Source organism: Stenotrophomonas sp. 14P6.2.3 (assembly GCF_057799055.1).
On the sequence record NZ_JBYOLA010000027.1, the window covers coordinates 1 to 49714 of the forward strand.

A 49714-nucleotide genomic window follows, 5' to 3' on the forward strand; every position below is an offset into this window, starting at 1 on the left:
CCGCGGACACCCCCGCAACCGGACCCACCCCGCCTTCGACAGATCTCCGCAATCTGTCGGAATGGCATGGCCTGCGCTTGGTGGGTGTCGACCTTGGTCGACACGGTAGATCCACGCCATGCGTGGATGTTCTACGTTCACTTGTCGAAATATTTGATTTCGATGGAGATTCATCCACGCATGGCGTGGATCTACTGGCCACCGGGAAACTGTCGAAGGCGGGGCGGTGTCGGATTGCGGGGTGTCCGCGGCATGGATGCCGCGGACAAGCCCCCATGGATGGGTTCACGGCGTGTCCTGCAGGCCCACACCGCCCCGCCCAACCCACAGAAAACCCAGAGCCGGCTGTGGCCGTTGCTCCGGCTGTGGCTTGGAAGGCCTCTGCAGGTGCAGGGCGCAGCCCTGCCTGAAACCCCCCACTACGGTAGGGTGAGGCGATGCCGCGCTGCAGCTTGGCTGCACCGGATATTTGATTACACTTGAAACTTGTTTGCCCACGACTCCGGACACCCACCATGAAGCTTGGTTCCTTGAAGGAAGGCGGCCGCGACGGCACCCTCATCGTCGTCTCGCGTGACCTGCGCCACGGCGTGCGCGCCACCGGCATCGCCGCCACCCTGCAGTTGGCCCTGGAGGACTGGAGCCATCTGGCTCCGCGCCTGAACGCGCTGTATGACTCGCTCAATGCCGGTGACGCCGATGGCGTGTTCGACCTGGACCCGCAGGCCCTGGCCGCGCCGATGCCGCGTGCCTATGAATTCGTCGATGGCAGCGCCTACCTGCCGCACGTCGAGCGCGTCCGTCGCGCCCGCGGCGCCGAGGTGCCGGAGAGCTTCTACAGCGATCCGCTGATGTACCAGGCCACCAGTGCCGGTTTCTACGGGCCGCGCGATGCGGTCAAGGTGGTCAGCGAGGACTACGGCATCGATCTGGAAGCGGAAATCGTGGTCATCACCGACGACGTGCCGATGGCGGCCACGCCGGAGCAGGCCGCCGGCCACATCCAACTGGTCGGTCTGGTCAACGACGTCTCGCTGCGCAACCTGATTCCGGGCGAGCTGGCCAAGGGCTTCGGCTTCCTGCAGTCCAAGCCGCGCTCGGCGTTGTCGCCGGTGTTCGTCACCCCCGATGAGCTGGGCGCTGCCTGGCAGGACAGCAAGGTGCACCTGCCGCTGCTGACCCACATCAACGATAAGTGGTTCGGCGCACCGGAAGCCGGTGTCGACATGCAGTTCAACTTCGCCCAGCTGGTCGCGCACGCGGCGAAGACGCGTCCGCTCAGTGCCGGCACCATCGTCGGCTCGGGCACCATCGCCAACGAAGACACCAGCAAGGGCGCTTCCTGCTTCGCCGAGCAGCGCGTGGTGGAGACCCTGCGCGACGGCAAGCCGAGCACGCCGTTCATGTCCTTCGGCGACGTGGTCCGCATCGAAATGCTCGATGCCGCCGGCAACAGCATCTTCGGTGCGATCGAGCAGCGCATCGAACAGGCGGCCAAGCCCTGAGCATGGAGGCGGCGATGGAGATTCCGGTCGACGACGGCATCGTGCTGTACACCTACTGGCGATCCAGCGCCGCCTACCGCGTGCGCATCGGCCTGGCATTGAAAGGCCTGGCCTTCGAAGCACGACCGGTGCACCTGGTGCGCGAGGGCGGTGAGCAGCACCAGGACGCCTACCGCGGGCTCAACCCGCAGCAGCTGGTGCCGACGCTGCTGCATGACGGTCACGTGCTGACCCAGTCGCTGGCGATCCTGGAGTATCTGGAAGAGCGCTTCCCGCAGGTGCCGCTGCTGCCGGCCGATGCCGCTGGCCGTGCACGGGTGCGGGCGCTGGCGCAACTGGTGGCCTGTGACATCCACCCGATCAATAACCTGCGGGTGATGCAGTACCTGGAGCGCGATCTGCAGTTGCCGGCCGATGCACGCACGCAATGGACGCTGCACTGGATGGCCGAAGGCTTCGCGGCAATGGAGACGATGCTGGCAGCCAGCGCGGACACCGGCACGTTCTGCCACGGTGACCGCCCGGGTCTGGCTGACATCTGCCTGCTGCCGCAGCTGTACAACGCGCACCGCTTCGGTCTGGATCTGGCGCCGTACCCGATCCTCCGCCGGATCGAGACCGCCTGCCAGCAGCTGGACGCATTCACCGGTGCACGCCCGGAAAACCAGATCGACGCCGCCTGACGTGCCGCTGTGCTCGCCGGGCATGGCCCGGCGCTACCGGTCTCCGGCGCGCGCGGAATCGGCCACCAGCAGCTGCCGCAGGTCATCGCGGAACAGCCTGTAGGCGTCCTCGCGCCGCGCTTCATCCTTCTGCCGCAGCACCCAGGCCGGATGCACCGTGGCGTAACCACGGGTGCCATCGTCCAGCACGTGCCAGCGACCACGGTCGCGCATCAGGTTGAAGCCGCTGCCGAACAACGCGGTTGCTGCGGTGGCACCCAGGCAGACGATCACCTGCGGTTTCACCCGTGCGACCTCGCCCTGCAGCCACGGCCGGCAGGCATGCACATGACGGCTCTCAGGACGCTTGTGCAGGCGCACCTTGCCGCGCCGTTCGTGGTGGAAATGCTTCACCGCGTTGGTCAGGTACAGCGTGCTGCGTTCGATGCCCAGTTCCTGCAGCGCGCGGTCCAGCAGCTTGCCGGCCGGGCCCGCGAAGGGGCGGCCACTCAGGTCCTCGACATCGCCGGGCTGTTCGCCCACCAGCATGATGTGTGCATCGGCACGACCTTCGCCGAACACGGTCTGGGTGGACGCCTCCCACAACGGACACTGCCGGCAGACGGCCGCTTGCTGGCGCAGTGCCTGCAGGCTGCCATCGTCCGCAGCGGCATCGATGGCACCGTTCGGCCGCGCTGGAATACGTCGTTGCGGTGCCTGCGCCGGCCGATCGTGCATCTCCTGCACGCGGTTGGCCGCATCGCGCACAAGACCTGGCAACAGCTGTGCTTCGGGAAGGTGCTTCCAGTACCGGGTGGGCATTTCCTGCTGCATCATCCGCGTGTTGAGCCGCGCCGGATTGAAGATGCTGGCGTAATAGGTCTGCCACAGCGTTTCGCGTGCGTCTTCGGCGGGGGCATCCTGGCGAGTGCCGCCATCGCCGAACCATAGCGCGCTGCCATCCCACTGCACGCTGCGCGTGGGCGTCAGGATCGCCCAGCGCATGCCGGCGAAACGGCGGGCGAAGAACGGTGCAACGCGGTCGACGATGTTGTGATCGGGCTCGAACCAGGCGATGAACGCGTCGGTCTCGCCGGGCACCTCGCGGAAGCGCACGAAGGCCTTCATCTTGTGCGTATCGCGGCGCACCGCCTGCGCCAGCGCCATCAAACGCAGCACATCAGCATCGGCAGGATTGGACAGCACCGTACGTTCGCCGTGGGCGATGCGCCACAGCAGGCGGTACAGCAACGGCAGGCGCTGCGGATCGCGATGGCACAGGCAGGTCGCGGCCAGTTCCACGAAGTCGCGCGGCACGTTCGGTGCGGTGGCACCGTCGGGCAACGGCGCCTGCTGCACCGCTGGCGCATCCAGCAGGGACGATTCTGACTCCACCAGCCAGTCCAGCTGTTCAGGGCGCACGCCGCGCAGCAACGCCTCCCGCGCCGCGTTGCGCCAGGCGTCCAGTGACCACGGCAGGTCCACCCGCAAAGACCAGCGTTGCATCTCAGACAGCGGGCGCGGCATCGAACAGCGAGCCCTGGCGCGGCGGTGGGGCCAGCTTCGCGCGCAGCGCCGTCGGATCATCGAGCGCGTTGCGGGGATGGTGGTCGGCCAGCTGCACGAACGGCAGCAGCTTGCTCATCGGTGCCTTCAGCCGGGCCAGGTCGGCCACGCGCAGGCGACCGTGGCGGCGTGCCATCAGCACGCGCTTGACGTTGCGCACGCCCAGCCCGGGCACCCGCAGCAGCAGCTCCTTCGGTGCAAGGTTCAGGTCCACCGGGAAGCGCTCCGGATGCCGTATCGCCCAGGCCATCTTCGGATCGATGTCCAGGTCCAGCATGCCGCCCTGGGTAGTGTCGGTGATCTCCTCCACGCCATAGCCGTAGAAACGCAGCAGCCAGTCGGCCTGGTACAGCCGGTGCTCGCGCTGCAGCGGGGGCGGTTGCAGCGGTAGCTGGCGGCTCGCATCGGGAATCGGGCTGAAGGCGGAGTAGTACACCCGGCGCATGCGGTAGTTGCCGTAGAGGCTGTCGGCGCTGGTCAGGATCTGCTGGTCACTGGCACCGTCGGCGCCGACGATCATCTGCGTGCTCTGCCCGGCGGGTGCGAAGCGGGGAGGGCGAGGGCGTGCGCTGCGGGTGGATACCGGGGCGATCACCGCCGGCGCCTTGCGGGCCTCCTTGGCCTCTTCGATACGCCAGCGCAGCTCACCCATCGCGCCGCGGATCGATGTGCTGGTCTTTTCCGGGGCGAGGGTGGCCAGGCCCGCCTCGGTGGGCAGTTCAACGTTGATCGACAGGCGATCGGCGTAACGACCCGCAGCGGCCAGAAGCTCCGGCGACGCCTCGGGAATAGTCTTCAGATGGATGTAGCCGGCGTACCGATGCTCCTCGCGCAGCCGACGCGCCACCTCCACCATGCGTTCCATCGTGTAGTCCGCATTGCGGATGATGCCGCTGGAAAGAAACAGGCCTTCGATGTAGTTGCGCTTGTAGAAGTCCAGGGTGAGCGTGACCACCTCGTCCACGCTGAAACGCGCGCGTTGCACGTTGCTGGATACCCGGTTCACGCAATAGGCGCAGTCGTACACGCAGAAGTTGGTCAGCAGGATCTTCAGCAACGACACGCAGCGGCCATCGGGCGTGTAGCTGTGGCAGATACCCATGCCTTCGGTACTGCCGATGCCGCCGGAGGCGCGCGAATCGCGCTTGCCCGCGCCGCTGGAGGCGCAGGAGGCGTCGTATTTTGCGGCGTCGGCAAGGATGGCCAGCTTGCGTATGGTTTCCATTGAAGGAACCTACGGACAAGAGGTCTCATTGGATGAGACAGCCGGTGAACAATTCAGCAAACAACGCCGGGCATGGCCCGGCGCTACCAGACGCGTGGTGGTAGCGCCGGGCCATGCCCGGCGGGCGTGCGGTCAGAACCCGTGGGTAATGCTCGGCGCGCCGGCCGAGAAGTCCGCATAGGGATCATGCTCGCCGCTGCCGCCTTCGGACAGGCGGAACTTCAGCGCCAGGCCATCGCGGGAGTCGGCCGCACGCAGTGCCTCTTCCTGATCGATGGTGCCGTTCTTGGCCAGACGGAACAGGCACTGGTCGAAGCTCTCCATGCCTTCTTCCAGCGAGGCCTCCATTGCTGCCTTGATCTCGTGCACCTGGCCGCGACGCAGCAGGTCGCGGATCATCGGCGTGTTGATCAGCACTTCGGTGGCCGGCAGGCGGCGCCCCTCCTTGTTCTTCACCAGACGCTGGCTGACCACCGCACGCAGGTTCAGCGCCAGGTTCATCAGCACGTTCTTGTGCGCGCTTTCCGGGAAGAAGTTGAGGATGCGCTCGATGGTCTGGTCGGCGTTGTTGGAATGCAGGGTGGCCAGGCACAGGTGACCGGTTTCGGCGAAGGCGATCGCCGCCTCCATCGTTTCCGCATCCAGGATCTCGCCGATCAGGATCACGTCGGGTGCTTCACGCATCGCATTCTTCAGCGCGTCGTGGAAGGTGTGGGTATCGAGCCCGACCTCGCGCTGGTTCACGATCGACATCTTGTGCTTGTGCAGGTACTCGATCGGGTCCTCGATGGTGAGGATGTGACCGGTGGTGGTGCTGTTGCGGTGATCGATCATCGACGCCAGCGAGGTGGACTTGCCGGAGCCGGTGGACCCCACCACCAGCACCAGCCCGCGCGGAGTCATGATGACGTCCTTCAGCACCTGCGGCAGGTTGAGCTCTTCGATGCTCGGAATCCGGCTGCGGATGGCGCGGATGACCATGCCCACTTCACCGCGCTGCTTGAACACGTTGACGCGGAAACGCCCGGCATCGGCCAGGGCGATGGCCATGTTGAGCTCCAGCTCGCGCTCGAACTGGGGCACCTGGCCCTCGTCCATCAGCGAGTAGGCGATCTTCTTCACCATTCCCGGCGGCAGGCCGGTATTGCCGAGCGGATACAGCTTGCCCTCGATCTTGATGTACACCGGCGCGCCGGTGGTCAAGAACATGTCCGAAGCGTTCTTTTCGGTCATCAGCTTCAGGAAGTAGCCGATATCCATTGCGAATTTTCCCCAACGAAACTGCCGGTGCCCGTTGCAAGCACGGTACCGGCTTGACGACAATGGCCGCGAACCGACAACCGGTACGGCCTCCCCAATGAAACGACTTAGCTTCGCACGAATGCGCCACAGCCTGTATGTGATGGCGTTTGCATTCGCACTCTCTGCCCCCGCCTGGGCGCAGGACGGCGCGTTGGAACTGGCGCAGGCCCGGCAGGCGGTGGACAAAGCCACCCAGGCCGATGCCGACCAGTACGCCCCGGACCTGATCGGGCTGGCCCGTCAGGGACTGGAGCAGGCCCAGCGTGCCGCGGGCGACCGCCGCGAGCGCAAGAACGCGCCGGCCATGGCCCTGCGTGCAGCCGTTGACGCCGATCTGGCCCGTGCCCGCAGCGAGGAAGCCACGGCGACCGCACAGTTGCAGCTGCGCCGCAACGAGGTCAATCAGCTGCAACGCCAGTTGTCGACCGGGGAGGACCGCCGATGAAGACCATCTCCGCCCTGACCCTGGCCACGCTGCTGGCCCTGCCGACGCTGGCCCTCGCCGCGGACAACCCGATGGTCGGCCAGCTCAGCCAGCGCCTGCTGTCGATCCAGGCCAATCCGGACACCGCCGAGCTGGGTGCCTTCGAGCGCATGCAGGCGCAGCAGGCCATCGCGACCCTGGAGAAGGCCAAGCGCCGCGACCAGGAACTGGCCACCTACCTGGCCGAGCGACGGGTCGAGATCGCCGAGACCGCCGTACGGGCTGCGCTGGCCGCGCGCGAGGTCGATCGTCTGGAACGCACCCGCAGCGACCTGCTGATCGAGGCCAGCCGCCGCGATGCCGCCCGCGCCCGCCAGGAAGCCGAGCAGCTGCGGATGCAGGCGCAGATGCAGGCAGAAGAGGCCGAACGCCTGCGCCAGGCGGCCGAGGCCGAGACCCTGGCCCGCCAGGATGCCGAGAACGCCTTGACCAGCGTGGCCGGCAAGCAGCAGCAGCGCCTCAGCAGCGCCCAGCAGAATGCGGCCAAGCTGGCCCGTGAGGAAGCCGAGCTGGTGTCCGGGCAGAAGCTGCCGGGCTCGAAGTTCGATGGCCGTGGCGAGGTCTTCACCTTCGCCGGTGACGCATTCGCTGCCGGGGCCTCGAGCCTGTCCGGCGGCGCCCGCAACCAGGCCAAGGCCCTGGCCGAGTACGTGAACATCGGCAAGAAGGGCAGGATCCGCATCGAGGCCTACGACAGTGCCAATGGCGTAGGCCAGAAGCGCGCCGAGGCACTGCGTGACGCGCTGGTCTCGGCCGGCGTCGCCAGCAGCCGCATCCAGGTTGCCGGCAAGAAGGCGGCGTCCACCCGGGCCCGCTCGGCCGAGGTCGTCATCGCCCCGTAATTGCTTGATATTGTTTGTTTTTCGTTGTGTTGAGTATTCAGCCTGAACCCCGCCTCGGCGGGGTTCGGTCTTTTTGCCGCAGGGGCTTGAACCCCGTCCAGAGCAAGCGTAGGGTCAATTGTCCGGGACGCAATAACGCGGACCGGACGATGGGAGGGCCGGGCCGATGCAAGCAGGGCGCGAACCGCAGCAGATCGACGTGCGCAGGCCAGTGCCGCACGTTGTTGTGGGCACCCATGTGGGCATCGATCGGCACTCCTCCATGAACAACGCCCCGTGCCTTGCGGCCGGGGCGTTCGTGTATCTGTCGAAGGAGGTCCATCATGTTTGAAGATCAGCCCCAGAGCGAGATCGACGCCCGTCGCGCGCGCGATCCGGAGTTCCGGGCACTCCATGACCAGCACCGCAAGTTGAACAAGAAGTGCATGGATGCGGAGTTGGGTGTACTCCCGATCGATGATGTCACCCTGGGTCGAATGAAGCGCGAGAAGCTGCTGGCCAAGCAACGCCTTCTGCGAATGTACGAAACACCGCTCGCAGCGTCGTCCCCCACGCATTGACGCACCCCGGTCGTGCCCGGAATCGCATGACCCGGCCATCGATGGCCCCGCCAGGCACTCCTGACCTGGCAACGCGGCGCCGCTGAACGCAGGCGTCGCGCCAAGGCACCACACGCGGTGGTGCCTTGGCCCTGCAGGCACGTCCCCCGATGCGGGCGGTACCGGTCTCCTCGTCGATCCGGGGCCGTCCGCATCCCTTTTTGGGCGGGCTGTCGCCTTGGCATCGAACCGGCCTGACTTTCGTCGCCATCCGTCGGATAATCATCGGTCCGGCCCTGCGTGGCGCGAACCGAAGTCCCCCGAATGCCTATCCATTCTTCCGTCCTCGAACTCATCGGCCAGACCCCGATCGTCAAGGCCCAGCGCCTGGATGCCGGCGTCTGCGAGCTCTACCTGAAGCTCGAAAGCGCCAACCCGGGCGGATCGATCAAGGATCGCATCGGCCTGTCGATGATCGAGGCGGCAGAAAAGCGCGGCGACCTGAAGCCCGGCGCCACCCTGGTCGAAGGCACCGCCGGCAACACCGGCCTGGGCCTGGCACTGGTGGCCCAGCAGAAGGGCTACAAGCTGATCCTGGTGGTCCCGGACAAGATGAGCCGGGAGAAGATCTTCAACCTGAAGGCGATGGGTGCCGAAGTGCGCCTGACCCGCTCGGACGTGGCCAAGGGCCACCCGGAGTACTACCAGGACCTGGCCAAGACCATCGCCGAGCAGACCCCGGGCGCGTACTTCATCAACCAGTTCGGCAACCCGGACAACCCGGCCGCACACGAATTCGGCACCGGCCCGGAGATCCTCGAGCAGATGGGCGGCGATCTGGATGCCATCGTGTTCGGCTGCGGCAGCTCCGGCACCATGACCGGCCTGTCGCGCGCCTTCGCCAAGCTGTCGCCGAAGACCGAGCTGGTGCTGGCCGACCCGGTCGGCTCGATCCTGGCCGAATACATCAACGACGGCGTGCTCAACGACAAGTCGGGCAGCTGGCTGGTGGAAGGCATCGGCGAGGACTTCCTGCCTTCGATCTCCGATTTCAGCCGCGTCACCAAGGCCTATGCCATCACCGACGCCGAGAGCTTCCACACTGCGCGCGAGCTGCTGGCCAAGGAGGGCATCCTTGGCGGTTCCTCCACTGGCACCCTGCTGGCGGCGGCGCTGAAGTACTGCAAGGCGCAGACCACGCCGAAGAAGGTGCTGGTGCTGGTCTGCGATACCGGCAACAAGTACCTGTCGAAGATGTACAACGACTACTGGATGCTGGACAACGGCTTCCTTGAGCGCCCGCAGCACGGCGACCTGCGCGACCTGATCCTGCGCCCGTATGGCCAGCGCGACACCGTGGTGATCGGCCCGAACGACCTGCTGACCACCGCCTACCAGCGCATGAAGCTGTACGACGTGTCGCAGCTGCCGGTGATGGATGGCGACCAGCTGGTCGGCATCGTCGACGAAAGCGACGTGCTGCTGCATGTCTATGGCGATGAAGCACGCTTCCGCGACCCGGTGGCCACCGCCATGGTCAGCAAGCTGGACCGCCTGGATGTGAAGTCGCCCATCGAGGCGCTGCTGCCGGTGTTCGACCGTGGCCAGGTGGCCATCGTGATGGATGGTGATGCCTTCCTCGGCCTGATCACCCGCATCGATCTGCTGAATTACCTGCGTCGGCGCGTTCAGTAAGGCGTTTATCGCCGCAGATCGCTGCTGAATCCCGGTTTATCCGCGTCAAAGCTCGTTAAGGCCGCGCTGATAGACTCCCGCTCCTTCGACGGCGCCGGTCATCGGCGCCAATCAGGAAACGACATGTCCAACGCTTCTTCCCCGGACCGCGCGCTGGCGCTGGCCACCCTGGCCATCCATGGCGGCCAGTCGCCCGACCCGAGCACCGGCGCGGTGATGCCGCCGATCTACGCCACCTCGACCTATGCGCAGTCCAGCCCGGGCAAGCACCAGGGCTTCGAGTACTCGCGCACGCACAATCCGACCCGCTTCGCCTACGAGCGTTGTGTGGCCTCGCTGGAAGGCGGCACCCGCGGCTTCGCCTTTGCGTCGGGCATGGCCGCCAGCTCGACGGTGATCGAACTGCTGGATGCCGGCAGCCACGTGGTGGCGATGGACGACATCTATGGCGGCAGCTTCCGCCTGTTCGAGCGCGTGCGCCGTCGCACCGCCGGGCTGGACTTCAGCTTTGTCGACCTGACTGATCTGGCGGCGTTCGAAGCGTCGATCACGTCGAAGACGAAGATGGTGTGGATCGAGACCCCCACCAACCCGATGCTGAAGATCGTCGATATCGCCGCGGTCGCCGCCATTGCCAAGCGCCATGGCCTGATCGTGGTGGTCGACAACACCTTCGCCTCGCCGATGCTGCAGCGTCCGCTGGAGCTGGGCGCGGACCTGGTGCTGCACTCGGCCACCAAGTACCTCAATGGCCACTCGGACATGGTCGGTGGCATGGTCGTGGTCGGTGACGACGCCGAACTGGCCGAGCAGATGGCCTTCCTGCAGAACTCGGTGGGTGGCGTGCAGGGTCCGTTCGACAGCTTCCTGGCGCTGCGCGGCCTGAAGACCCTGCCGCTGCGCATGAAGGCGCACTGCGCCAACGCGATGGCGCTGGCACAGTGGCTGGAAAAGCACCCGGCGGTGGAGAAGGTGATCTACCCGGGCCTGGCCTCGCACCCGCAGCATGCGCTGGCGGGCAAGCAGATGAACGGCTACGGCGGCATCGTCTCGATCGTGCTGAAGGGCGGTTTCGAAGCGGCCAAGCGCTTCTGCGAGAAGACCGAGCTGTTCACCCTGGCCGAGTCGCTGGGCGGCGTGGAAAGCCTGGTGAACCACCCGGCGGTGATGACCCATGCCTCGATCCCGGTGGCACGTCGCGAGCAGCTGGGCATCAGCGATGCGCTGGTGCGGTTGAGCGTGGGTGTCGAGGACCTGGGGGATCTGCAGGTGGATCTGGAACGGGCGCTGGGTTGAGTCGCGTAATGGCAGCCAACGGCGGGAGCGACGGGAAAGTTCGGCCATTGAGCCGGCTGGTCCGCGCCCTGCGCGCTCGCGTGGGGGGACTGCGCCGCTGGTGGTTGGCGCGCGGGCTGGAACAGGCGCGCTTTACGGCGTTGCCTGTGGGCAACGGGCGGGACGCGGCCGGGGATGCGCTGGTATTTCCTCCGACGGATCCGGCCTTGGGCCCGGGTGTCAATCTCTACGGTTACATCCATGGTCAGTTCGGCCTGGGACAGACCGCGCGGATGTATGCCCGTGCGTTGCTGGATGAGGGGTATCCGGTCGCCGTCAACGATGCCGGAATCGACATCGCGCATGCCTGCAATGACCAGAGTCTGTCCGACCAGCTGGGCCGTGGTGCCCCGTATCCGTATACCCTGGCCTTCGTGAACCCGGATCGGTTTTCAGAAATCGCTCCACGCCTGCCGCAGGATGCCTACACCATCGGATTCTGGTTCTGGGAACTGGATATCGTGCCCAGCGCATGGATGCACACATTGCAACAGGTCGACGAAGTCTGGGTGTCCACCAGTTTCGTCGAGGAAGCATTCAAGCGCGCGACCGACAAGCCGGTCATCCGCATTCCGCATCCGATCGTGCCGCAACCGGGCGCCGCTCTGCCACGATCGAGCTTCGGCCTGGACAGCGATGCATTCGTGTTCCTGTGCAGCTTCGACTTCAATTCGTCGATCCATCGCAAGAACCCTTGGGCCGTGCTGGCTGCGTTCCGCGCGGCATTCGACGGTGCGCCGGACAACGTGCAGTTGATGATGAAGTGCAGCAATGGGTTCCGTTACCCGCAGCTGCTGCGTGAACTCCTCAAGCAGGCCGCCGGTGATCGACGCATACTGGTGCGCGACCAGGTGCTTGACGATGACCAGTTGCATGCATTGCAGGAAACGGCCGATGCCTATGTTTCGCTGCATCGCGCCGAAGGATTGGGCCTGGGCCTGGCCGAAAGCATGGCCCGGGGCAAGCCGGTGATCGCCACGGCATGGTCGGGAAATCTCGACTTCATGAACGATGGCAACAGCTGCCTGGTGCCTTTCCGCAAAACGCCGATCGGGGCGGGGGAGTACCCCTTCGTCGACGGTGGCATGTGGGCCGAGGCTGACGTGCCTGCGGCGGCGGCGTGGATGGTCCGGCTCGTGCGTGAGCCCGGCCTGGCGCAGCGGATCGGTGCGCAGGCGCGCCGCGACATTCTGGAAACCATGAGCTTGCAGGCTGCCTCGACGGCGATGCAGGCACGATTGCAGTCTTTAGAACGACAAGAACGATGAACGCAAGAACCACTTCCGCCGGGCACGAGGATTCGACATGTTGGGTATGCTGAAAGCCCTGTGGTACTACCGTTACTTCATTTTCTCCTCGATCAAGAACGAGCTCAGGCTGCGCTTCATCCGCAGTCGGTTGGGTGCGTTGTGGATGATCATCCACCCGCTGATGCAGGTGCTGATCTTTGCCACGATCCTGTCCGAGGTGTTGTCCGCCAAGCTGCCGGGCATCAATGACAAGTACGGGTATGCGCTTTACCTGATGTCCGGCACGCTGTGCTGGACGTTGTTTTCCGAGACCATCGGCAAGTCGGTGAACCTGTTCGTCGACAGCGGAAACTTGATGAAGAAGATGTCGTTCCCGCGTATCTGCCTGCCTTTCATCGCCGGTGGAACGATGCTGGTGAACAACCTGTTGCTGCTGGTCGCCATTTTTGCCGTGTTTGCGGTGATGGGCCACATGCCCACCGCCGAAGTGCTGTGGCTGCCGGCGCTGATGCTGCTGACGCTGGGCTTCTCGATGTCGCTGGGTCTGCTGCTGGGCGTGCTCAATGTGTTCATGCGCGATATCGGCCAGGTTGTACCTGTGGTCCTGCAGGCGTTGTTCTGGCTGACCCCGATCGTCTACCACATCACCATCCTGCCCGAGCGCGTGCAGACGATCTTCCGACTCAACCCCTTGCTGCCACTGGTGACCAGCTACCAGAACGTTCTGGTCTTCGACAAGCCGCCGGTCTGGGGCGATCTGATGTGGCTGATGGTTGCCACGCTGGTACTGGCTCTGGCCTCGCTGGTGATGTTCCGTCGTGCCAGCCCGGAAATGGTGGATGCGCTATGAGTGGTGAACTGAAGGTCGACAACGTTGGCAAGGCGTATCGCGTCTGGAGGAGCGAATGGCTCCGCGCGGCCAGCTGGTTCGGCGTGCCGACCCGGCCCAAGGAAGAGAACTGGGTGCTGCGCAACGTGTCTTTCACCATCGCGCCCGGTGAGGCCGTCGGCGTGATCGGACAGAATGGCGCTGGCAAGAGCACCCTGCTCAAGCTGATCACCGGCACCGCCCAGCCCACCGAGGGCGTGGTGACCCGCACCGGGCGGGTTGCTGCCATCCTCGAGCTGGGCATGGGTTTCAACCCGGATCTCACCGGGCGCCAGAACGCATTCCACTCCGCCGGGCTGATGGGATACTCGCAGGAGCAGATTCAAACGGCGATGCCGGAGATCGAAGCGTTCGCCGAGGTGGGCGAGTACTTCGACCAGCCGGTGCGCACCTATTCCAGTGGCATGCAGGTGCGCGTGGCGTTCGCTGTCGCCACCGCGTTTACGCCTGACCTGCTGATCGTCGATGAAGCCTTGTCCGTTGGTGACAGCTACTTCCAGCACAAGAGCTTCGACCGCATGCGCCGTTTCCGCCAGCAGGGCACGTCGATCATGCTGGTGTCGCACAGCCTCAGTGACGTCAAGGCACTGTGCGACCGTGCCATCCTGCTGGACAAGGGCCGGGTGCTGAAGGACGGTGAGCCGGACGAAGTCATCGACTTCTACAACGCGCTGATCGCCAAGAAGGAAAACGAGATGCTTTCGGTGGAGCAGCGCCGCAGCAAATCAGGCTGGGTGACCACCCGCAGCGGGACTGGCCAGGCACGCGTGGCGTCGCTTGAGCTGCTCGATCGCGAGACCGGCAAGGAGGTCAAGCTGGCAACGGTAGGCCAGAAGCTGCGCCTGCAGCTGCAAGCCGAGGTCGGTTCAGACCTGCCGAGCCTGGTGCTGGGTTTCATGATGCGCGACAAGCAGGGACAGATCATCTGGGGCAGCAACACCTGGCACACCGGTCAGGTCCAGCGCGACGTGCGCGTAGGTGAAAGGTTGGTCTACCACCTCGACTTCACCTGCACGCTGGGTCCAGGATCCTATTCGGTTTCGCCGGCACTGGTCAGTACCGAGACCCACATGGTCGACAACTTCGAGTGGGTGGACAACCTGCTGGTGTTCGAGGTGATGAATGCCGACAAGACCACCTTCATCGGATCAAACTGGCTTGACGCACACTTCAGTGTCGAGCGCGGCCACGCTCTGGCCAATGGCGCGCAGGCGGACTGACGGACAATCATGTCAAAGCTGATTTCATACGCGCAGAACTTTGAAGACGTGATGCTGTGGCGCGCGCTGTCGCACGTGCCCAACGGCTGTTATGTCGACGTCGGCGCACAGAGTCCGGATACTGATTCGGTCAGCCGCATGTTCTACGAACATGGGTGGCGCGGCGTGCATGTCGAACCCACTCCTCAGTACGCCAACCTTCTGCGCGAACGTCGGCCGGAGGAAGTGGTCCTGCAGGTCGCAGTCAGCGACCAGCCGGGCATCCTGCAGTTCTTCAACATCGCCGATACTGGCCTGAGCACCACCGATCCGCTCATCGCCGCCGAGCACCGTGATGCAGGGTTCAGCGTGTCCGACGTGCGCGTGCCGGCACTCACGCTCGATGCCGTGCTGGAGCAGGTGGTCGCAAGCGAAATCCACTGGTTGAAGGTCGATGTGGAGGGTGCCGAGGAACTGGTGCTGCGCGGCTGGCAGCATGATGACCGCCTGCCCTGGCTGGTCGTGGTGGAAAGCACCCGGCCATTGAGCTCCGAACAATCCCACCAGCAGTGGGAACCCATTCTGCTGGGCAAGGGCTATCGCTTCGTGTATTTCGATGGGCTGAACCGTTTCTATGCAAGCCCACAGCATCCCGAGCTGGATGCAGCATTCGAAAGCGGTCCGAACGTATTCGATGAATTCAGTCTCAGCTCCAGCTCGCAGTTCTGTTCGCAGCTCAACCTTGCATACCACGACCTGCAGATGGTTTCCGGCCAGCGCGAACAGGAGCTGGATGCCCGCATCCGTGCACTGGACGAGGAGCTGGAGAACGAACGGATACAGCTTGCCGAAGCCGCAGACCAGCATTCCAGGGCATTGGACAAGCTGCGCAGCCAGTATGACGGTGCGGTCCATGCAATGGCGGTGGCGCAGCAGACGCTGGTGGCCGAACATGAGCGTGAACGAACGCTGCTGGACAAGAAGGCCCTGGGCGAATTGCATGAGCTGATCGCACAGGTTGCGAAAGGCAAGCAGGAAGCCCATCGCTGGTGGCTCGCGCACGAACAGCTTCTTGCGCAGTTGAATACGATCGAGAGCAGCCGTTCCTGGCAGCTGACCCGGCCATTCCGTGCTGTGCGTCGCCGGCTGTCCGCGAGCGTTCTGGGCCGCATGAAGCGCGCGCTGCGCCCGTTGACGGTGCGCGCGCTGAAGTTCGCCATGGCAGCGCCCTGGTTGCGGCGAGTGGCCAAGCCGCTGGTGGCGCGTGTTCCCTTCCTCTACAACCGCCTGCAGAAGATCGCCATCCACGAGCAGTTGTTCGAGATTGAACGCGGGCACCTGGCAGCGATGGAAGGCAATGAGCACGATGTCACGGTCGTTCACCTGGACCGCCGCGCCTGGCGGGTGCTGGAAGACCTGAAGCGTTCAAGGAATGAAAGGGCCGTCCGATGAGAGTTCTGATCGACCTGCAGGGTGCACAGACCGAGAGCCGCTTCCGTGGCATCGGCCGCTATTCGACCTCACTGGCCGAAGCCATGGCCCGCAACGCTGGCGACCACGAAATATGGGTGGCGGTCAACGGTACCTTCCCCGATGGTATCGGCGAAATCCGGCAGGCCCTTGATGGCCTGGTGCCACAAGAACGCATCCGCCAGTTCGAGACCTTCAGTCGCGTCGGCTGGCCGAATGCGGGCAATGCGTGGCGCCGCAGTAGTTCCGAGTTGATGTGGGAAGCTTTCCTGGATGGGTTGCAGCCTGATTTTGTGCATGTCTCGAGTCTTTTCGAAGGCTCGCAGGGTGGCGCCGTGGGCTCGATCGGAAAGCTGCCGGGTGTGCAGGCTGCCACGGCGGTAACCCTCTACGATCTGATTCCGCTGCTCAACCCCGAGGTCTACCTGGCGTCGGATTGGGTGCGCTCCTGGTACATGGACAAAGTCGAGTCGCTCAAGCGCGCGGACCTGCTGTTGTCGATCTCCCAGCATGCCCGCCAGGAAGCCCTGCAGGCGCTGGACATCGATCCGGCGCGCGTGGTCAACATCTCCTCGGCCATCTCCCCGCACTTCGTGCCGATGGCCATCGGTGACCGCGAGCGGGCGATGCTGCACGAGCGCTTCAACCTGCGTGGACGCTACGTGATGTACAGCGGCGCGATGGAGCCGCGCAAGAATGCCGATGGCCTGCTGCGCGCCTTCGCGTTGATGGACCCGGCTGTGCGTGCATCGACCCAGCTGGTCATCGCTGGCAAGGTATCCGAGCACGACCGTCGCAACTTCGATGCCCTGGCTGGGCAGCTGGGGGTGGCCAACCAGGTGGTGTTCACCGGTTACATCACCGATGAGGAACTGATCGCGCTGTACAGCGCGACGGCGGCGTTCGTATTCCCGTCGCTGCACGAAGGGTTTGGTCTGCCGGCATTGGAGGCCATGGCCTGTGGCGCGCCGACCATCGGTTCGGGCACGACCAGTGTGCCGGAGGTCATCGGGCGCGAGGACGCGCTGTTCGATCCGAAGGAACCTGCGTCCATTGCCCGCTCCATGCAGCGGGTGCTGGAAGATACCTCGTTCGCTGACGAGCTGCGTGCTCATGCACCACGCCAGGCGGCATCGTTTTCATGGGACAACTCGGCCAAAGCGGCGTTGCAGGCGATGGAAGCCGTCGCCTCGCAACGATCTTCGCGTGATCGCCGTTGGATCACCTCGCGCCCCGCGCTAGACGCCAGCTATCGCACCCTGGTGCAGTCGGTGGGTGGGCTGGACCTTGGCTGTGAGCCCGAGCCGTTCGAACTGCAGCAGGCGGCGGCGTTCATCTCTTCGGCCATGGCAACCAACGAAGCGCTTGCCCGGGGCGGTGAGCTGCCTGCCTCTCTGGCCTGGCGCGTGGAGGGGCCTTTCGACAGCAGCTACAGCCTTGCCCTGGTCAACCGCTGCCTGGCCGAAGCACTGGTCGAGCGTGGGCACCGCGTTGGCCTGCATTCCACCGAAGGCCCGGGCGATTTCGAGCCGTCGGCGGACTTCCTCGCGCGCAATCCCCGTGTGGCTGCGCTGCATGAAGCCGTGGTCGCCATGGCCGAGGACAAGGTGGATGTCACCAGCCGGTTGCTGTATCCGCCGAGGGTGGCCGACGCGCGTGCACGCATGAACCTGTTGCATGCCTACCCGTGGGAGGAGAGTGGCTTCCCGCAGGACTGGGTGGAGGAGTTCAACGACAGCCTGCAGGGCATTTCCTGCGTTTCACACCATGTCGAGAAAATCATGATCGACAACGGTGTGTCGGTACCGCTGGGCGTCTGCTGGAACGGCGTGGACCATTGGGAACAGGTCGTGGCGGATATGACCTATCCGGTTCCCGGCAACGGTTTCCGCTTCCTGCACGTTTCCTCATGCTTCCCGCGCAAGGGCGTGGATGCGATGCTGGTGGCCTATGGCAAGGCGTTCAGCGCCGATGATGACGTCTGCCTGGTCATCAAGACCTTCGCCAACCCGCACAATGAGGTGCACCGCTGGCTGGCGGATGCGCGCCGCGGCAATCCGCGCTATCCCGATGTGCACATCATCGAGGACGATGTCAGCGACGCCCAGCTCAAGCACCTGTACGCCGCCTGCGATGCACTGCTTGCGCCGAGCAGGGCCGAAGGCTTCGGCCTGCCGTTGGCCGAGGCGATGCTGGGCGGGCTGCCTGTGATCACCACCAACTGGGGCGGACAGCGGGACTTCTGCAATGACGATACCGCCTGGATGGTGGACTATCGGTTTGTGCAGGCGGCGACGCACTTCAACCTGCGCAATTCTGTCTGGGCCGAGCCTGATGTCGATGCGCTGGCCGCTGCAATGCGCGAGGTACGCAGCGCCGATCCGGCACGAATCCAGGCAAAGGTCGACGCCGCGCGCCGGTTGCTGCTGTCCCGCTTCAAGTGGTCCGATGCCGCTGAGCGCCTGGAACACGATGTACGTACCTTCGCTGCCCAGCCGACGCTGCCCGAGGCACGGATCGGTTGGGTCACCAGCTGGAACACCCGCTGCGGCGTTGCCAGCTACGCCAGCTACCTGGTGGAAAGTGGCGGTACTCCCGCCGCGATCCTGGCGGCCGAGGCCGAGGACCGCACCTTCAAGGATGGTCCGGAAGTGGTGCGCTGCTGGCGCCAGGGTGAAGGTGACATGCTGGAGCGCCTGGAGCAGCAGGTCGAGCGTTTGAAGCTGGACACGCTGATCATCCAGTTCCAATACGGCTTCTTCGATTTCCCGGCGTTTGCGGCGTTCCTGGATCGTCAGCAGGCGGCAGGACGCGTGATCATCCTGATGATGCATGCCACGGTCGACGCTGCGGAAAATCCGCGCAAGCGCCTGCGTGATCTGGCGCCCGTGCTGGCGCGCTGCGACCGGGTGCTGGTCCATTCGATCCATGACCTCAACCGGCTCAAGGACATCGGCGTCGAGCACAATACGGCAATGTTCCCGCACGGCATCCTGGAACCGGCCGAAACACCGGCCCGGCCAGTCGGAGCGCGCCTGCGCGTGGTGTCCTATGGCTTCTTCCTGCCGCACAAGGGCTTGCTGGAGCTGATCGACGCCGTCGCGCTGATGGCAGGGCAGGGCGTGGATGTCGAACTGGCCATGATCAATGCCGAGTATCCGGTCAGCGTCTCGCGTGACCAGATCGAGCAGGCTGCGGCCCGCGTGGTTCAGCATGGACTGCAATCGCGAGTGCGCATGGTCACGCGATTCCTGCGCGACCAGGAAAGCATGCAGGAGCTGGTCCAGGCCGATGTAGTGGTGTTCCCCTACCAGGGCACGGGCGAATCATCCAGTGCGGCCGTCCGCTACGGGCTTGCATCGGGCCGCCTGGTGGCGGTAACGCCGCTGGCCATCTTCGACAACGTCGGCGATGTCGTGCATCGGCTGCCAGGCACTTCACCCGCCGACCTGGCGGCCGGCCTCACGCAGCTGCTCCGTGCCAGCCGTGAAGATACGCCGGCCGTGGCCGAGGTACAGCACCGCGCCGCACAATGGCGGGCCGAACATCGGTATCCTGCGCTGGCCCGCCGCTTGGATTCCATGGCGCGCCAACTCGTGCGCAAGCGCCGGCAGGGCCCGGTTCCGAACATGTTCAATCATCTGGAAGAGAAGCAATGACGAAGAAAGCGATCATCACGGGCATCACCGGTCAGGACGGCGCATATCTCACCCAACTTCTGCTGGAGAAGGGCTACGAAGTGCACGGCACCTACCGTCGCACCAGTTCGGTCAACTTCTGGCGTCTGGATGAGCTGGGCGTGACCAACCACCCGAACCTGCACCTGGTCGAGTACGACCTGACCGATCTGGGCGCTTCGTTGGCGATGGTGCAGAAGATCCAGCCGGATGAGATCTACAACCTCGCTGCGCAGAGCTTTGTCGGCGTCAGCTTCGACCAGCCGAGCACCACCGCGCAGATCACCGGTGTGGGCGCGTTGAACCTGCTGGAAGCGATCCGCCTGGTCAACCCGAAGATTCGCTTTTACCAGGCGTCGACCTCGGAGATGTTCGGCAAGGTGCAGGCCGTGCCGCAGGTGGAGGACACCCCGTTCTATCCGCGCAGCCCGTACGGCGTGGCCAAGCTCTACGCGCACTGGATCACCGTGAACTACCGTGAGAGCTACGATATCTTCGGTTCCAGCGGAATCCTGTTCAACCACGAAAGCCCGCTGCGCGGCCGTGAGTTCGTGACCCGCAAGATCACCGACTCGGTGGCCAAGATCAAGCTGGGCCAGCTGGATGTGCTGGAACTGGGCAACCTCGACGCCAAGCGCGATTGGGGCTTTGCCAAGGAGTATGTGGAAGGCATGTGGCGCATGCTGCAGGTCGATCAGCCGGATACCTTCGTGCTCGCCACCAACCGCACCGAAACCGTGCGTGATTTCGTCAGCATGGCGTTCAAGGGTGCTGGCATCAATGTCGAGTTCAAGGGCCACGACGTCGATGAAGTCGCCATCGATACCGCCAGCGGCAAGACCGTGATGCGTATCAATCCAAAGTTCCATCGCCCAGCCGAAGTCGACTTGCTGATCGGCAATCCGGAGAAGGCTGAGCGTATCCTCGGCTGGAAGCCGCAGACCTCGTTGGAGCAGCTGTGCCAGATGATGGTCGAGGCCGACCTGAAGAGGAACGAGCGTGGCTTCTCGTTCTGAGTTGTCGGGCCAGCGCGTGCTGGTCACCGGGGCGTCCGGGTTCACCGGTCGCTACGTGATCGAGCGCCTGCGGGTTGCCGGCTGCGAAGTGCACGATCTGAGTCCCGGCGATGCCGGGGCGCCGGTCAACCTGCTCGACCGCGCTGCCATCAAGCAGCGCATCGCCGAAGTACGGCCGCAGCGGGTGGTGCACCTGGCCGCAATCTCATTCGTCGCCCATGGCGACGCTGACGAGATCTACCGGGTCAACGTGGTGGGCACGCGCAACCTGCTGGAGGCACTGGCCTCGCTGGAGCAGATGCCGGCCAATGTGCTGCTGGCCAGCAGTGCCAATGTCTACGGCAATGCTTCCGGCGTACTGGATGAGCAGGCCCCCTTGTCGCCGCAGAACGATTACGCGGTCAGCAAGATGGCGATGGAGGCCATGGCTGCCCTGTGGGCCGATCGTCTGCCGCTGACCCTGGTGCGTCCGTTCAACTACACCGGCGTGGGCCAGGACGAGAAGTTCCTGATCCCGAAGATCGTGGCGCATTTCCGCCGCGGCGCCGATGTGATCGAACTGGGCAACACCGACGTTTCACGCGATTTCAACGACGTGCGCGGTGTTGCTGCTGCCTATGAAGGACTGCTGGCGATGGACGGCAGTGGCCAGACATACAACGTGTGTTCCGGCCAGGAGCATTCATTGCAGGAGGTCATTGAACGCATGCGCGGGATCTCCGGTCGCGATATCGAAGTGAAGGTCAATCCCGCATTCGTACGCGCCAACGAGGTCAAGTCGTTGCGCGGCGACAATGGCAAGCTGCTTGCCGCGGTGGGTCCACTGCCGGAATTTGATTTGAGCGAGACGCTTCGTTGGATTTACCAGGCCGGTACAACGGCCTGACAGAGGCCTGATCCACTTGCTGGGTCAGGCTTTTCAGGCAGGGGAGAGACGTTAGTGCATCATCTTTGGCAACTGATCGCGCCGGCGCTGGCGATGTGCCTGGCAATCATCGGTACGTCCACCCTGCTGGCGTCGCTGGGCAACCGCTGGAGCCAGCGCGTGAGGTCGATCGGGCCGGTGCAGTCGCTGCTGCTGGCGCTGGTGTGCGTGCTGGCGCTGCTGATGAACGCCAATGCCTGGTTGCCAGGCTATATCGTCTTCCCGGTGTTCCTGGTCACAGGCGTGGTTGGCATTGCAGTGGCGTTGCGCCGGGGCAGTGCCGATCCACTGGCGCATGCATCGATCTGGGCGTTCACGATCAGCGTGCTGGCCGGAACGCTGGTGGTCGCCTGCTGGGACCTGGCCTTCGCTACACGCCATCTGTGGATGCTTGAAGGCACCAACCATGATCTGGTGTTCTTCTACGGCGGTGCCAAATGGGCCATGCAGCATCCGCTGTCGGTTGACCAGGCGACCGTTGTGCGCGAGTGGTCGCTGGGGCAATGTGGCCAGGGCATGCAGTTCATCGGCAATGGCTGCGTCGTACAGCGCAATGGCGCGTACACCCTGCTGGCACTGGCATCCAGCTTCGTGCCTGACGCAGGTCCCAACCAGGTGCGGGCGATGATCGGCGGCGCCGCGCTGTTCCCGGTGATTGGCATGCTGCCATCGATGGCCGGCCGCTTCGGCGGTGGGCATCGGGTTCCGCGTGGCAGCGTGGTGGCGTTCCTGCTGGCGGTGCTGTGCATGGCGGGCACCGGCATGATGCTGTCGGTAATCAACGAGAACATCGGAACGGCGATGGCCGGCGCTGTGCTCATGATGATCGTGCTGTGGGCGCTCAGCCCGATGCCATCGCCGCTCGTGAAATGGATCATGCTGGGTGCGGCGGCGGGCTGCGTCGGCATTGTTTATGGCGAAGCAGCAGTCCACGCCTGCCTGGTGGTGGCCTTGGCGGTGGTGACCACGGCCCTGTGGATGCGTTCCTGGCGCGTGTTCCTGCTCGGCGGCGTGATGGCAATGGTGGCCTGTGCCGTGGTGCTCAACCGGATGCTGCCCGAGCTCATCGCCTCCTATACGCAGGTCAGCGGCATCGTGGCGCAGTCCTCCTGGCCGAGCTGGTACATCCAGCAATCGTTCTGGGGCTGGTGGTTGGCTGCGCCGTTTGCCGGTCTGTTGATGACCGCACAGCCCGCGGTCAACCCCGAAGCGGTGATGCTGGGCCTGTTGCTGATGGCGGCCACGGGCTGGTTGTCGATCCGTGAACAGCGCTGGCGCTTCTTCGTCGGCTTGCTGGCCGCCAGCGGACTGCTGGTCATCTATGTGCAGAGCCACGGCTACCAGTATGGCGAGCACAAGCTGGTTCAGGTCCTTGGGCCCGCTTGGGGCGCCCTGCTGGCCTGGTTGCTGCTGCGGCATTCACGACGCCGGGGACGCATGGGTGGGGTCATTCTGCTCATGGCCATCCTGGCCGCGCTGTCGGCGGCCTATGCCGTGCGGTCCCGCGCGATCCTGGTCTCACACGTGCCGTCTGGAATTTCCCACACGCTGTCCGCAGCGCTCAGACTGCCGCAGGCCGGCGATGAGGTGATCATCGATGTTTCCGCGGTGGTCGGGCCTGATCAGTACGTGAAGCAGGACTTCGCCATCCTGGAGCTGCACCGCCGTGGTGCGCGTGCACGCATGGCCGACCGCGGCCGTGATCCTGTGGGCTACAGCGATGCGTTGTTCAACGACAGCCTGCGCCGTGCGGATTCGCCGGATTGGCTACTGGTGCTGAAGCACCCGGGTGCGGCGCCGGCGTTGCAGCTTGGCGCGGCGCCCGTGGTAGAGGATCCAACCTTCGCGCTTTACTCGCTGCAGTCAGGACAGCTGCCGCTGGCACAGGCGGGCAGGGGCTGGCATACCTGCGAGCAGGATCACTGCTGGACCCAGGGGCGCTTCAGCCTGGAAACCTTTGTGCCGAAGGACTGCGCCGGTGCCCGCCTGCAGGTCGACCTGAGGTTGCTGCACCCCCCTGGAGCGGGGCGGATCCAGGTAACGGTCAACGGCAGACAGGGCCCCACGCTGCAGAGCCTGGAGACCGGTCAGATCAGCCTGGACCTGCCGAAGGGTAGTTCCGTCATAACCCTGGTACCGGACTGGCAGATTGCGTCGCCGCAGTCGCTGGGCATTTCCGGCGACTCCCGCCCCCTGTTTGCTGACGTCTCGCGGGCGCGCATCAGCTGCAACGTGCCGGCCCGTCAGGCAGAATGACTGGCCCCTGGCAGCATCCATCGAACAGCGCCCAGCAATGACTGCGGCGCAAGAGGTCTTCCATGCAACTCCTTCTTGTCTTCGGACTCGTCCTTCTCGGTGCATGCGGCACGGTGCTGCTCAAAGTGGGGGCCGAACGCGTGACCTACGCCGACGGCCTGATGCCGATGCTGCTCTCGGCGGTCAAGAATGCCCCCCTGGTGAGCGGATTCATCCTGCAGATGATTCCGCTGGTGTCGTGGGTGGTACTGCTCAAGTTCATGCCGCTCACCAAGCTGCAGCCGATGATTGCTCTGACCTACGTGGTGACGCCGGTACTGGCCGTGCTGTTCCTGGGTGAGCAGGTGGGCCCGCTGCGCATGGCCGGCATCGGCCTGATCGTGCTGGGTGTGGTTCTGGTGAGCGCGAGCTGAGCATGAAGATCCTGATCGTTCTGACCTACTACACGCCCTATATGAGCGGCGTGACCGAGTTCGCGCGAATGCTGGCCGAAGACCTTGCCCATCGGCATGAGGTCACCGTGCTGACTACCCAGCACGATGTGGCGCTGCCGGTGGAGGAAACGCTCAATGGCGTACGTGTGGTGCGCGCTCCGGTCTTCGCCCGCATGCACAAGGGCGTGCTGAGCTGGAAGTTCATCACCTGGTTCCGGCAGCTTGCCAAGCAGCACGATGTGGTGAACCTTCACATGCCGATGCTTGAATCCGGCGTGTTGGCGATGCTGGTTCCGCGTCGCAAGCTGGTGGTGAACTACCAGTGCGACATGGCCGTGGTGGGGGGGCTGCTGGATCGGCTGGCGGTCAATGTCACCCGCATATCCTGCTGGCTGGCTACTCGGCGCGCTCGCGACGTCGGTGTCCTCACCCATGACTACGCCAGTTCGTCGGCGTGGTTGTCCGGAATCCGCGACAAACAGCACGAGGTGCTGGCGCCGATGAAGGCAATGCCCTGGAGTGAAGTCCAGGCCCCCACGGACGACGTGTTCCGCTTCGGCTTCGTCGGGCGATTCGTGGTCGAGAAAGGCCTGCCCGTGCTGCTGGACGCATTCGCCCAGGTCCATGCCCAACATGGCGATCGTGTTCGCTTGGTACTGGTTGGCGATACCCACAACATCGCGGGCGGCGGAATAATGGATGCCATCCACGGCAGCATCGCAGCGCTGGGTGATGCCGTGGAAGTGCGCGGTCGCGTCAGCGAGCAGGAGCTGCAGGCGTTCTATGCGGACTTGGACGTACTGGTCCTGCCCAGCGTCAACCGCTACGAAGCATTCGGCATGGTGCAGCTGGAGGCGATGCTGAGCGGCGCGCGGGTGATTGCTTCAAACCTGCCCGGCGTCCGGACCATCGTGCAGAACACCGGCAATGGCGAGGTCGTGCCGATTGGCGATGCCGTGGCGCTGGCCGGGGCAATGCAGCGTCTGATGGCAAGCCAGGGGGTGCTCAGCCGGGCCGGCGTGCGCGAACAGGCCTTGCGGGCCTACCCACTGCGGTGCTTTTTCGATCTGCAGGAAGCCATGCTGCTGAACAGCGCACGGGACGCTCAGGCACGCTGAGCCGCAGCCCGGCGTGCCTTCTCCAGCCGGGCGGGCCAAGGCCGCTCAGATCGCGGCCAACACCGAAAGACCACCCACCAGCACGGTCACCAGGCTGCCGGGATCCTTGACCGCGAACACGACGGGGTCATCGTGCATCTGCCCACGATGGGCCAGCAGCCAGGTGCGGCAGATCCAGTAAAGCAGCACTGGGCACAGCAGCCACAGGAACAGTGGGTGCCCGTACAGGTTCTGGCTTTCCGGTGCGTTGATGTACAGGCACAGCACCAGCACCGAGGCCAGGCCCGAAGCGGTGCCCAGGTTCTGCACCAGGCCAAGGTCCTCGACGTGGTAGCCGCGCCCGCTGGGCTTCTGCTTGCCACTGGCCAGGGTGAGGCGCAGCTCGGTGTAGCGCTTGAGCATGGCCAGACTGAGGAAGATGAACATCGAGAATGTCAGCAGCCAGAACGACAGGGTGACGTCGATCGCTGCCGCACCACCGACGATGCGGATGGTATAGAGCGCAGCCAGCATCACCACATCGATCATCACCACCTGCTTCAGCCGCAACGAATAGGCCAGAGTGAGGCAGAAGTAGATGCCCAGCACCAGCAGGAACGACGGCGCCACCACCGCAGCCAATGCGAAGCCGGCCAGGGTGAGCACCGGCGTGGCCAGCAGTCCAGAGCGCAGGTCCAACCTGCCACAGGCGAAGGGGCGCTTGCGCTTGCGCGGGTGCTGGCGGTCCGAATCAAGATCAAGCAGATCATTGAACAGATACACGCCGGACGCACACAGCCCGAACGCCAGGAACGCCATTGCCGCCTCGAGCGAGGTCTCCAGTTCAAGAAAGCGGTGGCTGGCCAGTAGCGGCACGAACACCAGCAGGTTCTTCAACCACTGGTGGATGCGCATTGCCTTGAGCCACGCCCGCAGGCCGCCTCCTTCGCGGGGCCAGTGTGCGGCGAGCTGCGAGCAGCCGGCCGCCGCACGCGCCACGCCTGCGCTGGCATTGACCACCCAGGCCGAATGGGCGTGTTTCCAGATCGCAAGATCGACCCGGGCGTTGCCCATGTAGTCGAAGCCGCGCTCACCAAACTGCTTGACCAGCAGTTCGGCCTTGCGATGGCCAGCCAGATTGGTTTGCCCGTCACTGCAGAACACGTCATCGAACACGCCAAGGTGGCGCGCGATCGGCTCCACCAGCGCCGCGTCGGATGCTGTGCACAGTACCCGCCTGCGATTGCTGCTGGCCTGCAGCAACTCCACTACGCGCGGGTCGTAGGGAAGCAGTGCCGGATCGCCGGCGCCGTAAACGGCCAGTTGATGCTTGAGGTGTGCTTTGCCGCGCAACAACCAGACCGGCAGCAGGAACAGCATCCACGGCCGTCGTGCAAGCATCCGCAGGAAGGTCTCGTAAAGCAGGTCGCTGAGCAGCAGGGTGCCGTCCAGGTCAATACACAAAGGCCTTGTCTGGCCGGCACCGGATGCGCTCACCGATCAGGCCCCCGCGCGGCCGTATTGATCTTCGAACCTCACGATGTCGTCCTCACCCAGATAGCTGCCCGACTGGACTTCGATCAGTTCCAACGGCAGCTTGCCCGGATTCTTCAGGCGATGGGTCACGCCCAGCGGGATGTAGGTGCTCTGGTTCTCGGACAACAGGATGACCTCGTCGCCGCGGGTAACCTCGGCCGTGCCGCTGACCACGATCCAGTGCTCGGCACGGTGATGGTGCATCTGCAGGCTCAGGGTCGCGCCCGGTTTGACGGTGATGCGCTTGACCTGGAACCGCGCACCATTGTCGATGGAGTCATACGCGCCCCATGGACGGTAGACCTTGCGGTGCGCGGCGGCTTCGCTGCGCCCATCGCGCTTGATCTGACCAACGATTTCCTTGACGTCCTGTACGCGGTCCTTGTGGCCGACAAACACGGCGTCATCGGTTTCCACCACGACCACGTCCTGAAGGCCGACCATCGCGATCAGTCGATTGCCATAGGCATAGCTGTCCTTGCAGTCCAGCGCGATCACGTCGCCGTGGCAGGCATTGCCGTCGGAATCCTTGTCGGATACCTCCCACAGTGCGGACCACGAGCCCACGTCGTTCCAGCCGGCATCCAGCGGAACCACCGCGGCATCGGCGGTCTTTTCCATCACCGCATAGTCGATCGAGTCGTTCGGGCTGGCGGCGAAGGCTTCCGCATCCAGGCGGATGAAGTCGTTGTCACGGGCGGCCTTGTCGAGTGCGGCGCGGCAGGCCGCAAGGATCGCAGGCTGCAGGGTCTCCAGCTCTTTCAGGTAACGCGAGGCCTTGAACAGGAACATGCCGCTGTTCCAGTAGTACTCGCCGGAGGCGACGTACTTCTCGGCAGTGGCCTGATCGGGCTTCTCCACGAACCGGTCGACCGCGCGTACGCCTTCGCCGGTGGCGGCCTTGATATAGCCATAGCCGGTTTCCGGAGCGGTCGGCACGATGCCGAAGGTCACCAGCTTGCCGGCTTCGGCGGCTACTGCGGCCTGCTTCACGGCCGCATGGAAGGCCGCTTCGTTACGCACGACATGGTCGGAGGGCAACACCAGCAGCAATGCATCATTGCCACCGGCCAGCGCCTGCAGGGCCGCGATGGCGATGGCCGGAGCGGTATTGCGGCCCACGGGCTCCAGGATCAACGCCTGCGGCAGGACCTTGCACTCGCGAAGCTGCTCGGCAGCCATGAAACGATGTTCCTGGTTGGCGACCACGATCGGCGCGGCACCAGCAATGGAAGCGACGCGCTTCCAGGTGGCCTGCAGCATCGTGTCATCGCCGACCAGCGGCAGGAACTGCTTGGGGTATGCCTCGCGCGACAGCGGCCACAGACGTGTGCCGGAGCCGCCGGAAAGAATGACGGGAACGATGGGAGTCATGATGCGTCCTTTACTCAGTGATTTGCCGGCGTGCCGCCGATCAAGTCGGTCAGTTCACGGATGCGGTCCTGCAACAGGGCCTCATTGCAGCGCGTTTCGATGTTCAGGCGCAACAGCGGCTCGGTGTTGGAGCTGCGCAGGTTGAAGCGCCATTCCGCGAAATCCGCGCTGACCCCGTCGGTACGATCCAGCACCGGGTGCTGCGGTTCGAAATGGGCCAGTACGCGTGCCACGGTCGCCTTGGCATCCTCGACGCGGAAGTTGATTTCACCGCTGCAGGGATACGCCTTCATGCGGTCGGCGACCAGTTCGCCCAGCGACTTTCCGCTGCTCGACACCAGCTGTGCGATCAGCAGCCAGGGGATCATGCCCGAATCGCAGTAGGCGAACTCGCGGAAGTAGTGGTGTGCGCTCATCTCGCCGCCATAGATGGCATCTTCGGCGCGCATGCGCTCCTTGATGAAAGCATGTCCGGTCTTGCTCATCACCGGCACGCCGCCGGCCTGCTCGACCATCTCCACGGTGTTCCAGGTCAGGCGCGGGTCGTGGATGATCTTGCCGCCGGGCTGGCGGGCGAGCAGTGCCGTGGCCAGCAGGCCGACCAGGTAATAGCCTTCGATGAAATTGCCGTCGGCGTCGAAGAAGAAGCAACGGTCGAAATCACCATCCCAGGCGATGCCGAAGTCCGCACCGTTGGCGCGCACCGCGTCACGGGTAGCTGCGCGGTTCTCCGGCAGCAGCGGATTGGGAATGCCGTTCGGGAAGCTGCCATCGGGCTCATGCTGGATGCGGATGAACTCGAAGGGCAGGTGCGGGGCCAGCTCGTCGATGATCATGCCGGCACCACCGTTGCCCGGATTGGTGACGATCTTCAGCGGCTTCAACGCGGTTACATCGACATAACCCAGCAGGTGCTGGATATAGGCGGTCTTGTCGGTATCGCTGGAGACGGTTCCCTTGCCGTCGCCCAACGGGGCGTCGGAAGCAGCAAAATCGCGGATATCGAACAGGCCGGTGTCGCCGCTGATCGGCTTGGCGCTGTCGCGCACCAGCTTCATCCCGTTGTAATCCATTGGATTGTGGCTGGCCGTTACCATGATCCCGCCCGCCGCCTTGCGGTGGAACGTCTGGAAATACACTTCCTCGGTGCCACACATGCCGATGTCGATGACTTCGCGCCCGCTGGCGGTCAAGCCTTCAATGGCTGCCTGCAACAGGGCCGGGCTGCTCAGCCGGATGTCGTGCCCCACAACCACCGGTCCCGGGCCGAGCAGTCCTGCCGTACCAGCGCCAATGCGCCGGGCAAGGCGCTCATCCAGCTCATCCGGGACGCGGCCGCGGATGTCGTAGGCCTTGAAACACGGAAGCGTCATCAATGCAGTCCTTACACGGGTTGACCCCGGATTATAACGACAGGCGCTGCATGGACGGGTGATCCGGCGCCGCGTCCCTGCGAGCCTCAATACGATCAGGGATGCCATGTAACCCTTTGATTACATGGCATCTCCGAGCTTGGTTCAGGCCAGCGCCTTTTCCAGCTCCGGAAGGATCGTGAACAGATCCCCGACCAGGCCGATATCGGCAATCTCGAAGATCGGCGCGTCGCCATCCTTGTTGATCGCCACGATCGTGCCGGCATCCTTGATGCCGGTCAGGTGCTGGATCGCACCGCTGATGCCGACGGCCACGTACAGCTCCGGCGAAATGATCTTGCCGGTCTGGCCGACCTGCAGATCGCTGGGCACGTAGCCGGCATCGACCGCGGCGCGCGAGGCACCGACGGCGGCACCGAGCTTGTCGGCCAGCTGGAAGATGACCTTGAAGTTCTCTTCCGAACCGACGCCACGGCCACCGGAGACCACGCGCTTGGCGCTCTGCAGGTCCGGGCGGTCGCTGGCGCCGGCGGCCAGGCCGACGAAACGGGTGTGGCTCGGCAGGGCCGCATCGACGCTGGCGGCTTCAACCGAGGCACTGCCACCCTGGGCGGCTTCCGGCCACGACGCGGCACGCACGGTGGCGACCACGATCTGGTCGGCCGGCGCTTCGACGGTGATGATCGCGTTACCGGCGTAGATCGGGCGCTTGAAGGTGTGGCTGCCTTCGACGGCCATCAGGTCCGAAACCTGGTTGACGCCGAGCAGGGCGGCCACGCACGGCATCAGGTCCTTGCCGAAGGTGGTCGACGGGCCGAACACGTGCGTGTAGCCCTTGGCCAGCTGCGCGATCTGCGGGGCCAGTACCTGGGCCAACGCCTGTGCGTTGGCAGCGTTGGCCACGGTCAGGACCTTGGCGACGCCTGCGATCTTCGCCGCTTCAGCAGCAACGGCGTTCGGGTCGGCAGCCAGCACCAGCACATCGATGCTGGCGCCGGAAATGGCGGCCGCAGCGCTGACGGTCTTGGCGGTGGCGGCGTTGAGCTTGCCGTCGTGGTGCTCGGCGATGACGAGAATCCTGCTCATTACAGCAACCCCTTCTGCTTGAGTGCGGCGACCAGTTCGGCCGCGTCCTTGACCATCACACCCTTGCTGCGCTTGGACGGCGCGGCGTACTGGGTGGTCTTGAAGGTATCGGCGGCTTCAACACCGAGGTCGGCCAGCTGCAGGGTCTCCAGCGGCTTCGCCTTGGCCTTCATGATGTCGGGCAGCTTGATGAAGCGCGGCTCGTTCAGGCGCAGGTCGGTGGTGACCACGGCGGGCAGATCGACTTCCAGCGTTTCAAGGCCAGCATCGACTTCACGGGTCACCGTGGCCTTGCCGTCGGCGATCTCGAGCTTGCTGGCGAAGGTCGCCTGCGGACGGCCCCAGAGGGTGGCCAGCATCTGGCCGGTCTGGTTGGCGTCGTCGTCAATGGCCTGCTTGCCCAGGATCACCAGATCCGGCTGTTCCTTCTCGATCAGCTTGAGCAGGGTGCGGGCGGCGGTCAGCGGCTGGATGGCCTGGTCGGTGACCACGTGGATGGCACGGTTGGCACCCATGGCCAGGCCGTTGCGCAGATGCGCCTGGGCGTCGGCCGGCGCGATGGTGGCAACCACGACTTCGCTGGCGATGCCCTTGTCGCGCAGGCGCAACGCTTCTTCCAGGGCGATTTCATCGAAGGGATTGGGAGACAGCTTGACGCCGTCGGTGACCACGCCGGAACCGTCCGGCTTGACCTGAATGCGGACGTTGTAGTCCACCACGCGCTTGTACGCGACGAGGATTTTCATCTGGTACGAGATCCTTGTAGTGCCGGTCGCTGGCCGGCTCACAGTTGCTGGAGAACGTCCGGCTCTGCGACAGCAACCGGTTCGGGGGTGGGACCCCGATTCTAACTGGCCGAAGGCGACCATGCGAATGCGTATGGTTTTGCTGCGGCGCCGCATTCCAAGGGGATCCCTGCGCGCTGTTCACGGCCGGGAAGCAGTGCTGAACGAGCGCCCGATGTATCCTTTCAGGTTGCCGGAGTGCCCAGCGCCGAGGTGCATATTGAACAGGAGAACCAGGTAGTGCCCACATGGCTTGTCACCGGCGGCGCCGGATTCATTGGCGGTAACTTCGTTCTCGAGGCTGCCGCCCGCGGCGTCAAGGTCGTCAATCTCGATGCGCTGACCTACGCCGGCAACCTGAAGACCCTGTCCAGCCTGGACGGCAATCCCAACCACGTGTTCGTGCATGGTGACATCGGCGACAGCGCGCTGGTTGCCCGCCTGCTGGCCGAGTACCAGCCGGACGCGGTGCTGAACTTCGCTGCTGAAAGCCACGTTGACCGCTCCATCGATGGCCCCGGCGCGTTCATCCAGACCAATGTCGTCGGCACCCTCGGCCTGCTCGAGGCGGTACGCGATTACTGGAAGGCGATGCCGGCTGAACAGGGCGCAGCCTTCCGCTTCCTGCATGTCTCGACCGACGAGGTGTACGGCACCCTGGGCGAGACCGGCAAGTTCAGCGAAACCACCCCGTACGCCCCCAATTCGCCGTACTCGGCATCCAAGGCAGCCTCGGACCACCTGGTGCGTGCGTTCCACCACACCTACGGGTTGCCGGTGCTGACCACCAACTGCTCCAACAACTACGGCCCCTATCACTTCCCCGAGAAGCTGATCCCACTGGTGATCGCCAAGGCGCTGGCCGGCGAGCCGCTGCCGGTGTACGGCGACGGCAAGCAGGTGCGTGACTGGCTGTTCGTGTCCGACCACTGCGAAGCGATCCGTACCGTGCTGGCCAAGGGCCGGGTCGGCGAGACCTACAACGTCGGCGGCAACTCGGAAAAGCAGAACATCGAAGTGGTGCAGGCAATCTGTGCGCTGCTGGACCAGCGCCGCCCGCGTGCGGATGGCCAGCCGCGCAGCAGCCAGATCACTTACGTCACCGACCGCCCGGGCCATGACCGCCGCTATGCGATCGACGCCTCCAAGCTGAAGAACGACCTGGGCTGGGAACCGGCCTACACCTTTGAACAGGGAATCGGCTTCACCGTTGACTGGTACCTGGACAACCAGGAATGGGTGAACGGCGTGCTCGACGGCAGCTATCGCCTGCAGCGCATCGGCACCACGGCCTGAACCAAGGACACGACATGACCCAACGCAAGGGCATCATCCTCGCCGGCGGTTCCGGCACCCGGCTGTATCCGATCACCAAAGGCGTCAGCAAGCAGCTGCTGCCGGTGTACGACAAGCCGATGATCTACTACCCGCTGAGCGTGCTGATGCTGGCGGGCATCCGTGAAGTGCTGATCATCAACACCCCGCACGAACAGGTGTTGTTCCAGCAGTTGCTGGGTGACGGTTCGCAGTGGGGCATGGATATCCAGTACGCCGTGCAGCCCAGTCCCGATGGACTGGCGCAGGCCTATCTGATCGGCAAGGACTTCGTCGGCGGCAAGCCGAGCTGCCTGGTGCTGGGTGACAACATCTTCCACGGCCATGGGCTGAGCGAAATGCTGCGGCGGGCTGATACCCGCGATCACGGGGCGACGGTGTTCGGTTACTGGGTGAACGATCCGGGACGTTATGGCGTGGCCGAATTCGATACGTCCGGCAAGGTGCTCGATCTGGTCGAAAAGCCCGAGAATCCGCGTTCGAACCATGCGGTGACCGGCCTGTATTTCTATGACGGCAGGGCCAGCGACTACGCCGCCGAGCTCAAGCCGTCACCGCGTGGCGAGCTGGAGATCACCGATCTCAACAAGCGCTACCTTGCCGAAGGCAACCTGCACCTGGAAGCGCTGGGTCGTGGCTACGCCTGGCTCGACACCGGCACCCACCAGTCGCTGCTGGAAGCATCCAACTTCATCGAGACCATCCAGACCCGGCAGGGCCTGCAGATCTGCTGCCCGGAGGAAATCGCCTTCGGTCAGCGGTGGATCAGCGCAGAGCAGCTGGAAGCACTGGCTGCGCCGCTGATCAAGAATGGCTATGGCCAATACCTGCACAAGCTCGCTCTACGTGGAGTCGTTCCGTGAAAGTGATTCAAACCAGGCTGCCCGGTTGCGTGGTGATCGAGCCGGCAGTGTTCGGAGACGAGCGCGGCTTCTTCTTCGAGGGCTGGAACGCTGCTCGATTTGGTGGGTTGGGGCTGCCGGATCGTTTCGTGCAGAGCAATGTTTCCTCGTCCAGCAAGGGCGTGCTGCGGGGGCTGCATTACCAGTGGCCGCGACCGCAGGGCAAGCTGGTCAGCGTGCTGGAAGGCGAGGTCTATGACGTAGCCGTGGATATCCGCCGCGGTTCGCCGACCTTTGGCCAGTGGGAGGCGGTGGTCCTGAGTGCGCAGAACAAACGACAGTTCTGGATTCCGGAAGGATTCGCGCACGGCTTTGCCGTGCTGTCCGATACGGCGTTGTTCCACTATCTGTGCACCGATGTCTACGTGAAGGAAGTGGACGCCGGCGTACGCTGGAACGATGCCGACATCGCCGTGGACTGGCCGCTCAGCGCCCCGACGCTGTCAGCCAAGGACGAGAACGCACCGTTCCTGAAGGACATCACCGAAGATCGCCTGCCGGTGTACATGCCATGAGCATGCTGGTGTTCGGTGGCAACGGCCAGCTCGGTCAGGAACTGCTGCGCGCGCTGGCCCCGCTGGGCCCGTTGATTGCGACGACCCGTAGCGGCCAGCTTCCCGATGGCAGCGCCTGCGAAGTGGCTGACTTCAGCCAGCCCGACAGCCTGCCAGCATTGCTTGATCGCCTGCAGCCGTCGGTCGTGGTCAATGCGGCCGCGTACACCGCTGTCGATCGCGCAGAGCAGGACGTGGAGGCCGCGTTCGCGGCCAACGCGCAGGCTCCCGGCGTGATCGCGCGCTGGTGTGCGGCGCATGGCGTGCCTTTCGTGCATTACTCCACCGACTACGTGTTCGATGGCCAGGGTAGTGTGCCTTACCGCGAAGACGAGCCGACCGCGCCGCTGGGCGTGTATGGCACCAGCAAGCGCGATGGGGAGGATGCCGTGCGCGCTGCCGGTGGCCGCCACCTGATTTTCCGCACTGCGTGGGTATATGCCTCGCATGGTGCGAACTTCCTGCGCACGATGCTGCGCGTGGGTGCCGAACGCGATCAGCTGCGGGTGGTGGTCGACCAGATCGGTACGCCGACCCCTGCGGCGTTGATCGCCGATGTCACCGCACAAGCGCTGCAGCATCCGGGATCGTTGTCCGGTACCTGGCATCTGACGGCCGATGGGCAGACCAGTTGGCACGGGTTTGCCGAAGCGATCTTCGCCGAAGCGCTGGCTACCGGCGTGTTGGCGAAGGTGCCGGCCGTCGAGGCGATTCCCAGCTCCGAGTATCCGACGCCGGCTCAGCGCCCGGCATGGTCGGTACTGGACAACCGCAAGCTGCAGCAGGATTTCGGCATCGCGCTGCCGACGTGGCAGGACGGCCTGAAGCGGGTAATGGCGGAGATTGCGCCAGCCTGAAGAATTTCAGCCCTGTCTGCCTGCATTGCCGGGATTGCAACTCAGGATCTGCGCAGTACCCTGCGCGACTTCTGCGGGGCTCCCGGCAGCGGCGCCAGCAGCGCCTCCAGGTCTGCTGCATCGAAGCGCGGACCTGCACCACCAGCACCCTCCAGGATTGCATCGGCCAGCTCGGCCTTGCGCTGCTGCAGCTCGGCGATGCGTTCTTCGACGCTGCCTGCGGCGATCAGCTTGTAGACGAACACGGGCTGATCCTGGCCGATGCGATGGGCACGGTCGGTGGCCTGGTTCTCGGCGGCCGGATTCCACCATGGATCGAAGTGGATGACGGTGTCGGCGGCGGTCAGATTCAAGCCCACGCCGCCGGCCTTCAGGCTGATCAGGAACACGGGGACCTCGCCGTCCATGAAGCGCTGCACCGGTGTGACCCGGTTCTGGGTGTCGCCGGTCAGGGTCACGTAGGCCAGGCCCAGTGCATCCAATGCCTGCGCAATCAGGGCCAGCATGCCGGTGAACTGCGAGAACAGCAGGATGCGACGTCCTTCTTCGACCATGGACGGCAGCATCTCGCGCAGCAGGTCCAGCTTGGCCGAGCCGGCAGTGCGCGCGGGTGCATGGCCCGGCAGCAGACGCGGATCGCAGCAGACCTGGCGCAGCTTCAGCAACGCGTCCAGCACCACGATGTGGTTGCGTGCCAGCCCGCTGCCGTTGATTGCTTCGCGTACCTGTTTTTCCATTGCCGCACGCACGGTTTCGTACAGTTCGCGCTGGCCGCCTTCCATCGCCACGGTTCGGGTGATGACCGTCTTCGGCGGAAGTTCGGAGGCGACCTGGTCCTTGCGTCGGCGCAGGATGAAAGGACGCATGCGCTGGGCCAGCAGCTGTGCGCGCCGGCGGTCGCTGCCGCGCTCGATGGGGTGGCGCCAGTGCTGGTTGAACTGCTTTTCGCTGCCGAGCAGCCCGGGCAGCAGGAAGTCGAACTGCGTCCACAGCTCGCCCAGGTGGTTTTCCAGCGGGGTGCCGGTCAGGCACAGTCGATGACGGGACTGCAGCGTGCGCAGCGTGGCCGCTGCACGCGATCTGGGGTTCTTCACCTGCTGTGCCTCGTCCAGGATCAGCAGGTGATAGGAATGCGCCTGCAGCGCCTGTTCGTCGCGCCAGAGCAGGGGATAGGTGGTCAGTATCAGATCATGTGCGGCAATGGCATCGAACTGCGTGTCACGCGCGGGCCCGTGCAGGGCCAGTACGCGCAGATCCGGGGTGAAGCGCGCAGCTTCACTCTGCCAGTTGTGCAGCAGTGACGTCGGCATGACCACCAGCGCCGGTTTGTCCAGGCGGCCGCTCTGTTTTTCAACCAGGAGATGGGCCAGGGTCTGCAGTGTCTTGCCCAGGCCCATGTCATCGGCCAGCACGCCGCCCAAGCCCTGCTGACGCAGGTACTGCAGCCAGGACAGGCCCTCAAGCTGGTAGCTGCGCAGCGTCGCGCGCAAGCCCGGCGGTGCCGGGACAGCGGTCATCGCCGGTGCGTCCAGCAGGCGCTGCACGCGTGCGCGGGTATCGTTGCTGCTGTGCAGTCGCAGCTGCGCGGCGTCCTGCAGTGCCTGCAGGCGTCCGCGGTCGTGCACCTGCAGGCGCAGCGGTTGCCCGTGGTCGCCGAACAGATCCGCCAGCAGCGCGATCACCGGTTTCAGACGCCCCGCGCGCAGTGCCAGGCGTTCATTGCCCGCCGTCGTCAGCAGTACGTTCTCGTCATCGCCGATCGCGTCCAGCTGACCGCGCAGCCAGCGCGGATCGGACTGCAGTACGCCCTGCAACAGCGGAACCAGTGCAACGCTGCGGCCATCGACGTCGATGGTCAGGGCCAGGTCGAACGCAGCGCTGTCGGTGGACATCGACCGCACATCCAGGTCGATCTCCTCCACCCGGGTGATGCGATGGCGGAAGGCATCGTCAGTCTCGATCTTCCAGCCCAGCGCTTCCAACCGCAGCACATCCTCCAGCAGGAAGCGGGTCCAGTCGAAACTGCGCAGCTCGAACAACGGGCCACCGCCGTCCAGCACGATGCGCGGTTGCCGCTCGCGGTGCAGGTGGACGCTGTGCAATTCAGCTTCACGCCGTGCCTCCCCGGCCAGGTCACGCGGCAGCAGGTAGAGCTGGCCCTCGGCGCCATGCACGAACAGCGACGGGTCGTCGAGAAAACGCACGTGTTCGCCGTACTCGAAAGCGACGGTGGCAACGTCGAGCCACTGCGAGGCATCGCGTTCGGTGAGCCAGGCGGGACGGTATTCCATGCTGTGCAGATGGAGGATCGGCGTCATCGCCTGGGTCTGCAGGGTGGGCAGCGTTGGCTTGGCGGCCGGGCGCAGCAGGCCCGGCGTGCCCTCCAGGGAGGTTTCCAGCGCGGCCAGCAGCACGGCGGCGACATGCTCGCAGTGTCCGCCCGCCGGACAGGTGCAGCGACTCTGCAGGGGGCTGTGCGGCGTGCGGGCGCTGGCATCCAGGTCGATCGACACCTGCCAGCCCTCGAGCTGGGCGGTCAGCAGCGGTGACTGGTAGCGCAGTTCACGCACTGCCGAAACGAGGTGGTTGCCCTTTCCCAGTGTCCCGGCATCCAGCCAGCGGGACAGTTCCCCTCCGGTGAATACTACGGCCATGCGTCGTCCTGTCCTCTCCATCTGCAGCACGCGTTGCCAAGGGCACCGCAAGCGGGGAAGCGGACATTCTACGGATTGAGGGCCCGGCATGCTGGTTCATGCTGCGGCGCATCCCAGCCGGCAACGGGTGTACCGCTAGAATGGCGGCATTCTCACCGGGTAGGGCAGTAGAGATGCAGCAATCGACTTCCAGCGGCACGCGCAGCAAGCGTTTCGCCTCTGCGGCGGATGCCCTGCAGGGCGTGGTCGCTGATGGCCAGGTTCTGGCCGTGGGTGGCTTCGGCCTGTGCGGTATTCCTGAAGCACTGATCGCCGCACTGCGCGACAGTGGGGCCAAGGGCCTGACCGTGATCTCCAACAACGCCGGCGTGGATGGCTTCGGGCTGGGCCAGCTGCTGGAAACCCGGCAGATCAGGAAGATGATTTCGTCCTACGTGGGCGAGAACAAGGAGTTCGAACGGCAGTTCCTGGCCGGCGAGCTGGAGCTGGAATTCAATCCGCAGGGCACCCTGGCCGAACGCCTGCGTGCCGGTGGTGCGGGTATCCCGGCCTTCTTCACCGCTACCGGCTATGGCACGGTGGTGGCCGAAGGCAAGGAAACCCGTGAGTTCGACGGCAAGCACTACGTGATGGAAACCGCGCTGCGCGCCGACGTGGCACTGGTCAAGGCCTGGAAGGCTGACGAGGCCGGCAACCTGGTGTTCCGCAAGACCGCGCGCAATTTCAACCCGGCCTGTGCGATGGCTGGCAAGGTCTGCATCGTGGAAGTGGAGGAGGTGGTGGCGGTCGGCAGCATCGACCCGGACCAGGTGCATCTGCCGGGTATCTACGTGCACCGCATCGTGCACAACCCCACTCCCGAAAAACGTATCGAACAGCGCACCATCCGTGCGGAGGGCAACTGAGATGGCATGGACCCGCGACGAGATGGCGGCGCGCGCTGCCCGTGAACTGACCGATGGCGCCTACGTGAACCTGGGCATCGGCCTGCCGACGCTGGTGGCCAATCACATTCCCGACGGCGTGGATGTGTGGCTGCAATCGGAAAACGGCCTGCTGGGCATCGGCCCGTTCCCGACCGAGGATGAGGTCGATGCAGACCTGATCAATGCCGGCAAGCAGACCGTCACCGCACGTGCGGGGGCCAGCTATTTCGGCAGCCATGACAGCTTCGCGATGATCCGCGGTGGTCACGTCAACCTGGCCATCCTTGGCGCGATGCAGGTCACCGACCAGGGTGACCTGGCCAACTGGATGGTGCCCGGCAAGATGGTCAAGGGCATGGGCGGGGCGATGGATCTGGTGGCCGGCGTACAACGGGTGGTGGTGCTGATGGAGCACACCGCCAAGAACGGTGAACACAAGATCCTGCCCGAGTGCACGCTGCCGCTGACCGGCGTGGGCGTGGTCGATCGCATCATCACCGACCTGGCGGTATTCGACGTGACCGATGACGGTCTGGTGCTGGTGGAAGCCGCGCCCGGAGTTGGCGATGGCGAGTTGAAGGAAAAGACGGGCGTGGCCTTCAAGCGCGCCTGATTGATCCGCGACAGGAGGTGTGCGGTCCCTCCTGTCGGTCAGCTGCGTCGGGCGTAGGCGTATTCGCTGCCGTGGGCGTCGGGCTCGCCGACGCATGCGGCCGCTGTCGCTACACGTAGTCCGGCGTGTTCACAGCATGTACCGAACACGCGTTCGATGGCATGGGCGAGCGTTCCATCTATCTGGCCGTGCTCAGCCTCGAAGTTGCTTCGGTAGAGGTGTGCGTCCAGCAGCGGGCGCAGGGCCCGCAGCCGCCACCAGCCCATGCTGCCGGCACCGAACTGGCTGCCGTCTGCTGCAGCGTGCAGGCCGACCCGCGCCTGGAGCCGTTGCAGTGCCGGACCATTGCCACCAACGTACTCGGCAACCGGCAGCAGGTGGCCCTCGGCGACGACCATGCCCAAGCTGGGATCGGCCTGGAACGCAGCGTGGATGCGTGCGGCTCGCCCGCCCTGTACCAGGCGCTGCAGCAGTTCCTGCCGCCACTGATCGCCATCGGACCGATGGCTGGAACGTTTCGTATGCAGCTTCAGGATCACATCGTGCTGGTCCTGCAGCAGTTCAGCCACTTCAAGGAACGGCAGGATGTCCCGGCCATGGTTTTCCACAGCCATGACCTCGCCCTGCAGGCCGTGTGCGGCAAGTGCCTGATGCACTGCGTCCACGTGCTGCGCCGGAGTAGTCACCACGATCCGCCAGGGCAGCGCTGCATCGTGTAGTGCAGACAGGACTTCCGGCAGCGTCTCCAGGTACCAGGCATGGAGATGCACCGCCGGATGCTGGACTGGTGCAGCGGCCGGTGACAGCGCATCACGGGTGGCCTGCAGCCATGCATGACCCAGCCTCGCATCCGGTTCCAGCACTGCACCTTCGGCCCATTCGTTCCAGGCGTTGATGAATACCATGCGCTTGTTCGTGGGCGCGGCAGCAAGGCGTTTCTCGATCGTGCTGCGCAGCCAATCACGATAGCCTCTGGGCGATGCATGCAGGTACACCCGGCCGCGCCCCGAACGGCGAGCCTCGTTGTCCCAGCCCGGATTCACGCCGGGGTAGAGCGGATAGTCCGGCAGCGGACGTGCGCTGATCTCGGCAGCCAGTTCACGCCAGTCGCGCACGTCGCCATTGAAATCGGGATTGAGCAGCCACTGCCGCGCCGACAGCGAGGAAGGGTTGCTCATGTTCGGAGGGAATTCGACGGCAGCGTCGAATCCGATGTCACGAGGGTCTGGCCGTTCAAATCCTTGAACGTAGACCAGGTGGATCTCGCCCACGCCATTGTCGCGACACCAGCGGCGCCAACGGTCGGCGGTGGCACGTGCATCGGGCAGCAGATGGGGTCGGTAGACCAGCAGCATCGGCAGGCCATCGACCTTCAACGCGCGCCGGTCGCGCAGATACGGCGCGATGTGGGCGATGAAGGACAGATCGTCTTCGGCGCTGTGCTGCTGGCCGATCAGGATGTCATCGTCGCGCCCGTCCCAGCGCCGCGCCCAGTTCTCGTTGGCCCAGCACAGGCAGAACGGCAGGTCGATGCTGTCGTCGTCCAGCCATTGGCGCAGCGGGTCTTCCATCAGCGTGCGACCGCTGAACCAGTAGTAGTAGAAGCAGAACGCGCCGATGCCATACTCCGCAGCCAAACGCGCCTGGTCACGCATCACCTGCGGATTGCGCAGGTCGTAGAAGCCCAGGTCGGCAGGCAGGCGTGGCTGCACATGGCCTTCGAACTGCGGCAGGGCGCGGGTGACATTGCGCCATTCCGTAAAGCCCTTGCCCCACCAGGCATCGTTCTGCGGGAAGGTGTGGAACTGCGGCAGGTAGAACGCCACCAGGGTGGCGGGCAGTGGCGAGGGCAGAATGCCTTCGCGCCAGGGGACGTGGCCGATCGCTGGTTCGTCGGCGCGCCACCGCAATTGGGCATTGGCGCGCGGTCCGCCGGCGTCCTGCTGTCCTTTCGGCGGTGGCGGCACCCAGTCGCCATAGCCGGCCAGAAAGCGGGTGCGCAGGCGATCACGCTGCCCCTGTGACAGCGGCAGCGCCCGAAATGCCGCGCGCAGCAGCGGGAACAGTACCCGGCGCAGGTTGATGCCGGTCATCTCACGTGCTCGTTCAGGAGGGCGCGTGAGCAGGGTTTGGCAACGTAGATGTCGGTCATTTCTCCATTTTCAGCGTTGGCGGCCGTCGGGGCAAACATCACCGTGCTAGCGTTGACCAATGCTGTTCCCCCATGACCTGCCAGACGCTGACGTCCGCCACCTGACCGGGTGGCTGCCCGCCGCTGAAGCCGACGCCCTGCAGCAGGCATTGGCACAGGAAATTCCTTGGGAAACCCACCGCATCCGCATGTTCGGCAACTGGGTGGATTCACCACGGTTGAGCTGCTGGATCGGCGATCCGCAGGCGCGCTACCGCTATTCAGGCGCCGAGTTCGTGCCCCATCCGTGGCCGCTTGTGCTGGGGGTATTGCGCGACCGGCTGCAAGCGCAGGGCGTGGGTCGATTCAACAGCGTGCTGCTCAACCGCTATCGCGGCGGTACCAACTACATGGGCTGGCACAGCGATGACGAGCCGGAGCTGGGGCCGGCGCCGCTGATTGCTTCGTTGAGCCTCGGAGCGGCGCGACGGTTCCTGCTGCGCCGGCGTGACGATCCTGCGCGCAAGGCCGAGTACCTGCTCGGCCACGGCGATCTGCTGTTGATGGCCGGGCAGACCCAGCGCCACTACCAGCACGCGCTGCCGAAGATGGCGCGGATACAGGGTGAACGCATCAACCTGACGTTCCGGTGGATCACGCCGCGCTGAGGGCTGCCGCCGGGCATGGCCCGGCGCTACCGGAACCGCGCGGGGTAGCGCCGGGCCATGCCCGGCGAGTGCAGCGGTGGCCAATCAGCGCTTCAGCGTCTGCTTGTCGTTCTGCCCGCTGGTCAGCGTCCAGCCCACCACGTCCTGCGCTACCTGCTGCAGTCCACGCTCGAAGGCGGCGGCCACCGCCGACACATCAGTGCTGCCTACCGGCTGCAGCTGACGGAAGGTGCGGTCGGCGACCACGCGCTGGTTGGTCACATCGATCAGCTTGGCGTTGATCTCGATGACGACCGTTGGCGTTGCCTGGCCCTGGTAGTCCGATTCGAAGCGACGGATGTCGGTCGACAGCTTGTAGTCGGCGCGGATGCCGGCGGCGACGCGGGCCACGCCGTGGATGCGGCCGGAATCCTCGAAACCACGCAGCAGGGTGTCTTCGATCATGTCGGTGGCCGGCTGCGCCCAGCTGGCACCCTTGTAGATCTCCAGCTCCGACGGCGTCGGCCGCACGTTGATGCGCGGGCTGTCGACCATGCGCGCAGCGCTGGGCTTGGCCAGCACCAGTTGCCAGTCGGCCTGCGGCCAGCTGGGGTCGACCTTGACCTGCACGGCGGGGGAATACAGGGTGACGGGATTCTTGTCGCCGCTGCCGAGGATCGAGCAGCCACCCAGCAGGGTGGCCAGCGACGCGGCCAGCAACAGGCGCGGAAGGGTGGTCGGGCTCATTTGGGTTCGAACTCCTTCGGGGCGTCGCGGCCGAGCAGGTAGCGCGCGGGGTTGTTCTCAAGACGGTCGCTGACCCGGCGCAGGTCCCGGATCAGGCCACGCAGTTCACCCAGCGTCGGGCCGAGCTGGCCCAGACCATCATTGGCGAAGCTGTTGATGGCCGCGCGGTTCTCGCCAAGGATCGAATCGGCATTGCCGGCGGCCGAATCCAGCTTGGCCAGGGTGGCGTCGAGCTTGTCGATGATGCCCGGCAGCTGCTGCACCAGGTTCTTGTCCAGGCGCTCGATGGTGCCGTTGGTGGTCTTCAGGGTGGCGTCCAGGCTGCGCGCGGCATCGCGCGCGCTGAGCAGCAGCGACTGCGTGCCCTGGTCGCGGTCGGCCAGGCCGCCACTGATCGTTTCCAGATTGGCCAACGTGGCGTTGATCGAGGCGACGTTGCGGTCGCTGAGGATCTGGTCCATGCGCTCGACGATGCGGTTGGCCACGTCGGTGATGTTCTGCAGCGCTGACGGCGTGGTCGGGATGATCGGCGCCGGATCCTTGTTGACCGTGGTCAGCGCCGGCGACTGCGGCGTGCCGCCGCTGAGCTGGATGATCGACGGGCCGGTCAGGCTGGTGATCGCCAGCTTGGCGCGGGTATCGGTCTTGACCGGGGTTGTCGAGTTCAGGCGGATGCGCGCGACCACCTGGCGCGGATCGTCCGGCACCAGGTTCAGTTCGGTGATCGAGCCCACCGCGATGCCGTTGTACTGCACCGGGCTGCCGACCGACAGGCCGGTCACCGCTTCGCGGAACACCACCCGGTATTCCTGCCAGGTGCGGTCGGAGGAGTACTTGGCGGCCCACAGGCCGAAGGCCAGCAGGGCCAGGCCGGTGATCAGGGTGAACGCGCCGATCAGCACGTAGTTGGCTTTTGTTTCCATGGCTCAGGCACTCTCGATCTGTTCGCCACGCGCGGCGCGCGCGCGGGGTCCGTGGAAGTATTCCTGGATCCACGGATGATCCAGTCTCTCGATTTCCGGCAGCGGCGCATTGGCCACCACCTTGCGATCGGCGATGACCGCCACCCGGTCGCAGATCGCATACAGCGTGTCCAGGTCGTGGGTGATCAGGAACACGGTCAGCCCCAGCGCTTCCTGCAGGGTCTTGATCAGGCGGTCGAACGCGGCCGCACCGATCGGGTCCAGCCCGGCGGTGGGTTCATCCAGGAACAGCAGCGGCGGATCCAGCGCCAATGCTCGTGCCAAGCCGGCGCGCTTGCGCATGCCGCCGGACAGCTGCGAGGGCAGCTTGTTGATCGCATCGGCGGGCAGACCGGCCAGCTTCACCTTCAGCAGGGCCAGCTCGTAGTGCCAGCGCTCGGGCAGTTCGCGGTGGTGTTCCTTCAGCGGCACCTGCACGTTTTCGCCCACGGTCAGCGACGAGAACAGGGCGCCGTCCTGGAACAGCACGCCGGTATTGCGTTCGATGTGCAGGCGGCTCTCGGCGTCGTCGGCACGCGCGTCGCGACCGAGCACTTCGATCTGCCCTTCATCCGGCACGCGCAGTCCGAGGATCGAGCGCATCAGCACCGATTTGCCGGTGCCCGAACCACCCACCACGCCAAGGATCTCGCCACGGCGCACGTCCAGGTCCAGCCCTTCGTGCACGGTCTGGCTGCCAAAGCGGTTGACCAGCCCGCGCACGCGGATGGCCAGGTCGTGGCCGGCGTCGTCCTGCATGGGCACTTCTTCGGGGATCGGATGCGTGCTCATGTCACCAGTCCATGTGCATGAACCACAACGCCGCGAAGGCGTCGATGATGATCACCAGCGAGATCGTCTGCACCACGCTGGAGGTGGTGCGCTCGCCGACCGACTGCGCTGTGCCTTCGACCTTCAGGCCTTCCAGGCAACCGATCAGGCCGATCACCAGCGCGAATACCGGCGCCTTGGACAGCCCCACCAGCATGTGCCGCACTTCCATCGTGTCGTGCATGCGCGCGATGTACATCTGCGGCGGAATATCCAGATCGAACGCGCCGACGGTGATACCGCCAGCCAGGCCGGCGACCATCGCGATGAAGGTCAGCAGCGGCAGCGTCACCAGCAGCGCGACCAGGCGCGGCAGCACCAGCAGGTCGATGGGGTCGAGCCCCAGGGTGCGCATCGCATCGATTTCCTCGCGTGCCTTCATTGCACCGATCTGCGCGGTGAAGGCACTGGCGGTGCGGCCAGCCAGCACGATCGCGGTCAGCAGCACGGCGAATTCGCGCAGGAAGGCGATGTTGACCAGTTCGACCACGAAGATCTCCGCGCCGAAATCGCGCAGGATGGTCGAGCCGAGGAAGGCGATCACTGCGCCGACCAGGTAGGACAACAGTGCCACCAGCGGCACCGCATCCAGCCCGACCTGCTCCATCTGGTGCACGGTCGCGGTCAGGCGGAAACGCCGGGGTTCCTTGACCAGGCGTGCGGCCTTGACCAGGTTCTCACCGAGGAAGCTGCACAGCGCCTTGATGTTGTGGCCCGTGGCGTGGACGCTGACGCCCAGCCGCTCCAGCGCCGCCAGCACGCCGAAGTCACGCTTCGGCTTCGGACGGTCGTCGGCCACTTCTTCGATGGTGCACACCAGCGCCTGGTGGTCCGGGCGGAACTGCAGCGCGTGTTCACCGAGATCGGCACGATGGGCGACGCGCAGCACCTGCAGCACGCCGGCCGAGTCGAGCAGCTCGATGCCGGTGGCGTCGATGCCGGTCAGCTTGTCCGGAACGCCACGCAGCACTTCGGCCGCGGCCAGCGCGGTCTTGAGGGTCCAGTGGCCGGACAGCCGGATCAGTCCCGGATCCTGAGCGTCCTGTTCGAGCTGGGGGGCGTGGGTCGGGGTCATGGGGGCCATTCGGGTCGCAGCATAACCGTTCTGAATTGCACGTCGCGTCGAACCAGGATGAATTTCTCCAGCAGAGCCTGACGTAGGTAATACTACGGCGCATGTCCGCAGACGCTCACACGATCCCCACGCCCCAGGCCACCTACGCGCAGCGCGTGGCCTTTGTTTCCGAGATCGCCGGCCGCCTGCACAGCTACGGCACAACGGCCCAGCGCCTGGAAGCGGCGGTGGTTGCATTGGCCCGGCAGCTCGATCTGGATTGTGAACCGTGGTCGAACCCCACCGGCATCATCCTCAGTTTCAGCGATCCGGCGCAGGCCATCGGCTCCAGTGACATCACCCGGGTGATCCGGCTGGCGCCCGGCGAGAACGACCTGCACAAGCTCAGCGTGGCTGACGGAATCGCCGAAGAAGTGGCCAACGGCCGCATGAGCATCGCCCAGGGTCACACCGCGCTGCGCCAGCTGGACAAGGATCCGGGCCGGCGCGGCAAGCTGCGCACCATCCTGTCCTTCACCCTCGGTGCGGCCGGCGTTGCAGGCATGTGGAAGCTGCCGTGGCTGGACATCGCCACCGCCGGTGTCATCGGCCTGCTGATCGGCCTGCTCGGCATGGTCACCGACAAGCGCCCGGCCAGCCGTGAAGCGGCCGAAGCACTGGCGGCGCTGCTGGCCGGCCTGGTCGCCACCGTGGTTGCCACCTTCGTGGGCGCGCTGAATCTCAACACGGTGATCATCGCTTCGCTGGTGGTGCTGCTGCCGGGCATGTCACTGACCAATGCGGTCAATGAACTGGCCAGCCAGCACTGGGTGTCCGGCACCGCGCGCTTTGCCGGCGCGTTGACCACGATCATGAAGCTCAGTGTCGGCGCGATGATCGCGGTGACCCTGGCCGATGTGCTGGGGCTGGACCCGATGATCCGTGCCTCGCGGCCACAGGGGCCGTGGGTCGAGTGGGGCTCGCTGCTGACGGCGGCGTTCGCCTTCGCCATGTTGTTCAAGGCCAATCGTCGCGACTATCCGTGGGTGATCGCCGCCTCGGTGGCCGGCTACGCGATCTCCAAATTTGGTGGTCATGCCTGGGGTACGCCGGCCGGCATCTTCCTGTCGGCGATGCTGCTGACCGCTGGCGGCAACCTGTTCGGGCGCGTGGTCGGCCGTCCCGGCGCGATCATCCGCCTGCCGGGCATCATCATGATGGTGCCTGGCAGCACCAGCCTGCGCGGCGTGCTGACCCTGGTCCAGCAACAGGACGTGGGCGCCGGCCAGAGTGTGTTCCTGACCGTGTTGAACGTGGTGATGGCGCTGGTCGCCGGCCTGCTGTTCGGCAACCTGCTGATGCCGGCGCGCAAGACCCTGTGATCGGGGGCGGTAGCGCCGGGCCATGCCCGGCGGATCGGGAAACCAACCGCTGCGCTCGCCGGGCATGGCCCGGCGCTACCCCAAAAAAACGCCGGCTTTCGCCGGCGTTTTTCATTGCGACCCGATCTGGCCTCAGGCCTTCTTGATCAGGAAATCTTCCGGCTTCTTGCTGCCCTTGGCGGTCAGCTCGGCCATCCAGCGCGGCTGCTTGCCACGACCGGTCCAGGTTTCCTTCGGGTTGGCCGGGTTGCGGTACTTCGGTGCAACCTTGCCCAGCTTGCGGCCGGCGGTCTTGGACGGGGCCTTGGTGGCCTTGGCGACCTTGCGCGCGCGCGGTGCGGGTTCACCACCGAACAGTTCCTCGATGGTGTAACCCTCGGTGTTGGCCAGCTTGCTCAGCTGGGCACGCACCTTGGTGATCGGGCGACGCTTGGCGACGATGGTCTGCTGCTTCTTGGCTGTGCGGATCAATGCGCCCAGCTCACGTGCCGACAGGCCGGTCAGGTCGATGCTCATCAACGATTACTCCAGAAACTAATTTAGGGACAGGGACGAGCCGGTCCGTGGCGTCGCGGGACAGAGTAATGAGGAATTAATCCCAGCACAAACAGTTGCGGTCACCGTCTGTCGGCTGGCTGGCCCGGTTGCGACCATTTTGACCGGATTATGTCCGCTGCGATTTTCCGGGGGCGGCCATCCGGCAAAGAAAGACCGGGGTATACCCCGGTCTTTTCCGATCAACCCTGCAGGCGCTGCAGCAGGGTGGCCTTGTCCAGGCTTTCCGCTTCGGCGGCGCGGCGCGAGCGGTACTCGAAGGTCCCTGCGGCCAGGCCGCGCTCGCTGACCACCACCCGGTGCGGGATGCCGATCAGTTCCATGTCGGCAAACATCGCGCCCGGGCGCAGGCCGCGGTCGTCCAGTGCGGCATCCAGACCGGCGTCGCGCAGCTCCTGCAGCAGGCCTGCGGCCGCATCGGCCACGGCAGCGTCGCCCTTCGGATTGATCACACACACCACCACCTGCCACGGCGCCATCGCGTCGGGCCAGATGATGCCGGCGTCATCGTGGTTCTGTTCGATCGCGGCGGCGACCACGCGCGAAATGCCGATGCCGTAGCAGCCCATCGTCATCACCGCAGCCTTGCCGTTCTCGTCCAGCACGGTGGCATCGAGCGCCTTCGCATAGGTGCGGCCCAGCTGGAACACGTGGCCGACTTCGATGCCGCGGGCGATTTTCAGTTCGCCGCCATCCAGCGCACGATCACCGGCACGCACGTTGCGGATATCGGCCACTTCCGGTTCGGCCAGGTCGCGGCCCCAGTTGACGCCGGCCAGGTGGAAACCGGCTTCGTTGGCACCGACGACGAAGTCGGACATCGCCGCCACTTCGCGATCGGCGACCACGCGGATTGGCTTGGCCGGCGCGACCGGACCGAGGAAGCCCGGCACGCTGCCGAGGTATTCGGCGATCTCTGCTTCGCTGGCAAAACGCTGCTCGTCCAGGCCGGCAACCTTGCCCAGCTTGATCTCATTGACCTCGTGGTCGCCACGCACCAACACCAGCACGAACTGCTGTTCCTTGCCTTCACCGGCGATCAGCGCCACCGACTTCACGGTGCGCTGCAGGTCGATGCCGAGCAGGGCGGCAACGTCTTCGCAGGTTCTCTGGATCGGGGTCTCGACCTTGCGCAGCGCTTCGCTGGCCGCAGCGCGCGCAGCCGGATCGGCGGCAATGGCCGCTTCCATGTTGGCGGCGTAGTCCGAACCGGTGGAGAACACCAGCGCGTCTTCACCGGAATCGGCGATCACGTGGAATTCCTGCGAGGCGTCACCGCCGATCGCACCGGAATCGGCCTGCACCATGCGGAAGTCCAGACCCAGGCGGGTGAAGATGCGGCTGTAGGCCACCTTCATGTTTTCGTACTCACGCACGAGGTCTTCGTCGTGCAGGTGGAACGAATAGGCGTCCTTCATCAGGAACTCGCGCGCACGCATCACGCCGAAGCGCGGGCGGATCTCGTCGCGGAACTTGGTCTGGATCTGGTAGAAGTTCACCGGCAGCTGCTTGTAGCTGGACAGTTCGCTGCGTGCGAAATCGCAGGCGGCTTCTTCGGCGGTGGGGCTGTAGCAGAAGGTCTGTTCCTTGCGGTCCTTGATCTTCAGCAGCTGCGGGCCGAACTTCTGCCAGCGACCGGTCTGCTCCCACAGTTCCTTCGGCTGGATGGTCGGAATCTGGAATTCGACGGCACCGGCACGGTCCATTTCCTCGCGGACGATGCGTTCGACCTTGCGCAGCACGCGCAGGCCCAGCGGCGACCAGGTGTACAGGCCGGACGCGAGCTTGCGGATCATGCCCGCGCGCAGCATCAGCCGGTGGCTGGTCAGCTCGGCGTCGCTGGGGGTTTCCTTGGTGGTGTGCAGGTGGAACTGGGAGAGGCGCATCGTCGGCTTCGGATTACGGCAGAGACACCTATTCTGCCAGCCCGGCCGGGGGAGGGGTATCGGCCGGGCGGCGCCCGGCACCCGCCGAATCAACGGCAACGTCAAAAGCGGGATTTCTGTGGGATGGCGGGGTGGGTCCGGTTGCGGGGGACGCCG

At 65.0% G+C, this 49714-nt stretch carries 41 protein-coding genes; 25 read left to right on the top strand and 16 right to left on the bottom strand.

What is annotated here, in order from left to right:
* Positions 1-515: 515 nt before the first annotated feature.
* Together AC27VL_RS16915 and maiA are read left to right on the top strand one after the other, a co-directional pair.
* A complete protein-coding gene (locus tag AC27VL_RS16915) occupies positions 516-1505 on the top strand; it encodes a fumarylacetoacetate hydrolase family protein (RefSeq protein WP_191078366.1) in 990 nt (329 codons plus the stop codon).
* Positions 1506-1519: 14 nt separating this feature from the next.
* Positions 1520-2188, top strand: a complete 669-nt coding sequence (gene maiA, locus AC27VL_RS16920) for a maleylacetoacetate isomerase (RefSeq protein WP_488767498.1) — start codon at positions 1520-1522, stop codon at positions 2186-2188.
* 33 nt (positions 2189-2221) lie between these two features.
* On the opposite strand, the gene AC27VL_RS16925 is transcribed toward maiA, so the two are convergent.
* The 3 genes from AC27VL_RS16925 to AC27VL_RS16935 all read right to left on the bottom strand — a co-directional run bounded on the left by AC27VL_RS16925 (position 2222) and on the right by AC27VL_RS16935 (position 6218).
* Complete coding sequence (locus AC27VL_RS16925; protein ID WP_488767500.1) at positions 2222-3673, bottom strand: UdgX family uracil-DNA binding protein; 1452 nt, start codon at positions 3671-3673, stop codon at positions 2222-2224.
* Position 3674: 1 nt separating this feature from the next.
* Complete coding sequence (locus AC27VL_RS16930; RefSeq protein WP_191078368.1) at positions 3675-4958, bottom strand: putative DNA modification/repair radical SAM protein; 1284 nt, start codon at positions 4956-4958, stop codon at positions 3675-3677.
* A 132-nt stretch (positions 4959-5090) separates the two neighbouring features.
* On the bottom strand, positions 5091-6218 hold the full coding sequence (locus tag AC27VL_RS16935) for a PilT/PilU family type 4a pilus ATPase (RefSeq protein ID WP_100554661.1): 1128 nt from the start codon (positions 6216-6218) through the stop codon (positions 5091-5093).
* A gap of 121 nt (positions 6219-6339) precedes the next feature.
* Here AC27VL_RS16935 and AC27VL_RS16940 point away from each other — a divergent pair, with 121 nt between their 5' ends.
* The 15 genes from AC27VL_RS16940 to AC27VL_RS17010 all read left to right on the top strand — a co-directional run bounded on the left by AC27VL_RS16940 (position 6340) and on the right by AC27VL_RS17010 (position 25389).
* The gene (locus AC27VL_RS16940) at positions 6340-6705 is read left to right on the top strand and encodes a DUF4398 domain-containing protein (protein ID WP_089238584.1); all 366 of its coding nucleotides are present in this window, start codon (positions 6340-6342) and stop codon (positions 6703-6705) included.
* Positions 6702-7586, top strand: coding sequence for an OmpA family protein (locus AC27VL_RS16945; RefSeq protein ID WP_100462813.1), 885 nt, complete (start codon positions 6702-6704; stop codon positions 7584-7586). Before AC27VL_RS16940 ends, AC27VL_RS16945 begins: the two co-directional genes overlap by 4 nt.
* Positions 7587-7909: 323 nt before the next feature.
* A complete protein-coding gene (locus AC27VL_RS16950) occupies positions 7910-8146 on the top strand; it encodes an HP1242/YdcH family protein (protein WP_093818802.1) in 237 nt (78 codons plus the stop codon).
* A gap of 303 nt (positions 8147-8449) precedes the next feature.
* Positions 8450-9820, top strand: a complete 1371-nt coding sequence (locus AC27VL_RS16955; RefSeq protein WP_488767503.1) for a pyridoxal-phosphate dependent enzyme — start codon at positions 8450-8452, stop codon at positions 9818-9820.
* Between the two features lie 123 nt (positions 9821-9943).
* Positions 9944-11116, top strand: coding sequence for a cystathionine gamma-synthase (locus tag AC27VL_RS16960; RefSeq protein ID WP_488767505.1), 1173 nt, complete (start codon positions 9944-9946; stop codon positions 11114-11116).
* A gap of 47 nt (positions 11117-11163) precedes the next feature.
* The gene (locus tag AC27VL_RS16965; RefSeq protein WP_165781038.1) at positions 11164-12423 is read left to right on the top strand and encodes a glycosyltransferase family 4 protein; all 1260 of its coding nucleotides are present in this window, start codon (positions 11164-11166) and stop codon (positions 12421-12423) included.
* A 37-nt stretch (positions 12424-12460) separates the two neighbouring features.
* Positions 12461-13255, top strand: coding sequence for an ABC transporter permease (locus AC27VL_RS16970; RefSeq protein WP_100554666.1), 795 nt, complete (start codon positions 12461-12463; stop codon positions 13253-13255).
* Positions 13252-14514, top strand: coding sequence for an ABC transporter ATP-binding protein (locus tag AC27VL_RS16975; RefSeq protein ID WP_100554667.1), 1263 nt, complete (start codon positions 13252-13254; stop codon positions 14512-14514). The genes AC27VL_RS16970 and AC27VL_RS16975 overlap by 4 nt, the downstream gene beginning before the upstream one ends.
* A 9-nt stretch (positions 14515-14523) precedes the next feature.
* Positions 14524-15945 carry an FkbM family methyltransferase gene (locus tag AC27VL_RS16980; RefSeq protein WP_488767507.1) on the top strand — a complete coding sequence of 474 codons (1422 nt, stop codon included), beginning with the start codon at positions 14524-14526 and terminating at the stop codon, positions 15943-15945.
* Entirely contained in the window at positions 15942-19622 is a 3681-nt protein-coding gene (locus AC27VL_RS16985) for a glycosyltransferase (protein WP_488767509.1), read from the top strand. The genes AC27VL_RS16980 and AC27VL_RS16985 overlap by 4 nt, the downstream gene beginning before the upstream one ends.
* Complete coding sequence (gmd, locus tag AC27VL_RS16990; protein WP_488767511.1) at positions 19619-20656, top strand: GDP-mannose 4,6-dehydratase; 1038 nt, start codon at positions 19619-19621, stop codon at positions 20654-20656. Before AC27VL_RS16985 ends, gmd begins: the two co-directional genes overlap by 4 nt.
* Positions 20640-21542 (top strand): GDP-mannose 4,6-dehydratase, encoded by a 903-nt coding sequence (locus tag AC27VL_RS16995; RefSeq protein WP_191078375.1) that lies wholly within the window; start codon positions 20640-20642, stop codon positions 21540-21542. Before gmd ends, AC27VL_RS16995 begins: the two co-directional genes overlap by 17 nt.
* A gap of 54 nt (positions 21543-21596) precedes the next feature.
* Positions 21597-23837, top strand: a complete 2241-nt coding sequence (locus AC27VL_RS17000; protein WP_133120135.1) for a hypothetical protein — start codon at positions 21597-21599, stop codon at positions 23835-23837.
* A 62-nt stretch (positions 23838-23899) separates the two neighbouring features.
* Entirely contained in the window at positions 23900-24250 is a 351-nt protein-coding gene (locus tag AC27VL_RS17005; protein WP_100554673.1) for an EamA family transporter, read from the top strand.
* A gap of 2 nt (positions 24251-24252) precedes the next feature.
* Entirely contained in the window at positions 24253-25389 is a 1137-nt protein-coding gene (locus tag AC27VL_RS17010; protein WP_488767513.1) for a glycosyltransferase, read from the top strand.
* A gap of 45 nt (positions 25390-25434) precedes the next feature.
* Here the strand turns inward: AC27VL_RS17010 and AC27VL_RS17015 are convergent, their stop codons facing one another.
* The 5 genes from AC27VL_RS17015 to AC27VL_RS17035 all read right to left on the bottom strand — a co-directional run bounded on the left by AC27VL_RS17015 (position 25435) and on the right by AC27VL_RS17035 (position 31483).
* Positions 25435-26865: a UbiA family prenyltransferase gene (locus AC27VL_RS17015; protein WP_279324091.1), complete on the bottom strand. Its 1431-nt coding sequence runs from the start codon at positions 26863-26865 to the stop codon at positions 25435-25437.
* 3 nt (positions 26866-26868) lie between these two features.
* A complete protein-coding gene (locus tag AC27VL_RS17020) occupies positions 26869-28278 on the bottom strand; it encodes a mannose-1-phosphate guanylyltransferase/mannose-6-phosphate isomerase (RefSeq protein ID WP_191078378.1) in 1410 nt (469 codons plus the stop codon).
* 14 nt (positions 28279-28292) lie between these two features.
* Positions 28293-29651, bottom strand: a complete 1359-nt coding sequence (locus AC27VL_RS17025) for a phosphohexomutase domain-containing protein (RefSeq protein ID WP_488767516.1) — start codon at positions 29649-29651, stop codon at positions 28293-28295.
* 144 nt (positions 29652-29795) lie between these two features.
* The gene (locus AC27VL_RS17030) at positions 29796-30737 is read right to left on the bottom strand and encodes an electron transfer flavoprotein subunit alpha/FixB family protein (RefSeq protein WP_488767518.1); all 942 of its coding nucleotides are present in this window, start codon (positions 30735-30737) and stop codon (positions 29796-29798) included.
* On the bottom strand, positions 30737-31483 hold the full coding sequence (locus AC27VL_RS17035) for an electron transfer flavoprotein subunit beta/FixA family protein (protein ID WP_019660968.1): 747 nt from the start codon (positions 31481-31483) through the stop codon (positions 30737-30739). The genes AC27VL_RS17030 and AC27VL_RS17035 overlap by 1 nt, the downstream gene beginning before the upstream one ends.
* A gap of 279 nt (positions 31484-31762) precedes the next feature.
* Here AC27VL_RS17035 and rfbB point away from each other — a divergent pair, with 279 nt between their 5' ends.
* The 4 genes from rfbB to rfbD are packed head-to-tail and all read left to right on the top strand — an operon-like array spanning position 31763 to position 35170.
* A complete protein-coding gene (gene rfbB / locus AC27VL_RS17040; RefSeq protein WP_100554688.1) occupies positions 31763-32818 on the top strand; it encodes a dTDP-glucose 4,6-dehydratase in 1056 nt (351 codons plus the stop codon).
* 14 nt (positions 32819-32832) lie between these two features.
* Entirely contained in the window at positions 32833-33720 is an 888-nt protein-coding gene (gene rfbA / locus AC27VL_RS17045; RefSeq protein WP_100554679.1) for a glucose-1-phosphate thymidylyltransferase RfbA, read from the top strand.
* Positions 33717-34274, top strand: a complete 558-nt coding sequence (gene rfbC / locus AC27VL_RS17050) for a dTDP-4-dehydrorhamnose 3,5-epimerase (protein ID WP_100554680.1) — start codon at positions 33717-33719, stop codon at positions 34272-34274. The genes rfbA and rfbC overlap by 4 nt, the downstream gene beginning before the upstream one ends.
* Positions 34271-35170, top strand: a complete 900-nt coding sequence (gene rfbD, locus AC27VL_RS17055; protein WP_100554681.1) for a dTDP-4-dehydrorhamnose reductase — start codon at positions 34271-34273, stop codon at positions 35168-35170. Before rfbC ends, rfbD begins: the two co-directional genes overlap by 4 nt.
* A 41-nt stretch (positions 35171-35211) precedes the next feature.
* On the opposite strand, the gene AC27VL_RS17060 is transcribed toward rfbD, so the two are convergent.
* On the bottom strand, positions 35212-37824 hold the full coding sequence (locus AC27VL_RS17060; RefSeq protein WP_488767522.1) for a DEAD/DEAH box helicase: 2613 nt from the start codon (positions 37822-37824) through the stop codon (positions 35212-35214).
* A 173-nt stretch (positions 37825-37997) separates the two neighbouring features.
* Between AC27VL_RS17060 and AC27VL_RS17065 the strand changes: the two genes are divergently transcribed.
* Together AC27VL_RS17065 and AC27VL_RS17070 are read left to right on the top strand one after the other, a co-directional pair.
* Positions 37998-38729 carry a CoA transferase subunit A gene (locus AC27VL_RS17065; protein WP_488767524.1) on the top strand — a complete coding sequence of 244 codons (732 nt, stop codon included), beginning with the start codon at positions 37998-38000 and terminating at the stop codon, positions 38727-38729.
* Position 38730: 1 nt separating this feature from the next.
* Complete coding sequence (locus AC27VL_RS17070; protein WP_488767526.1) at positions 38731-39363, top strand: CoA transferase subunit B; 633 nt, start codon at positions 38731-38733, stop codon at positions 39361-39363.
* 38 nt (positions 39364-39401) lie between these two features.
* Here AC27VL_RS17070 and AC27VL_RS17075 read toward each other — a convergent pair whose 3' ends face one another.
* Complete coding sequence (locus AC27VL_RS17075; RefSeq protein ID WP_488767528.1) at positions 39402-41456, bottom strand: glycoside hydrolase family 99-like domain-containing protein; 2055 nt, start codon at positions 41454-41456, stop codon at positions 39402-39404.
* A gap of 118 nt (positions 41457-41574) precedes the next feature.
* On the opposite strand from AC27VL_RS17075, the gene AC27VL_RS17080 reads away from it, so the two are divergent.
* Complete coding sequence (locus AC27VL_RS17080; RefSeq protein ID WP_488767530.1) at positions 41575-42162, top strand: alpha-ketoglutarate-dependent dioxygenase AlkB family protein; 588 nt, start codon at positions 41575-41577, stop codon at positions 42160-42162.
* Positions 42163-42246: 84 nt separating this feature from the next.
* On the opposite strand, the gene AC27VL_RS17085 is transcribed toward AC27VL_RS17080, so the two are convergent.
* The 4 genes from AC27VL_RS17085 to AC27VL_RS17100 are packed head-to-tail and all read right to left on the bottom strand — an operon-like array spanning position 42247 to position 45765.
* Positions 42247-42888 (bottom strand): ABC-type transport auxiliary lipoprotein family protein, encoded by a 642-nt coding sequence (locus tag AC27VL_RS17085; protein ID WP_205405331.1) that lies wholly within the window; start codon positions 42886-42888, stop codon positions 42247-42249.
* Positions 42885-43811, bottom strand: a complete 927-nt coding sequence (locus AC27VL_RS17090) for an MlaD family protein (RefSeq protein WP_025878489.1) — start codon at positions 43809-43811, stop codon at positions 42885-42887. The genes AC27VL_RS17085 and AC27VL_RS17090 overlap by 4 nt, the downstream gene beginning before the upstream one ends.
* 3 nt (positions 43812-43814) lie before the next feature.
* Positions 43815-44642 (bottom strand): ABC transporter ATP-binding protein, encoded by an 828-nt coding sequence (locus AC27VL_RS17095; RefSeq protein ID WP_100551508.1) that lies wholly within the window; start codon positions 44640-44642, stop codon positions 43815-43817.
* 1 nt (position 44643) lies between these two features.
* Positions 44644-45765 (bottom strand): MlaE family ABC transporter permease, encoded by a 1122-nt coding sequence (locus AC27VL_RS17100; protein ID WP_181393105.1) that lies wholly within the window; start codon positions 45763-45765, stop codon positions 44644-44646.
* Positions 45766-45857: 92 nt separating this feature from the next.
* On the opposite strand from AC27VL_RS17100, the gene AC27VL_RS17105 reads away from it, so the two are divergent.
* Positions 45858-47117: a threonine/serine exporter family protein gene (locus tag AC27VL_RS17105; RefSeq protein ID WP_025878492.1), complete on the top strand. Its 1260-nt coding sequence runs from the start codon at positions 45858-45860 to the stop codon at positions 47115-47117.
* A 132-nt stretch (positions 47118-47249) separates the two neighbouring features.
* Here the strand turns inward: AC27VL_RS17105 and AC27VL_RS17110 are convergent, their stop codons facing one another.
* Positions 47250-47633, bottom strand: a complete 384-nt coding sequence (locus tag AC27VL_RS17110) for an H-NS histone family protein (RefSeq protein WP_488767533.1) — start codon at positions 47631-47633, stop codon at positions 47250-47252.
* 221 nt (positions 47634-47854) lie between these two features.
* Entirely contained in the window at positions 47855-49558 is a 1704-nt protein-coding gene (locus AC27VL_RS17115; protein ID WP_100551510.1) for a proline--tRNA ligase, read from the bottom strand.
* Between the last annotated feature and the right edge of the window lie 156 nt (positions 49559-49714).

Excerpts from the sequence above, each read along its gene's own strand:
- AC27VL_RS16915 (WP_191078366.1), top strand. The coding sequence starts at position 516 with ATGAAGCTTGGTTCCTTGAAGGAAGGCGGCCGCGACGGCACCCTCATC.
- maiA (WP_488767498.1), top strand. The coding sequence starts at position 1,520 with ATGGAGATTCCGGTCGACGACGGCATCGTGCTGTACACCTACTGGCGA.
- AC27VL_RS16925 (WP_488767500.1), bottom strand. The coding sequence starts at position 3,673 with ATGCAACGCTGGTCTTTGCGGGTGGACCTGCCGTGGTCACTGGACGCC.
- AC27VL_RS16930 (WP_191078368.1), bottom strand. The coding sequence starts at position 4,958 with ATGGAAACCATACGCAAGCTGGCCATCCTTGCCGACGCCGCAAAATAC.
- AC27VL_RS16935 (WP_100554661.1), bottom strand. The coding sequence starts at position 6,218 with ATGGATATCGGCTACTTCCTGAAGCTGATGACCGAAAAGAACGCTTCG.
- AC27VL_RS16940 (WP_089238584.1), top strand. The coding sequence starts at position 6,340 with ATGCGCCACAGCCTGTATGTGATGGCGTTTGCATTCGCACTCTCTGCC.
- AC27VL_RS16945 (WP_100462813.1), top strand. The coding sequence starts at position 6,702 with ATGAAGACCATCTCCGCCCTGACCCTGGCCACGCTGCTGGCCCTGCCG.
- AC27VL_RS16950 (WP_093818802.1), top strand. The coding sequence starts at position 7,910 with ATGTTTGAAGATCAGCCCCAGAGCGAGATCGACGCCCGTCGCGCGCGC.
- AC27VL_RS16955 (WP_488767503.1), top strand. The coding sequence starts at position 8,450 with ATGCCTATCCATTCTTCCGTCCTCGAACTCATCGGCCAGACCCCGATC.
- AC27VL_RS16960 (WP_488767505.1), top strand. The coding sequence starts at position 9,944 with ATGTCCAACGCTTCTTCCCCGGACCGCGCGCTGGCGCTGGCCACCCTG.
- AC27VL_RS16970 (WP_100554666.1), top strand. The coding sequence starts at position 12,461 with ATGTTGGGTATGCTGAAAGCCCTGTGGTACTACCGTTACTTCATTTTC.
- AC27VL_RS16975 (WP_100554667.1), top strand. The coding sequence starts at position 13,252 with ATGAGTGGTGAACTGAAGGTCGACAACGTTGGCAAGGCGTATCGCGTC.
- AC27VL_RS16980 (WP_488767507.1), top strand. The coding sequence starts at position 14,524 with ATGTCAAAGCTGATTTCATACGCGCAGAACTTTGAAGACGTGATGCTG.
- AC27VL_RS16985 (WP_488767509.1), top strand. The coding sequence starts at position 15,942 with ATGAGAGTTCTGATCGACCTGCAGGGTGCACAGACCGAGAGCCGCTTC.
- gmd (WP_488767511.1), top strand. The coding sequence starts at position 19,619 with ATGACGAAGAAAGCGATCATCACGGGCATCACCGGTCAGGACGGCGCA.
- AC27VL_RS17005 (WP_100554673.1), top strand. The coding sequence starts at position 23,900 with ATGCAACTCCTTCTTGTCTTCGGACTCGTCCTTCTCGGTGCATGCGGC.
- AC27VL_RS17010 (WP_488767513.1), top strand. The coding sequence starts at position 24,253 with ATGAAGATCCTGATCGTTCTGACCTACTACACGCCCTATATGAGCGGC.
- AC27VL_RS17020 (WP_191078378.1), bottom strand. The coding sequence starts at position 28,278 with ATGACTCCCATCGTTCCCGTCATTCTTTCCGGCGGCTCCGGCACACGT.
- AC27VL_RS17025 (WP_488767516.1), bottom strand. The coding sequence starts at position 29,651 with ATGACGCTTCCGTGTTTCAAGGCCTACGACATCCGCGGCCGCGTCCCG.
- AC27VL_RS17030 (WP_488767518.1), bottom strand. The coding sequence starts at position 30,737 with ATGAGCAGGATTCTCGTCATCGCCGAGCACCACGACGGCAAGCTCAAC.
- AC27VL_RS17035 (WP_019660968.1), bottom strand. The coding sequence starts at position 31,483 with ATGAAAATCCTCGTCGCGTACAAGCGCGTGGTGGACTACAACGTCCGC.
- rfbA (WP_100554679.1), top strand. The coding sequence starts at position 32,833 with ATGACCCAACGCAAGGGCATCATCCTCGCCGGCGGTTCCGGCACCCGG.
- rfbD (WP_100554681.1), top strand. The coding sequence starts at position 34,271 with ATGAGCATGCTGGTGTTCGGTGGCAACGGCCAGCTCGGTCAGGAACTG.
- AC27VL_RS17060 (WP_488767522.1), bottom strand. The coding sequence starts at position 37,824 with ATGGCCGTAGTATTCACCGGAGGGGAACTGTCCCGCTGGCTGGATGCC.
- AC27VL_RS17065 (WP_488767524.1), top strand. The coding sequence starts at position 37,998 with ATGCAGCAATCGACTTCCAGCGGCACGCGCAGCAAGCGTTTCGCCTCT.
- AC27VL_RS17070 (WP_488767526.1), top strand. The coding sequence starts at position 38,731 with ATGGCATGGACCCGCGACGAGATGGCGGCGCGCGCTGCCCGTGAACTG.
- AC27VL_RS17075 (WP_488767528.1), bottom strand. The coding sequence starts at position 41,456 with ATGACCGGCATCAACCTGCGCCGGGTACTGTTCCCGCTGCTGCGCGCG.
- AC27VL_RS17080 (WP_488767530.1), top strand. The coding sequence starts at position 41,575 with ATGCTGTTCCCCCATGACCTGCCAGACGCTGACGTCCGCCACCTGACC.
- AC27VL_RS17085 (WP_205405331.1), bottom strand. The coding sequence starts at position 42,888 with ATGAGCCCGACCACCCTTCCGCGCCTGTTGCTGGCCGCGTCGCTGGCC.
- AC27VL_RS17090 (WP_025878489.1), bottom strand. The coding sequence starts at position 43,811 with ATGGAAACAAAAGCCAACTACGTGCTGATCGGCGCGTTCACCCTGATC.
- AC27VL_RS17095 (WP_100551508.1), bottom strand. The coding sequence starts at position 44,642 with ATGAGCACGCATCCGATCCCCGAAGAAGTGCCCATGCAGGACGACGCC.
- AC27VL_RS17100 (WP_181393105.1), bottom strand. The coding sequence starts at position 45,765 with ATGGCCCCCATGACCCCGACCCACGCCCCCCAGCTCGAACAGGACGCT.
- AC27VL_RS17105 (WP_025878492.1), top strand. The coding sequence starts at position 45,858 with ATGTCCGCAGACGCTCACACGATCCCCACGCCCCAGGCCACCTACGCG.
- AC27VL_RS17110 (WP_488767533.1), bottom strand. The coding sequence starts at position 47,633 with ATGAGCATCGACCTGACCGGCCTGTCGGCACGTGAGCTGGGCGCATTG.
- AC27VL_RS17115 (WP_100551510.1), bottom strand. The coding sequence starts at position 49,558 with ATGCGCCTCTCCCAGTTCCACCTGCACACCACCAAGGAAACCCCCAGC.